This window comes from Streptomyces sp. NPDC048192 (assembly GCF_043202415.1).
Classification (GTDB): Bacteria; Actinomycetota; Actinomycetes; order Streptomycetales; family Streptomycetaceae; genus Streptomyces.
This window is the reverse complement of the sequence record NZ_JBIDAL010000001.1, coordinates 1-56,470: the sequence shown is the minus strand read 5'-3', so window position 1 is coordinate 56,470 and position 56,470 is coordinate 1. Positions and strand designations below refer to the sequence as shown.

Genomic DNA, 56,470 nt, shown 5'->3' with positions numbered 1-56,470 from the left:
TGCAGCGTGTCCGTGCCGCCTCGGACGTGGACGGCGGCGAGCCGCCTCTCCCACTCCTCGCGGGCCCGCTCGCGTACGGCGTCGAAGGACCGGCGGCCCTCGGCGGCCAGGTTGCCGGCCGCGCCGCGCGCGTCGACGTACGACAGCGCGGTGGTCGCCTCCACCGTGCGGTCTTCGGTGGTGTCGAAGCGGACGTAGGCGCCGCCGGAGCCGGTGCGGGAGCCCGGGGTGAGCGCGTCGCCGTCCCAGGTGCCGTACGCGGTGAAGGGCCGGCTGAACCGGGTGATGGTGTAGACGGTGTAGGGGCCGGTGTCGCGGCAGAAGCCGTGGCCGGTGATCTCGGTGCGCACGGTGTGGTCGTCGAGGATCTCGACGGTGCTGGAGACGGGCTTGTGCAGGGCCTGGGCCGCGTTCAGCAGCACGTTGGCCTTGTCGGTGGCCGGGAAGGTGTAGCGCTGCACGCCCGTGCGCTCGGTCGCGGTCAGTTCGGCGCGGACGCCGGAGGCGAGGCCGACCCGGTAGTAGCCGGGGCTCGCCGTCTCGTCCCGGTGAGAGAAGCGGGCGGCGTACTGGGTGTAGTCCGTCTGGGTGACGTCTCCGGTGGTGGGCAGGACGGGCAGGTCGCCGCCGATGCGGCAGCCGACGCCCGAGAGATGGATCAGGGAGAAGCCGCGGATTCGGTTCTGCGTGTAGTCGTAGCCGGTGCTGTGCCCGGTGTCCGGCGAGAGCTGCACCATGCCGAAGGGCACGGCCGCGCCGGGGAAGGTGTTGCCCTCGTCCTGGGTCCCGATGAACGGGTTGACCAGATCGGTGAGGTGGCCGTCGGTCCGCTCTGCGGCCCGTGCGGCGGGGGTGGCGATCAGCGCGGACGCTGCCATCACCCCGGCCAGGCACAGCCGCGTGCGCCGGGTCCCTCTCATGTCGGATGACCTCCGCAGGTTCGACATCGGTGTCTGAATCCTGAAGGTCGAACGACTCAAAACCGCGAAAGGTACGAAGATCGGGCCGAACGCGTCGCGCCGGGGCACACCGGGACGATGACGGCGCGTCAGGCTCCGGGCGCGGCTGCCGGCGGTCCGGACGCGGGGCTCCCTACGGCACCCGCTGCCCCTTCCCCAGGGCGATCACCCCGCCCTTGGAGACGGTGTACAGCTCCGCGTCGCGCTCGGGGTTGACGCCGATGGTCGCGCCGGGCGGCACCTCGACGTTCTTGTCCAGGACGGCGCCGCGGACCACCGCGCCCCGGCCGACGCGCACGTTGTCGTGGAGCACCGAGCCCTGCACCACCGCGCCGGGGTCGACGCGGACGCCCGGGGAGAGCACCGACCGGGTGACCTGGCCGCGGATCAGGCAGCCCGCGCTGATGATGGACTCGCTCGCGATGCCGCCCGCGTTGAAACGGGCCGGCGAGAGCTGGCCGGAGTGGGTGTAGACGGGCCACTGGCGGTTGTAGAGGTTGAACGCGGGCCGCTCGGCGATGAGGTCCATGTGCGCGTCGTAGTAGGCGTCCAGGGTGCCCACGTCCCGCCAGTAGCCCCGGTCGCCGGTGGTCTCTCCGGGCACGTGGTTCTCGGCGAAGTCGTACAGCTGGGCCTCGCCGCGGGCGGTGAGCTGGGGCAGGATCGAGCCGCCCATGTCGTGCACCGACTGACTGTCCTCGGCGTCCCGTTGCAGCGCCTCGACGAGCGCCTTGGTGGTGAAGATGTAGTTGCCCATCGAGGCGAAGACGCACTCCGGGTCGTCGGGCAGGCCGGGCGGATCGGCCGGTTTCTCCAGGAACCTCTCGACGGCCTGGCCGTCCGGGCCCGGTGTGATGACCCCGAAGGAGGAGGACTCCGCGCGGGGCACCCGGATACCGGCCACGGTCACGCCCGCGCCGCCCTCGATGTGCTGCCGCAGCATCTGCCGCGGGTCCATGCGGTAGACGTGGTCGGCGCCGAACACGGCCACGTACTCGGGCTGTTCGTCGTGGATCAGGTTCAGGCTCTGCAGGATCGCGTCGGCGCTGCCCAGGTACCAGCGCGGGCCGAGGCGCTGCTGCGCCGGGACCGGTGTGACGTAGTTGCCGAGCAGGCTGGACATCCGCCAGGTGGTGGTGATGTGCCGGTCCAGCGAGTGCGACTTGTACTGGGTCAGCACGCAGATCCGCAGCACGTCGGCGTTGACGAGGTTGGACAGGACGAAGTCGACGAGCCGGTAGGTGCCGCCGAAGGTCACGGCCGGTTTGGCGCGGTCGGCGGTCAGCGGCATCAGCCGCTTTCCCTCGCCGCCCGCCAGTACGATCCCGAGCACGGAAGGCCCTCCACGACGCATGGCCGCTCCCCTCACCCTGGTTCCACCATGGATGCCCCGAGCAGACGGGACTAAGCCTGTTTGAGGATCTCCTCGTACAGCGCGGCCGTGCGCCGGGCCACCGCGTCCCAGCCGAACTCCTCCGCCGCGCGCCGCCGCCCGGCCTCCCCCATCCGCCGGGCCGCCTCCGGGTCGCCGAGCAGGGTGTCCAGCGCCCGGGCGAGACCCGGCTCGAAGTCGTCGTCCACGTCGACGAGCAGGCCGGTGCGGCCGTCGTCCACCACCTCGGGGATGCCGCCGACCCGGGAGGCCACGACCGGCGTGCCGCAGGCCATCGCCTCCAGGTTGACGATGCCGAGGGGTTCGTACACCGAGGGGCAGACGAACACGGCCGCCCGCGTGAGGAGTTGGATCACCTCGGGCCGCGGCAGCATCTGCGGGATCCAGAACACCCCGGCGCGGACCCGGCTCAGCTCCTCGAACAGCTCCCGGAACTCCCGGTCGATCTCCGGGGTGTCGGGCGCGCCCGCGCACAGCACGACCTGGACGCCGGGGTCGATGTCCCGTACGGCGCGCAGCAGATGGGGCACGCCCTTCTGGCGGGTGATCCGGCCGACGAACAGCACGTACGGGCGGGCGGGGTCGATGCCGTGCCGGGTGAGGGCGTCGGTGCCGTGGTCGGGACGGTAGAGGCGGGTGTCGATGCCGTTGTGCACGACGTGCACGGCGGCCGGGTCGAGCGCCGGGTAGCAGGCCAGGATGTCCTCGCGCATGGCTCCGGAGACGGCGATCACCGCGTCGGCGGCCTCGATCGCGGTGCGCTCGGCCCAGCCCGACAGCGCGTATCCGCCGCCCAGCTGCTCGGCCTTCCAGGGCCGCAGCGGCTCCAGCGAGTGCGCCGTGACCACGTGCGGAACGCCGTGCAGCAGCTTGGCGACGTGCCCGGCGAGGTTCGCGTACCAGGTGTGCGAGTGGACGAGTTCGCGGCCTTCGAGGGCGGCGGCGATGGACAGGTCCACGGAGAAGGTGCGCAGCGCGTCGTTGGCGCCGTCGAGCGCGGACCAGGGCCGGTGGCGTACGACCCCCGCCCCGCGCCCCTCTCCCCAGCAGTGCACCTCCAGGTCCACCAGGGAGGCCAGCTCGCGGGCGAGGAACTCCACATGGACACCGGCGCCGCCGTACACGTCCGGGGGGTACTCCCGGGTCAGCAGTCCCACTCGCACCGGACAACCCCCTGGCATCGGCGGCAGGTTCCCCTCATGGTCACCCAGATGCGGCCCGTGGGGAAGAGCGCGGTGGCCGGGTGAAGCAGCAGTCGCCGCAGACCCCGCCGCCGGGCACCCGGTAGTACAGGCAGCAGCTGCGGCGGCGGAAGGCGGCGCCGCTGCGGGTGCCGGTGGTGCGCAGCAGGGGGTGGGCGAACAGGCCGTCCGCCAGGGCGCGGGTCCGCTCGGCGGCCTCGGTACGGCCGTGGGCGCGGGCCCAGTCCTCCAGGGTGCGGGCCGCTGCGGCGAGCGCGGAGCCCGCGTTGCCCCACAGCAGTCCGGGGGCGCTGCCGTAGCGGTCCCTCAACGCCTCGGCCAGGGGCGCCAGATGCCCGTGCAGCACGGTGGCGGCGAGCGTGGCGGCGTCACCGGGCAGCGGGCGCAGCTCGGTCAGGCACAGGTCGCCGGGCGCGGAGGCGTACGGATCCCAGCGCAGCAGGCGCGGGTCGAGGTCGGGCGTCCGGCCGTACAGGACGGCGCAGCCGAGGGCCGTGGACCACAGCCGGGCGGCCAGGCCCTGCTGGGCGACGGAGGCGGCGACGCGCGGCTCGGCGGTGCGCAGCCGGTCCGCGACCAGGTCCACGCGTGCCGTCAGGGCGTCCGGCGCCGCCCCCGCGTAGGTCTCGGCGAGCGTGGGCGGTCGCCCGGTGCCGGGGCCGGGCGGCGCGTCGGCGGCTGCGGCCGGGTCCGCGGCCGTACGCAGGACGAAGAAGCCGCCGAGCGGGCGGAGCGCGGCGAGAGCGGGGTCGAGGTCCACGGCCAGTAGTGCTATCAGGCGGCCTCCCGGGGCCCGGGAGCGGGCCCCGGCACCGCGTCACCCGTCCCGAGGATGATCGCTCGGGCGGTGTACTCCATCGGCAGTAGGAGGCATTGCGTGCTCAGGGACGACGACGGGAACGGCGCGGCCGGGCAGAGTGTCGACCATGAAAGCCGACCCACCGTCGCGCCGGGCCCGGGGCCCCCGCCGCCGTCCGCACCGGAGACGCCGATGAGCGCCCTCGCGCTGTCCGTGCTCCTGTCGTTCGTGTCCGCCGTGGCCTACGCGGCGGCCGCGATCGTCCAGGAGCAGGTGGCCGTGTCCTCGACGGGCAGCGCGTACCTGCCGCTGCGCAGGGCGGGCTGGTGGGGTGCGCTCGGGCTCAACGGTCTCGGCGGCGTGCTGCACGTGGTGGCGCTGGCCTACGGGCCGCTCAGCCTGGTCCAGCCGCTGGGCGCGCTGACCATCGTCTTCGCGCTGCCCCTGGCGGCGCTGTGCGTCGGCCGCAGGGCCGGGGCGACGGCCTGGCGCGGCGCGGTGATGGCCACCGCGGGCCTCGCCGGCCTGCTGGCGCTGGTCGGCTCCACCGCCGGCACCTCCTCCCTGAGCCCGGCCCAGCGGCTGGCGGTCGCGCTGGTCACCGGCGGGGCGGTGGTGGCGCTGATGTGCGCCGGACGGGCCGCGCACCGGCATCCGGCGGTGCGCAGCGTGCTGCTCGCCACCGCGTCCGGCATCGCGTTCGGCATGTCGTCGGTGTTCACCAAGACCGTGGCCGTGGACTGGACGCACGGCCTCGACACGGACGACGTGCCTTCGCTCGCGGTGATCGCCCTGTTCTCGGCCGCCGGCGTCCTGCTGTCCCAGGCCTCCTACCGGGGCGGTGGCCTCGCCGCCCCGCTGGCCACGCTGACCGTGGTCAACCCGGTGCTGGCGGCCGCCGTCGGCATCCTGATGTTCGGGGAGGCGTTCCGCTACGGCGGCACGGGCACCGCGCTCGCGGTGAGCTGCGGGGTGGTGGCGGCGGGCGGCCTGATCATGCTGACGACCGAGCGGATCGAACACACGGGTGCGGCCACGGCGCCGGACACGGGCCCGCAGCCGCGCCTGCCGGCCGAGGCGTTCCCCGGCGTGCCGCAGCAGCGGAGGGCCGCGGAGACGGCGGCGTTCTTGAGCACGGCTCAGCGCGGCTCTGCGGAGCCCGAGCCGGAGCGAGCTGGATCGGAGGGAGCCGGGCCGGAGCGGGCCGGGTCGCAGCCCGCCGGCCCGGCCCAGGGCGACACAACGCGCGCCGAGCCGGCGGCGCGGGGTCTGCCCGCGGCAGAGCTGGACGGCGAGTCGGTGCTGCTGGACCTGCCCGCAGCAGGACTCGATGGCGAGCCGGCGCCGCAGGAGCTGATCGCACCGCGCCCGGACGGCGAGCCGGCGCTACGCGACCTGCCCGCAGCAGGCCCGGACGGGGAGCCGGCGTTGCGGGAGTCCGGTCCGCACCCCGCGTCGTACCTCGCCCTGTCCTCGGCCCTCGGGCTGCCGCTGCCGGTGCCGGACGGGCACGGCTGTCCGCGCGTCAGATCCTGACCCCGGCGGCCCGGAGATAGGCGAGCGGGTCGACGTCCGTGCCGAAGCCGGGCCCGGTCCGCACCTCGAAGTGCAGGTGGGGACCGGTGACGTTCCCGGTGGCCCCGGACCGGCCGATGCGCCGGCCAGCGGTGACGGTCTGCCCGACCCGCACGGAGATGGCCGACAGGTGGCCGTACTGGGTGTAGTGGCCGTCGGCGTGCCGGATGACCACCTGGTAGCCGTAACTGCCGCCCCAGCCCGCGGCCACCACGTGCCCGGCCTCCGCGGCGTGCACGGCGGTGCCGGTCGGCACGAGGAAGTCGACGCCGGTGTGGTAGCCCTTCGACCAGTGCGAGCCGGCCACCCGGTAGCCGGTGCCGATGGGCGCGTCGACCGGGGCCACGACGGTGCGGCCGGTGCTCTTCGTCGGGTGCGGCGCGGTCTTGTGCTCGGAAGGCGCTTTCCGCTTCGGGGACTTGGCGGCGGCCGGGGACTCGGCGGGGGCGGCGGCCGTGCCGTGCAGGGCGAGCCGCTGGCCCGGGAGGATCAGGTCGGGGTCGGCGCCGATCGTCGTGCGGTTGCCGGCGTAGAGCGCGTGCCAGCCGCCGTGGACGTGGTGGTCGTCGGCGATCCCGGAGAGGGTGTCGCCGCGCACCACGGTGTACATCTCGGCGCGGCCGGCGCGGGACTGCGGAGTGGTCTGCGGCCGCACCTCCCGCACGGAGGTCTTCCGCCCGGTCCTCTCGCTGCGCGCGGGCCGCGTCGCGGCGCTGTCCGGGTGGGCGCCGGGATCGGCCTCGCCCCGGTTCAGCCCGGCCCGCACCGAGCAGACCGGCCAGGCGCCCGGTCCCTGCCCGTCGAGGACCCGCTCGGCGACGGCGATCTGCTCCTCCCGACGGGCGAGGTCGGCGCGCGGGGCGAAGCGGGTGCCGCCGTACGCCTCCCAGGTCGACTGGGTGAACTGCAGCCCGCCGTAGTAGCCGTTGCCCGTGTTGATGCTCCAGTTTCCGCTGGACTCGCAGGCGGCGACCTTGTTCCAGGTGGCCGCGTCGGCCGCGTCGGCCGTCCCCGCGGCGACCAGCGGGATCGCGAGGCCGGCGCCGCTCGCCGTGACGGTGAGTGAGGCGCGGTTGATCCTGTTCGGCTGGTACCGGCGATGCCGGCCGCGTACGGCCATGTCCGAATTCCCCTCGGCATGCGTCAGGAGGCGCCCAAAAGTAAGCGCCGCGAACAGGCCATGACAAGACGGAAATCCGGCCTCCCGCCCCGCCCGGGTGGCCGGGAACGCACCCTGTCCGATCCGGTCCCCCGGAGGCTGAGGCGTCGGGCGGCCGCACGTCGTACTGAGTGCGGGGCGGGTCGCGTGTGCGCTCGCCCGAACGGCACGACAGGATGGGCGAGGACCCGTACTGACGGAGCCGTAGTCACGAGGCAACCAGGGAGCAGGCGGTATGAGCACTTCAGCGCAGATCGGTGTCACGGGCCTCGCGGTCATGGGCCGCAACCTCGCCCGGAACTTCGCCCGGAACGGCTACACGGTCGCGGTGCACAACCGTACGGTGGCGCGGACCAAGGCGCTGGTGGAGGAGTTCGGGACCGAGGGCGACTTCGTCTCCACCGAGACCGCCGAGGAGTTCGTGGCGGCTCTGGAGCGTCCCCGCCGCCTGATCGTCATGGTGAAGGCGGGCGAGCCGACGGACGCGGTGATCCAGGAGTTCGCCCCGCTCCTCGAACCCGGCGACATGATCATCGACGGCGGCAACGCGCACTTCGCCGACACCCGGCGCCGGGAGCGGGAACTGCGCGAGCGGGGCATCCACTTCGTCGGCACGGGCATCTCCGGCGGCGAGGAGGGCGCGCTGCACGGACCCAGCATCATGCCGGGCGGCTCGAAGGAGTCGTACGCGTCACTCGGCCCGATGCTGGAGAAGATCTCCGCGAAGGCCGCGGACGGCGCGCCCTGTGTCACGCACTGCGGCCCCGACGGCGCCGGGCACTTCGTGAAGATGGTCCACAACGGCATCGAGTACGCCGACATGCAGCTGATCGGCGAGGCGTACCAGCTGCTGCGCGACGTCGCCGGGTACGAGCCCGCGCAGATCGCGGAGATCTTCCGCACCTGGAACACCGGCCGGCTGGACTCCTACCTGATCGAGATCACCGCCGAGGTGCTGTCCCACGTGGACGCGGCCACCGGCAAGCCCTTCGTGGACGTGGTCGTGGACCAGGCCGAGCAGAAGGGCACCGGCCGCTGGACGGTCCAGATCGCCCTGGACCTGGGCGTCCCGGTGTCCGGCATCGCCGAGGCCGTCTTCGCGCGCTCGCTGTCCGGGCACGCGAAGCTCCGCGAGGCGTCCCGGGACCTGGCGGGCCCGACGCCGGCGCCGCTGGGCAAGGAGGAGGCCGCGGCCTTCGCGGACCGGGTGGAGCAGGCGCTGTACGCGTCCAAGATCGTGTCGTACACGCAGGGCTTCCACGAGATCGCCGCGGGCAGCGAGGAGTACGGCTGGGACATCGACCTCGGCAGGGTCGCCTCGATCTGGCGGGGCGGCTGCATCATCCGGGCGGCCTTCCTGGACCGCATCCGCGCCGCGTACGACGCCCGCGCCGATCTGCCGAGCCTGCTGGCGGACGAGACGTTCGCCCGCGAGATCGCCGACGCGCAGGACGACTGGCGCGAGGTCCTGATCGCCGCGACGCGTCAGGGCGTCCCGGCACCGGGATTCGCGGCGGCACTGGCGTACTACGACGCCCTGCGGGCCTCCCGCCTGCCGGCCGCCCTCACCCAGGGCCAGCGTGACTTCTTCGGCGCCCACACCTACCGCCGCGTGGACCGTGACGGCTCCTTCCACACGCTGTGGGGCGGGGACCGGACGGAGGTCACCGCGTAAGAGGCGTCCGAATTCGCCGGAAGTCCGTCGGTCACAGGAACCGGTGGGGGAACTGGCGCGGCACGGTCGCCGGCCGGGGCGGTGGGTCGCGCAGTTCCCCCGGGATCGTCGTGCGGTGCCGGGCGTGCTCAGGTGAGCGGAGGCCCCGGCTCGGGGTTCGGTACCGGCTCCGGTCCCGGCGGGATCGGGGACGGTGAGGGCTCCGGCGGGCCCGGGGCCGGAGGCGCCGGGGGCGGCGTCGGATCGGGGCCCGGTGGAGGCGGAGTGGGCGCGGGCCCCGGCTCGGGGGTCGGGACCGGGCTCGGGTAGGGGTCCGGCGGGGTGGGACCCGGACCCGGACCCGGATGCGGCCCCGGCGGGACGGGGTCGGGATGCGGGTTCGTCATGGATGTCCTCCGGCAGTCGTGGGACGTCGCCTCTGGACTACTCCCCCGCCTACCCGGCCCCCGCGCCGCCACTCACCCGTCAGGCGGAGCAGCGCCCGCTCAGAACCGCCCGGGATGGGCCCGCAGCCAGTCCTTCGCGGCCGTCACCAGCTCCGGTCCGGCGGGCGGGGCGGCCTCCGGGTGCCGCTCGGCCCACCCGGCGACGTACGGACACAGCGGCACCACCGGCACGCCCTCGCACCCGGCGAGGGCGTACAGCGCACGGGCCAGGGAACCGCCGATGCCGCGGCCCTCGTGGGCGGGCTCGACGACGGTGTGGACCGGGACCAGGGCGCGCGCGGGCGACTCCAGGACGAAGTACTCGACGCGGCCGGCGACTTCACCCTCGCCGACGGCCTCCAGGCGGCCCGCCGCCCGGTCGTCGCGGATCTCGATCTCACTCATGGGCTGGGCACGCTCCTGGTCCGGTCCGAAACGGTGCGCTCCCCCGGTCAGGCCCCGACGGCCTGCGGGCTGCGCTGCTGGTCGGAGCCGGGCACGGGCTCCGACGGGTCGGCGCCGAGCGAGACGATCCGGTTGTCGCTGTCGACGTGCACCACCCGCGGCTTCAGCGCCCGCGCCTCGGCGTCGGTGACCTGAGCGTAGCTGATGATGATCACCAGGTCTCCGGGATGCACGAGATGGGCGGCCGCCCCGTTGATCCCGATCACCCCGGACCCGCGCTCCCCCTCGATGACGTACGTCTCCAGCCGGGCGCCGTTGGTGATGTCCACGATGTGCACCAGCTCGCCCGGCAGCAGATCGGCGGCGTCGAGCAGGTCGGCGTCGATGGTCACCGATCCCACGTAGTGCAGGTCGGCCTGGGTGACGGTGGCTCGGTGGATCTTGGACTTGAACATGGTACGAAGCATGGAGAAGCTCCCGGTTTGTCTGCTCCCTGCCTGCTTTTTGCAGGTCAAGGGCGGTCTTCACTCTACCGCCGGCACGCGCCGGACTCGATGCCTGTGAGGAACATCGCTTCGCTCTGGGGCAAGGGGGCGACGGCTCAACTGACGGTGTTTCAGGATCTGGGCGGCACAGGCGGGTCACTTCCAGGAGCATCTGGCGAGGCGATACGGCACAGCCGTTCCTGCGGAGGCGTCCTGGCAGGAATCCGTGAGTACGGCGGAGATCAACGGCCCGTGCCGGTCGAGGGCGTGCCGTGGTCGGTGCCGGGAGCCGCCGGGGCCTGATGTCGGCGGCTGAGGAACGTGGCGATCGGGAGGGCCGCTGCCAGCCCGCGAGCAGGACCCCCGCCGGCGCCCCCAGCACGGCGGGCTGGTCGTCGAAGGCGAGGCCGATCGCGGCCAGCGCGGGGCCCGCGTTGCGTACCGAAGCGACGCCGCCCATGGTGGTGCGGCGCTCCGTCGGGCCGGTGGCCAGCACGGTATCGGTGCCGAAGGCGGCGGCCGCGAGCAGGAAGCCGGTGAGCAGGGAGAGGGAGCCGAACTGGTCCACAACCACGCGCCGGTTGCCGAGCCGCATGCTCGCCGGCACGATCAGGAAGGTGATGTTGGACACCGCCGCTGCCGTGGGGTGCCATGACTGCGCCGTGGGCGTGGCGTAGCGGCGCATGAGCAGGCCGATGACGAACGCCACCAGGTGCAGCAGCAACACCATCCGGACCAGCGCTCCGACGTCGAGGTACACGTCGGTGCCGATGTCGGCGGCCGTGAGGATGCCGTGGACCGTGGGGGCGGAGGTGAGGCTGCCGAGGGAGGCCGACGGGACCTGCATCGCCGCGCCCGCCACGACGTCGCCGTTGTGCACCATGGCCGGTTTCGCGCCGACGGGGCCGCCGGGGACGAGGCGAGCAGCACCAGGGCGACGAGCGAGGCCGTGGGAAGACCGAGCACGGCGCCGGTGCCCCAGCCGAGCAGCGGGCCGACGGCAAGACCATCTGGACCGAACAGGTACTGGAAACAACACCTCGGTGACCTCGGCGCGGTGCCGCGTGCCCGGGTCGGTCGTTCGCGGCGCCCGGCCGGAGGGGTCCGGGCGCCGCTGCGGTGCACGTCAGGCCGGGACGGTGGCCGCCGTGCCGAGGTGGCGGGCGAGGAAGCGGACCGCGCTGTGGGCCTCGAACCGGGGCAGTTCCTTGTGCCTGCCGGAGTTCACGTGCAGCGACTTCTCCTTCGAGGCGAAGGCGTCGAACAGTGCGAGGCCCTCCTCGCGGGAGATGTGCTCGTCGTCCCACTGCAGGTCGAACTCGATGGGGACGGTGATCTGCCCGGCCTTCTCGGCCAGGACGTCGGGCCAGTGCTGGCCGAAGACGGCGGCGGTGATCCTGGGTTCGGCGGCCACGAACGGAACGCCGATCGCGGTGCCCATGTTGAGGCCCCAGTAGCCGACCGGCCCGTCGGAGCCGATCTCCGGCAGGTCCTTCAGGGCGTCCAGGGCCGCCCGGTACTCGGGTACGGCTTGCTGCGCCAGGTGGTCGTTGTAGCGGACGACGATCGGGCCTTCCGGTTCGCCCGCCGCGCGCGCCCGGAACAGCTCGGCGATCTCCGCCTCGTCGTGCGCCGTGCGCGGCCGGTCGCCGTGACCGGGCGCGTCGAGGACGGCGACGTGGAAGCCGCAGTCGTTCACGAGGAGCCGGGCGCGGCCGGACATCGCCGGGTGCTTCTTGTGGTTGCCGCCTCCGTGGCCCATCAGGACAAGAGGCGCGCGGCCGGCCGCGGGAGAGGCCGGCGACCAGAGGACGCCGGGAACGCCGCCCACGGTGAAGTCGCGTTCGGTCATGCCGTTCGACGACGACTCGGCGGTGAACTGCAGAGAGTGCATGGTGTTGCCTTTCGGGAGTGCCTGGGTGTCGAGGCGCTCCCGGTGACGTCTGAGTCAGTCGCCGGCCGTGACGGGAAGGGGGAGCACCCACGTCGATACAGCGTTCATGGGTCTCACCTCCTCGGGCGGTGTCACGGTCGACCGCAGGCTACCAGCCCGGTGATCGGCCTTCTCCTGCTTTTCGGGCGTCCGGCGCGCGGCATGATGGCGCCCGGCCCGGGTAGGCGCAGGGCTACCGCCTGCTCACGGGAGCCGGCACGGACGGCAGGGAGGGCCAGTGATGACGACGGCATCCGTCGGCACGACGACCGGCTCCGGCACGCAGTTGCCGCAGATCGCGGACCCCCAGGGGATCGCGCCGCAGGACGCCCGCGAGCTGACCCGGACCTTCTTCGAGCGGCTCGCCGTCCTGGAAGAGGGGACCCACGAGTACCAGTACGCGCGCAACACGCTCATCGAGATGAACATGTCGCTGGTGCGCTTCGCCGCCCGCCGGTTCCGCAACAGCGGCCAGGACATGGAGGACGTGGTCCAGGTCGGCACGATCGGTCTGATCAAGGCCATCGACCGGTTCGAGATCTCCCGTGAGGTCCAGTTCACCAGCTTCGCGGTGCCGTACATCGTCGGTGAGATCAAGCGGTTCTTCCGCGACACCTCCTGGTCCGTCCATGTGCCGCGGCGGCTGCAGGAGGCACGCGTGGAACTGGCCAAGGCCAACGAGGAGCTGCGCAGCCGGCTCGGCCGTTCGCCCAGGGTCAGCGAACTGGCCGCCCTGATGAACCTGTCGGAGGAGGAGGTCGTCGAGGCGCAGATCGCGGCGAACGGCTACCACTCCACCTCGCTCGACGCCGCCGTCTCCCACGACACCGACGACGGCGAGGCGGCCCTCTCCGCGTTCATCGGCGAGGAGGACGGCGCCCTCGAACTCGTGGAGGACTTCCACGCCCTCGCTCCGCTCGTCGCGGAGCTGAACGAACGGGACCGGCGCATCCTCCATCTGAGGTTCGTCGAGGAGAAGACCCAGGCCCAGATAGGTCAGGAGCTCGGCGTGTCCCAGATGCACGTCTCGCGCCTGGTCTCCCGGCTGCTGGCGCGGCTGCGCTCGGGCATGCTCGCCACGGAGTGAGCCGGGGCGCCCGGCCGCCTCACCGCGGGGTGATGTCCTGGCGCGGCAGGCGTACGACGGTCACGAAGAACTCGTCGATCTGGCGGACCGCGGCGATGAACTGGTCGAGGTCGACGGGCTTGGTGACGTAGGCGTTGGCGTGGAGCTTGTAGCTGCGCAGGATGTCCTCCTCCGCGGAGGACGTCGTCAGCACGACCACGGGGATGTGGGCGAGGTCGGGGTCGGACTTGATGCGCTCCAGGACCTGCCGGCCGTCGTACTTGGGCAGGTTGAGGTCGAGCAGGATCAGGTCCGGGGTCGGGGCCTCGGTGTACGCGCCGCGCCGGTAGAGGAAGTCGAGGGCCTCCTCTCCGTCGCGTGCGACGTGGAGGGTGTTGCCGATCTTGTTGTCCTCGAAGGCCTCGCGGGTCATCAGCTCGTCGCCGGGGTCGTCCTCGACGAGGAGGACCTCGATGGGCTGTACGGCGGGGGTGGTCATGCGGGCTGTCCTTCCGGGGTGGTGCGGGCGGGCGCCGTCTCGTCGGCCGTGCCGGCCGCGGCGGCCGGGAGGACGAAGCAGAAGCGGGTGCCGTCGGTGTACGCGGTGTCGATCCAGATGCGGCCGCCGTGGAACTCGACGATCTTCTTGCAGAGAGCCAGGCCGATACCCGTGCCGGAGTAGGCGTCGCGGCCGTGCAGGCGCTGGAAGATGACGAAGACCTTCTCGGCGAACTCCTCCGGAATGCCGATGCCGTTGTCCGTCACGCTCAGCCGCCAGCGCGCGGTGCCCTCCTCGGGGTCCGTTTCGGGCTCGCAGGTGACGCGGATGCGCGGCGGGCGGTCGGGGTGACGGAACTTGATGGCGTTGCCGACCAGATTCTGCCAGAGCATCACCAGCAGCATCGGGTCGCCGGTGATCTCGGGCAGGTCGCCGGGACGCTCGATGACGGCGTCCGACTCCTCGGCCGCGGTCGTCAGGTTGGCGACCGCCTTGTCCAGGGTCTGGTCCAGCGAGACGGGCACGTTGGCGTCGTTGACCCGGCCGACGCGGGAGAAGGTGAGCAGGTCGTTGATGAGGGTCTGCATGCGCTTGGCGCCGTCCACGGCGAAGGCGATGTACTGCTTCCCCCGGTCGTCCAGCTCGTCGCCGTACCGCTTTTCCAGCAGCTGGCAGAACGAGGCGACCTTGCGCAGCGGTTCTTGCAGGTCGTGGGAGGCCACGTAGGCGAACTGCTCCAGCTCGGCGTTGGAGCGGCGCAGTTCCACCGCCTGGGCGTCCAGGTCGGCCGTCTGCCGGGTGAGGTGCTCGTGCCGGGCGTGTGAGGCGTCCAGTTCCGTCACGAGGCGCCGGCGCATGGCTTCGACGTCGTTCGCCATGGCCCGGATGTCGGCGGGCCCCTCGGACGGGATGCGGTACTGGAACTCGCCCTTGGCCACGCGGCGGGACGCGGCGCGCAGCCCGTCCAGCGGGCGGGCGACGAGGGCGTGGGCCAGCAGCGCGAGGGCGCCACCGGTGACGAGGAAGACGGCGACCATGGCGCCGAGCACCCAGTCGCGCACGGTGCGCACGTGGGTCAGCTCGCTGCGGCCGCGTTCCCCGGCCTGGGCCAGGTGGGTGTTCTGCTCGGTGAACAGGGTGCGGATGTGCTCGAAGGCCGCCTTGCCGCGGTCGGTCGTGGCCGTGTCGACCGTGCGGGCCCTGCCCGGGGTGACGTCGGCGACGAGCGGGTCGGCGTAGGTGCGGCGCCAGTCGGCCGCCGCGCGCTCGATCCCGTCCAGGTCCTGGCGCAGGGTCGGCCGGTCGCCGATCAGGCGGCGCAGCCGGGCGGCGGAATCCCGCTCCTCCCGTTTGCCTTCGGTGTAGGGCGTGAGGAACTGCGGGTCGGCGGCTATGGCGTAGCCGCGCACGCCCGTCTCCTGGTTCAGCAGGGCGTTCTGCAGCCGCAGCGCCTCGGCGCGGGCGGGCTGGACGTCCTCGATCAGCTGGTCGGAGACGTGCGCGGTCCGCGCCAGGAGTTCGGCGCCGATCACCGAGCCGGTCACCACCACGGCGATCATCACCGCGAGGGCCAGATGGAACCAGCCCTGCACGGTGATCCGGCTGCGCCGGCGGGGGTGGGCGGGCGCGGGGGACGTTGTCACGGTCACGATTCCTTGCTCGGTCGGGGTTGCCGGTTCCAGCGCAGGTGCACCACGGCCACGTCGTCGGCGAGCCCGCCGTAGTCCTCGGCCAGCGCCTCGGCATGGCCGATGAGCCGGTCCACGAACTCCTCGGCGGGCAGGGCGACGCTCGCGCGGGCCGCCTGCAACAGGCCCTGCTCCCCCAGCCGTTCGTGTCCCGGTCCGGTCCGTCCCTCGAACAGGCCGTCGGTGAACAGGACGATCCCCGCGCCTGCGGGCAGGGTGACGTCCTCCACGGGCCAGCGGGCCATGCCGCTCGGCAGCACCCCGAGCGCCGGGCCGCCCGGCACCTCCACCCACTGCACCTCGTCGCCGGCGCGCAGCAGCATGCCGGGATGGCCGGCCCGCATGACACGCGCCGAGCGCCCGTCGGGCAGCAGGTGCAGGCTGGTGAGCGTGGCGAAGATCTGCTCACCGGTGCGCTCGGCGACCAGGATCTCCTCCAGGGTGCTCAGCTGCCGGGCTCCGGTGGCGCCGCTGACCACCAGCGTCCGCCAGGCGATCCGCAGCCCCACGCCGAGCGCGGCCTCGTCGGGGCCGTGCCCCGAGACATCGCCGATCAGCGCGTGCACGCTGCCGTCCGGGGTCTGCACGACATCGTAGAAGTCGCCGCCGAGCAGCGCCTGTTCCCGGCCCGGCAGATAGCGGGCGACCACCTCGAGGTCCGGGGTGTCCCCCAGCAGGGGCGTGGGCAGCAGCCCGCGCTCCAGCCGCCGGTTCTCCTCCGCCCGCAGCTGACCCGCCTGCAGAGCCGCGGCCGCCTGTTCGGCCAGCTTGCGCTGTATGGCATATCTCACGGCGCGGCCGAACAGCTCTGCTTCGACCCGCCCCTTGACGAGGTAGTCCTGCGCGCCCGCCGCGACCGCCGCCAGACCGGCGCTCTCCTCGGCCAGGCCCGTCAGGACGACCACCGCGACATCGGCGTGCTGCCGTACGCGGGCCACGCCCTCCAGCCCGTGCGAGTCGGGCAGGTGCAGGTCGAGCAGTACGCAGTCCGGGGTCTCCTTGGCCATCGCGTCACGGGCATCAGCCAGCGAGCGGACCCAGGTCAGCCGCATGCCAGGGGTGCAGTCGGCGACCAGTTCCTCCACCAGGAGGGCGTCCGCCTCGTCGTCCTCGATGAGAAGCACCGAGGGTTCCTGCCAGGCCCAGGCGGCCCCGGTCGCCGTGGCGGAGCCGGGAACCACCCGTACGCCGACAAGTCCATGCTGTGTTGGGAGCATCCGTCCCTGGTTCCCCCTCGAACGCCTCGGCAGCCCTCCGGACTCTTGATTGCCGTAGGGCAACGAACGAAGAGTACTGGCAGCGTCCGGCTGTGTCTTCACCGGCCTGCCTCGGCTACTTCGGCACTCTGGCGCGGATCGTCTTGCCCCGCGCCGCGGACTCCACCGTTACCTCGTCGGCGAGCCTGCCCACCATGAGCAGGCCGAATCCACCGGATCCGGTGAAGTCAGGCGTTCGAGCGCGCGGGGGTGCGGGGTCGCCGTCGCGGACGGCCACGGTCACCGCGTCGGGTCCGTCCTCCAGTTCCAGGACGCAGAGGTCGCCTCGGGCGTGCCGTACGGCGTTCGTCACCAGTTCGGTGACGACCAGCTCGACCGCCGAGGCCGTCTTCTCGCGGACCGGGGTCCGAAGGCCGTTGAGGAACGTGCGGCAGACGTCGCGGGCACGGGCGGCGGCGTCGGACCGGCGGCCCAGGACGGCACGCGTGCGCGCTCTCGTGGCCTCCCGCAGGTCACGGCCTGCCATGCGACGACCTCCTCCTTCTCGGCGCGTCCGCGGTTCAGTCGGTGTCCGAGCGGCTGCGCGGCATCCGCACTGACATCGCTTTCCCCTCCCGCCCGGGGCTTTCTCGCACCCAGCTCGACGGCGCGCCGACGCGCCGTCACATCGGCGCGGCCGGAATGGCATCCGGCGAGCGCAGGAGCATTCGGCATGCTCAACCCCCGTTTCCGCACGATCCGCTCGCGGAGACGCCTGCCCTCGATGCCCTTGTTCAATCCGGCCGACGGGTACGGCCGGGCGCCGAGGACGCGGCCCCGACCGCTGTGCGTCTCCTACGATGGCCCGGCCGGCGGTGCTTGCCCGGCGGCCGTTCGGGTACCGCGTTTGAATGAGGGTGGTATCCGTATGGGCAGGCGATTACTGAAAGCGATGTGTTCGTGACTCGTCTCAGCGGCTTCGGGGACGACCAGGCAAGCGGGCCGGACGATGATCCCATGGCGGCCCTCGCGCTGGAGCTCGCCGATGCCGTGGACAGTCTGGCGACCCTGTGGTCCGTCGCCGCGCAGGGGGCGCGGCTGCGCCTGTCGCCGCACCAGCTGCGGGCCCTGCGGATCCTCCAGGCCGCGCCGGGGCTCAACCTCACCGCTCTGGCGGAGAGCATGGAGATAGGAATGCCGACGGCCAGCCGGCTGTGCGACCGGCTGGAGGCGGCCGGCCTGCTGGAGCGTGTGCTGCACCCGCGGAAGCGGCGCGAGGTGCAGCTGAACCTCACGGGGCACGGCCGGCAGGTGCTGGACGAGGTGGCCGCCCGCCGGTCGCAGGCGCTCGCCGCCGTGTTCGCGGCCATGGGGGCGGGCGACCGGGACGCGCTCAGCCGCGGTCTGCAGGGTTTCCTGGCCGCTCAGGACGGGGTCGCCCGGGGTCCGGACCGCCCCGGCGCCTGAGCGGGTGACCGGGGCACGGTCAGCCGCGTCGGCCCTTCCAGTCGAGGCAGACCACTGCGGCGTCGGACATGAGGTCCTTGCTGCCGTAGTGCTCGATCAGCCCCGCGACGACCGAGCGGGCCGTCTCGTGCGGCGGCGCGGACCGGGTGGCGCCGAGGATCTGGCGCAGGGCCCGCTCGCCGAACAGGTCGCCCGCCGCCGAGCGGGTGCCGTGCACTCCGGTGCTGACCGCGATCAGGCGGTCGCCGGGCTCGACCTGGAAGGTCTGCTCGACGTACAGGGTCTCCTCGAACATGCCGAGCGGCAGCTGCGCCTCCAGCTCGATCCGCTCGGTGTGGTCGCCGCGCTGGCGGAACAGCTGCGGTGACCCGGCGTCGACCGCGCGTACCGCCCCGGAGACCAGGTCGAACCGGAGCAGCAGCGTGGACGCGTACGCCTTGCCGCCGTATTGCGCGAAGACCGCCTGGTCGGCGAGGCACGCCTGGTCGGCCAGGCCGATGCCGGCGCGGCGGGCGTTGCGCAGGGCGCCGACGGTGAGGCTGGTGAGCAGCGAGGCGTCGATGCCCTGGCCCATGCCGTCGGTCACGGTGAGGACGAGGTGGTCGGCGCCGGCGGACCAGTCGAAGTTGTCCCCGCCTATGGCGTAGGCGGGCTCCAGGTGCGCGCCGATGGCGTATTCCTCGCGGGCCGAGCCGCAGCCGGGCAGGAGCTGCCACTGCATCTCGGCGGCGAGCGTCAGGCGGCGGGTGCGGCGCGCCTGGAGGTACAGGTCGGTGTCGCGGTCGGCGGTGGCGACCTCGTGGCCGAGCGCCGTGGCGAAGTCGCCGAGGCGGAGCACCGTGTCCGGGTCGACGGGCCCTGCGGGCAGGCGCACGGACAGGACGCCCATGCGGTCTCCGCGCACGGTGATGGGCAGATGCACCAGCTGGCCCGGGGGCTCGCGCAGGACCTCGATCACCGGGCTCTGGTTGATGAAGGCGCTGCCCGCCGGGCCGTCGTGGGCGGGCACCGGGGGGCCGGTGTGCGGCAGGTGGGACACCGGTTGCAGCACGGTCAGTCCGTAGTCGGCCAGCAGGAGGGTCACCTCCTCGGCCCCGGCCCGCTCGGCCAGCAGACGGCGGGCGGTGGCGACCAGCGCGTGGGGCGGGGCCGCGCGCAGCAGGGCCTCCGCGGACGGAAGCGATTCAGAGGCTCTCACGGCATCCACCCTCTCGCCTGGTGGCCTCCACGCTACCGCTCCGCGAGCGGGCACCGGCAGCTCTCCTTCCGGCCCGGGGGTCAGGCGCCCTGCGTACGCCGCTCCGGTCCGGTCGGCGTCACGGTGTGGCACAGCAGCAGACAGACGTCGTCGTCGCGCTCGGAGTCGTGCAGGAGGGGTTTGAGCAGGGCGTCGGCGGCGGCGTCCGGGTCCTGTTCCAGTTCCGGCGCGCTCAGGGCGCCCAGCGCCCGGCGGAGGCGTTCGATGCCGGGATCGATGCCCTGCGCCCGGCGTTCGACCAGGCCGTCGGTGTACAGCACCAGGGACGACCCGGGCGGCAGTTCGGCGACGTGGTCGGCGTAGGTGTACGTCACCGGGATGCCCAGCATGACGCCCGGCTTGTCGCCCAGGACCCGCACGGCTGCGTCGGCGCCGCGCACGACGGCGGGCGGATGGCCGGCCGACGCCCAGACCACCTCGGGTTCGCCGGGCCGGATGCGGGCGACCAGCGCGGTGGCGTACAGGTCGGGCTGCAGGTGCCGGAGCATGTGGTGCAGGCGCGTGAGGACCTGCCCCGGGGTGGCGTTGTCGACGGCGTAGGCGCGCAGCGCGGTGCGCAGCTGGCCCATGACGACGGCGGCGTGCAGCCCGTGGCCGGTGACGTCCCCTATGACGGCCAGCAGGCTTCCGTCGGGCTGGAGGAAGGCGTCGTACCAGTCGCCGCCGATGTTCAGTCCCTGGGTGGCGGGGAGGTAGCGCGCGGCCAGGAGCAGCCCGGGGACGGCCGGCAGGTCGGTCAGCTGGGCCCGCTGCAGGGTGTCGGCGGTGTCGCGGTAGCGCTCGTACTGGCGGGCGTTGTCCAGGGCGATGCCGACGCGGCGGGCGAGTTCCACCAGCATCACGCAGGTGTCGGGGTCGAAGCGGGGGCCGGGTGCGGTGAGGGTGAGGACGCCCAGCAGGCTGTGGGCTCCCAGCGGGATGGCCAGCAGGGGCCGCTCGGGAGACAGCGCGGAGGGCGGGAGGTCTCCGATGCCGGGCAGGTTGCCGGGGTGGGGGGCCGCGTGCTGGGGCCGGCCCGTGCGGGCGGCGGCCACCGCGGCCGCCGAGTGCTCCCGCACCGGGTGGGGCCGCTCGTCGTCCTCGTCGAAGAGCCAGACGTCGAGGTCGGCCGCGTAGTCCGGGATCAGCAGCTCCGACAGGCGGCGCACGATGGCCGTGGGGCTGAGGGACGCCGTGATGGCGGCGCTGGCGTCACCGAGGAAGGTCAGCAGGCGCCGGGCGCGCTCCGCCTCGGCGCGGGCAGCCCGCTCGGCGTCGAGCAGCTCCCGCTGGGCCCGTACGGCGGCTTCGAGGTCGGAGTGCAGCGCGAGCACGCCCTGGTTGGTGTCGTGCAGTTCCTCCCGGTGCAGCCGGATGAGGTGTTCCTGCTCGTCCAGCAGGCTCAGCAGGGCGGCGGTGTCCTCGTCGGCGTGCAGCAGCGCCTCGGGCAGCGGCAGGCCGGTGCGGGGAGGGTGCCCGGCGGGCGGGCGGGGCAGGGGGCAGCTGAGAGCGGGCCCGCCGTCGGGGGCCGGGAGAGCGGAGCCGACCGGCCGCAGCCAGACGTCGAGCCGGCCGTCCTGGTGGTCGCCGGTGTGCCGGAGGTGGAGCAGGAGTTCCCACTCGCCGCCCCGGCTCAGGCAGTGGCGCAGCCGCGCCGTGAGCGACGTGAGGAGGCGGGCCCGCTCCAGGGCCGGCGTCCCGCCGTCGGTGAGGACGCGGTCGACGGCGGCACGGGCCAGGGCCGCGTCGGTGACGGACGCGATCTTCCAGACGTCGGGGGGTGCGGTCATGGACGTCCGTCCGGGGGTTCGGGGGCCAGGACGGCCACGCTGGTGTCGTCGCGCAGCGGGCGTGCGGCGCTGCCGGCGTCCCGCAGGACGACCGCGGCGGTCACGGCCGGGTCGTGGCCGAGGAGCCTGGGGTCGTGCGGCGGCTCCCAGCGGCTGGGCAGCCCGTCGCTGTGCAGGACGAGCAGGCTGTCCTGCCGCCAGGAGGCCTGCTGCACGGGCACGGTGGCGGGGAAGTGGGCTCCGACGATGCCCGGGTGGGAGATGAGCGGCTGCCACACGTCCTCGGTGCGCAGCCGGGCGCCGATGTTGCCGACGCCGGCGAAGGACAGCCGGCCGGTGCCCTCGTCGAGCTGGGCGACGCCGACGGCCGCACCGCGCGTGGTCCGCAAGGCCTCGTGCAGGCGCCGCAGGATGCCGGCCGGCGGCAGAGCGGCGCTCGTGCGCAGTTCCTCCACGGCGGCGGTGGACGCCTCGGCCGCCTTGCCGCCGTGGCCGAGTCCGTCGGCGAGCAGCAGCGTGACCGTGGGTCCGGAGCGCACCCAGGCGAAGGCGTCGCCGGAGTGCTCGGCATGGGCGAGCGAGGTGACGACGCCTCCGGCGCGCACGCCCGTGGCGGAGGGGGTCCGTCCCGGTGACGGGGTGCCCGCGGGACGCGCCGGCCTGATGCGCGCCACGGCGACGGTGCCCCGGCCCGGCCTGCTGTGCAGGTCGAAGTCGCTGGAGACGCGCAGGCAGGTCCCCAGGCCCGCGCCGAGCGAGGAGGAGGCGGTGGTGTGCCCGTCGCGCAGTGCCGCCTGGACGTTGCCGATGCCCGGCCCGTGATCGAGCGAGGTGATCTGCACCCCGGGCACGGCTTCGGCACGGGTGTCGCAGGGACCGGTCAGGTTGATCACGATGCGGCCGCCGCCGACGTGCTTGACCAGGTTGGTCGCCAGTTCGGTGGCCACCAGCGCCGCGCCCGCGGTGGCGTGGGCGTCCAGCCCGGTGCGGGCGCAGGCGGCTTCCGCGGCCACGCGCACGTCCCGCACCCGGGTGCTGTCCTGGACGGGGATGTCCCAGACCCGGCTCATGGCGCCCCCGCACGGGGGCCGGGCACGCCCGTGGCCCAGTCGGTGATGGTGACGGTCGTGCCCTTGCCGGGACGGCTGTCGAGGGTGAACTCCTGGACGAGCCGTTTGGCGCCGCTCAGGCCCAGGCCCAGGCCGCCGCCGGTGGTGTAGCCGTCGGTCATGGCCAGGCCGATGTCCCGGATGCCGGGGCCGTCGTCGACGAACGACAGCCGCAGTCCGCGTCTGCCTCCCTCGTCGAGGACCGTCATCTCCATGGCCCCGCCGCCGCCGTGCACCAGCGTGTTGCGGGCCAGTTCACTGACCGCGGTGACCAGCTTCGTCTGCTGGACCAGACTGAAGCCGAGGTCGGCGGCGGCCCGGCGTACGCGCTGGCGTACCCAGGCCAGGTCCGCGTCCGAGCCGATGGGCAGACGCGTGGTCGGCGCGAGTGGGGCATGCATCATGCACCCTCTTCCGGGTGTGCGGGTGAGGCTGCCGAGGGGGCGCGGCCCAGCAGGGACAGCGCCCTCTCGACGTCCAGGGCCGTGTCCAGGCCGGGCAGGGTGAGGCCCAGCTCGACCAGGGTGATGGCCACGGCGGGACGCATGCCGGCCAGCACCGTCCTGGCTGCCAGCAGGTGTGCGTTCGCGGCGATCTCGGCCAGGATGCGGCCGAGGAAGGAGTCGACCGTCTCCACCCCGGAGATGTCGATCACGACTCCGCCCACCGGGCCGGCCGCGATGCGGTGGGCGAGGTCGTCCTTGAGCTGTTCGGCCGCCCCGTCGAGGAGCTCTCCCTGCAGGGTGATCAGCAGGACGTCGCCCAGTGCCAGGACCGGCACCGTGCCCGCGTGGCCGGAGAAGCCGGTCACCGTGCGTTCGCTCCCGCGTGCGGGCGTGGCGAGACGACGATGCCCTGCTGGGTGAGCGCGTGGGCCAGGGCGTCGGCGAGACCGGCCCGGGTGATGATCGTCCCCAGGTCGATGCCGAGGTGCACGATGGTCTGCGCGATCGCGGGGCGGATGCCGGAGACGATGCACTCCGCGCCCATCAGACGGGCCGCTGCGACGGTCTTCATCAGGTGCTGGGCGACGAGGGAGTCGACGGTCGGCACGCCGGTGATGTCGAGGATGGCGTACCGGGCCCGCTGCTCGACGATGGCCTCCAGCAGGCTCTCCATCACCACCTGGCTGCGGGCGCTGTCCAGCGTGCCGATCAGCGGTACGGCGACGACGCCCTCCCACAGTCTGATGACCGGGGTGGCCACCTCCAGCAGCTGCTCGCGCTGCCGGGCGATCAGCTCCTCCCCCGCGCTCAGGGTCGTCTCCATGACGACCAGGCGCAGCGTCCCCATGAGCACCGCCAGCGCGAGCAGGCACGCGTGCGCGTGCTCGTCGGCGGACTCGGACTCGGCGCGCAGCAGCGCGGCCGCCGGTGCGCGCAGCCCGCCGACCTCCGCGGCGATCTGCGCGGGGCCGAATCCGGCCCGGGCGCGGGAGGCGGCCATCCGGCCGAGCTGGTCCTTCACGGCGCCGAAGCCGGGGGCGTCGATGTCCTCCAGCCGCCCGGAGCGGGCCGCCTCGGCGAGGGCGTCCACCACGGCCCGGCACGCCTCGACCGCCTCGTCCCGGGAGACGGTGAACACCGTGCTGAACAGAGCGGCGTCCGCCCACCGCTGGGCGATCTGCTCGCGCCGCCGCTCCAGGAAGCCGGCCAGTTCCCGCACGACCTCGGGGGCCACGTCGTGCTGCTCCGCCACTACATCGTCTCCCTGCTGCGCGCTCGGCGGCCCACCTGTACGGCAGGCCATGAAACAATTATTGCTTTATGGCAAGCGTTGGTGCGACGGTATCCGCCGAACCACACGCGATCGTCACATTCGGCTTGCCGGGGCCGGCCCGCCGCCCGGGTTCCTGCCCCGCCAGTCCAGGCACACCACCAGGGCGTCGTCGTCCGGCACCTGCTTGCCGCGGTGGCCGGTCAGCTCGCGCAGGATGGCGCGCGGCACCTCGGCGGCGGGCAGCAGCCGGGTGGCCTGGATGGCCCGGGCCAGCGCCGCGTCCCCGTACGCCTCACCCTTGGGCGAGGCCACGGCGTGCACGCCGTCGCTGACGAAGACGAGCCGGTCGCCGGGCTCGACCTGGAAGTCCTGGGCCACATAGTCGGTCTCCTCGAACATGCCCAACGGAAGCTGGGCGTCGAAGGTGACGCGCTCCACGGCGCCGTCCCGCAGCCGCAGCAGCTGCGGTGAGCCGGCGTCCACGACGCCGGCGCGGCCGGTGGCGAGGTCGAAGTCGAACATGAGCACGGACAGGTAGCAGCGCCCCTGGTAGTGCGCGTAGACGGCCTGGTCGGCGAGGGCCGCCTGGTCGGCGATGGAGATGCCGGCGCGCCGCGCGTTGCGCAGGGCGTTGATGGCCAGGTTGGTGAGCAGGGAGGCCTCTATGCCCTCGCCCATGCCGTTCGTGACGTACAGCATCAGGTGGTCGGCCGTCGCGGACCAGTCGAAGTTGTCGCCGAAGATGGCGTACGCCGGCTCCAGTTGCGCCCCCAGTTCGTACTCGGGGCGGGAGCAGGAGCGGCCGGGCAGCAGCTGCCACTGCATCTCGGCGGCGAGGGTGAGCCGGTCCTTGCGCCGCGCCTGCAGATACACGTCTGTGTCGCGCTCGGCCACGACCAGCTCGTGGCCCAGCACCTCGGCGATCTCGGCCAGTTCGGGCTCCGAGCGACGTACCGCCTCGCTCCCGGACAGGGTCACGGACAGCACGCCGAGCCGGTCGCCGCGCACGGTCACCGGAAGGTGCAGGCGGGGCCGCCCGTCCCGGCCCTCCTCGCAGTACGGCTTCTGCGAGCCGAAGGCCCGGCCGGCCGGGCTGTTGTGCACCGACAGCGGCCGGAGCGCGGGGGACGACAACGGCTGAAGCACCGTCAGGCCGTAGTCGGCCATGAACAGCTCGACGTCTTCCGCGCCGTACTGCTCGATCAGTACGACGCGCACGGCGTCGAGCAAGGCATGAGGGGCCGCCGTGCGCAGCGCGCGTTCAGCGGCATGGAGTCTTTTCACGATGAGAAACACACCTATCTTTTCGCCGGACAACGAACGGGCCTCGCCCACGAGGCCGAACTCCCGCTTGAAGCGCGCCGGTCGCAGCGGATCGGCTGCGGCCGCGCGTGCGCCTAGTACGCTGACAGGCACCCCAGTGCCTGCGAGAGTGTGACCGTGACTGCCTTCCGCCGCCGCCCAGAGCCCGAACAGGTCGCACGCGTGACCACCACGGCCGTCGAGCTGCTGGAGGTCGTGTGGGGCCGGGCCTCCACCGCGCCCACCTCCGCGTCCCAGCTTCGGGTGCTGCACATCCTCGAGCACCACGACGGCATCAACCTGCGCACGCTCGCCGAGAGCCTCGCCTCGACCCCGCCGTCCACGAGCCGGTTGTGCGACCGGCTCGTCGCCGCGGGGTTCGTCGAGCGGGCGGTGAGCGCGGAGGACCGGCGCGAGGTGCGGCTGCACCTCAGCGGCCCGGGCCGCGCCTTCCTCGCCGACCTGCGCGCCCGCCGGGAGCGGGAGCTGCGGAAGGTGCTGGCGGATATGCCCGCTGGCAAGCGGATCGCGCTGCTGGAGGGGCTCGAGGCGTTCTGCGCCACAGCGGCGACGCAGATACACGAGGACTCCACGGATCCCAGCAGCCAGACCGCCTGAGCCGCCAGGGGCGGCGCCTGCGTCACCGCCGCCTTTCGGCGACGACGACCAGCGCACGGAGTGGTCTCCGCCCACCGGAGCATTCCAGGTCCTTCCCCGCGCACGTCCGACACGGTTACTTTGTTGCCTCATGGCTATTGTTGTCAAACGGCAACAGTCCGTCTGACAGCCCTTACCTGGATGCGGTTACCCCGTAACGGCGCGATGTGCAGATGTTGTGCCGAAAGTCTCGGCAGCAGCCGGCCGCTCAGTCGAGGGCACGGGCGACGAGCAGGGCGACGTCGTCCTCGCCGCCGGGCGGGCGCAGCGCCGCAAGGAGCCGGTCGCAGGTGTCCTCGACGTCGTGGCCGCGGGTCGTGGTGAGGGTGTCGAGGAGCGTGTCCAGGCGGGCGTCGATGGGCTCGCTGCGGGTCTCGACCAGGCCGTCGGTGTAGAGGACCAGTTCGTCGCCGGGGCGGAAGGGGATGGTGGCCGCCTCGAAGGGCACCCCGCCGACGCCGAGCGGCGCGCCGGTGGGCAGGTCGAGCAGCCGCGCCGCCCGGCCGCGCCGGATCAGCGCGGGGGGCAGATGGCCGGCGAGGCAGATCTCGCAGGTGCCCCGGTGGGGGTCGTGGACGCAGTAGATGCAGGTGGTGATGGTCTGCTCGATGACCTCGGTGAGGTGGTCCAGGTGGTGGAGGGCCTCGGCGGGGGCGAGCGAGAGTTCGGCGAACGCCCGCGCGGCGCTGCGCAGTTGGCCCATGGTGGCGGCGGCCTTGATGCCGCTGCCCATGACGTCCCCGACGACCAGGGCGGTGCGGTCGCCCTCCAGCGGGATGGCGTCGTACCAGTCGCCCCCGATCTCGCTCGTGGCGCCGGCCGGCTGGTAGCGGCAGGCGACCTCCAGGCCGGGCAGGCCCGACGGGGGCTCGGGGAGCAGGCTGCGCTGGAGGGTGAGGGCCGCGTCGCGCTGGGCCTGGTATCCGCGGGCGTTGTCGATGCAGACCGCGGCGCGGGCGGCCAGCTCGCAGGCGAGGAAGGCGTCGGCGGCGTCGAAGGGGACGGGGTTGCCGATGCGGGTGAGGTCGAGGGCGCCCAGGACCTCGCCCCGGGCCAGCAGCGGTACGGCCAGGTAGGAGTGGACGCCGGCCGCGTCCATGAGGGAGGCGGCCTCGCCGTGCCGGGCGATGCGGCCCAGATCCTCTCGGGTGGTGTGCGGCACCAGGACGGGACGGCGGGTGCGCACGCACCGGGTGATCAGCCGGTCGCCGCTGTAGCTGGCGAGTCCCCCGGGCGGGTCCGCGGCCCGGACGGCCTCGGTGGGGTGGGCCGCGCTCACGGCGAGGGCGCGGAAGACAGCCGGCCCGTCGTGTGCGGCGGCCCGGCCGTCGAGCGCGCTGTCGAGGACGTCCACGGCCGCCACGTCGGCCAGCCCCGGTACGACGACGTCGGCGAGTTCGCGCGCCGTGGTCTCCACGTCCAGTGTCGTGCCCACGGCGGTGGAGGCCCTGGCGATCAGGGACAGCCGTTCCCGGGCCCGGGCCGCCTCGGCGGCGGCTCGGTGGCGTTCGGTGACGTCGATGACGGCATAGGCGAGGCCGAGGACCCGACCGCCGGAGTCCTCCAGCCGGTAGTAGGACACGGACCAGGCGTGATCGTGGTCCGGGTCGGAAGGAGGACGGCAGACGATGTGCCGGTCCACGACCGACTCGCCGGTCTCCAGGACATGGCGCAGACGTCCCTCGGGGTCGGTGTCCAGGTAGGTGAGGATCTCGCCGACCGGGCGGCCCAGGCGCTCGGCGGCGGACTGACCGGTGATCCGTTCGAGCGCGGGGTTCACGGCCAGGTACCGCAGGTCCGGGTCCAGGATGGCCAGCCCCACGGGGGACTGGGACACCAGGCACATGGCGAGGGCGGCATCGCGCTCGACGCGCTCCACCGCGCGCTGGTCCGCGGCGAGGCCGAGGGCGTAGACGTCACCGAGGTCGTCCAGCAGCCGCATGTTGCGGAACTCCACCATGCGGGTGCTGCCGTCCTTGTGCCGGATCGGGAAGGCCCCGGCCCAGTCGGCGCCCGTCCCCATGACCTCGGCGAACAGCTTGACCACTTCGTCGCGGTGCTGCTCGTGGATCATGAGCTGGGCCGCGTACTGCCCCAGCGCCTGCTCGGCGGTGTAGCCGAAGAGGTCCTCGGCGTTCGGGCTCCAGAAGACCACCTGCCCCTTGGGGTTCAGGACCACCGCGGCGACGCTGAGCAGATCCAGCAGGCCACTGGGCGGCGCGGCGGAACCCGCCGCCGACCGGTCGTGGCCTGCCCGGGACGGTTCGGTCGCGCCCATGCCTCGGCTTCCTTCCCGCCCGGCCCCTCGGCTCGCGCCGCACGGGCCGGCGTTCTGGTCTCATCCCTCGTCTCTCCTCCATCGTCGGCCCAGGCCGGGCAGCACACATCTGGACCGGCCACGGGACACCGGCGACGGACCTCGGTCACGGTGTGCAGGACGCCGGTGGGCGGCGCGTACGAGGACGTGCCAGGCGTGCCGGGTGTGCCGGGAGGGCTTGAGCTGATGGATGTGTCAGGTGTGCCGGATGTGCCGGAGTCCCCCGATGTCCGGCCCCGGCGCGCCGACGTGATCACCGCCCGGCCGCTGCGGGCACGGCGACCGCCGGCACCGACGCCGAGGTGCAGGGACGGCCCCCGCGGGCACCGACCGGACCGGGCCCCGAATGCTAGGGTCGCGACCGCGCGGCACGGGACGAGGCGGCCTGCGCGGTCCGACCGCTCGCTCCTCCGCCAGTCAACACAACCAGCCTGGCACCGGAGCCGGCGTTCCGTCATGACGACAGCAGGAGCCACCACTTGACCAGCCGAGTCCTCCTGGTCTCCCCCGCGATGAGCGTGTCCGCGCGGCAGGCGCGTTTCGACGACGACGGCCCGCTCGACGACGCCGGTGCGGCACGGGCCCGCGCGGCGGCGGGGTCGCTGCCCTCCGCGGCGCGTGTCCTGGTCTCCCCCGGCGTGCGCTGCCGGGAGACGGCCGCGGCGCTGGGCCTCGCCGGCGTGCCCGCACCGGAGTTGGCGGGGCTCGACGTGGGGCGCTGGCGCGGCCGGACCCTGGAGGAGGTGGGGGCCGCCGAGCCGGACGCGGTGGGCCGCTGGCTCACCGACCCCGAGGGCGCGCCGCACGGCGGTGAGTCCGTGCGCGATCTGTGCGGGCGCGTCGGGCGCCTGCTGGCCGACGCGCGGGCCCTGGACGGCCGTACGGTCGCCGTGGTCGAGCCCGAGGTGGTGCGGGCGGCTGTCGTGGGCGCGCTGGGGCTGCCCCTTTCCGTCTTCTGGCGCCTCGACGTACCGCCGTTGACGGTCACCGAACTCAGCGGGCGGGCCGGGCGCTGGAATCTGCGTCTGGGGCGTCCGCTCCCCACGCCGCAGGAGACCGGATAACCGGGCCGGGCGGGGCAGGGGCCTGGTGGCGTGCGGCCGTGGCACGGCGAAGGCCCCTCGGGCGGTGCCGAGGGGCCCTGGGCGACCGGAGGGGTCAGTGTGCGGCCGGAACCGCGTGCCCGCTCGTGGCCTTCGCCGGCCTCGGGTTCAGCAGCCGGTCGGCCAACTCACCGAAGGCGAGGCCGAATCCGGCCCACAGTGCGGTCTGGATCGCCAGTGCCGAGAGCCGGAACCGCCACAGCAGGGTGGCGGGGAAGTCGTTCGGCACCTCGTTGACGGCGGGCAGGAACTGGTAGGCCAGGCCGATCAGGACGGTGAACGCGGCCACCGCCACCACGGTCGCCCACCAGGTGCCCAGGCTCGGCGCGAGCCGCTTGCCCAGGATGGTGGCGGCGACCGCCAGCAGGACGCCGAGCAGCATCATCAGGAAGTACAGGGCGGTCCGCTTGCCGATGGTGCCGGCGTCGCCCACCGACGGCGGGTTGGCCGGATACTTCAGGAACGGCGCCACGTACACGGCGAGCAGTGCGCACCCCGACAGCAGCAGTGCCGTGGCCCGCGGGCCGAAGCGGCCCACCCGTCCGAGGGCGAAGCAGAAGGCGAGCGCGGCGATGCCGCCGAAGGCGACGCCGTAGACGAGGACGCCGGTGGCGAGGCCCGCCGTGGACTGCAGGGAGCGGGACACGGTCGCCGTCTCGTGCTCGTGCGTGTGGGCGTGCTCGAAGCTGATCGCCTTGTCGACGTTCGGCTCACCGAGGACGTACGCCACGACCAGGGCGAGCACGCCGGCCGCGAGGCCGGCGAGCATGCCCCGTACGAGCAGGTTCCGTACGGTTGCGGAGTTCATGGGTGTGCGGTGTCCCCGGCGTCAGTGGCAGGGGAAACCGAGCAGGTGACGGGCGTCGTGCACCCACTCGTGGACGTCCGTGCCGTTGAACACGGAGGTGGCGCCCTGCTCGGCGCCGACGAAGTAGAGCAGGATCAGCATGAGGACGCCGAAGAAGACCGCCCAGGGAGCTATCGCCCTCAGCGGCAGCTTGGCGGGAACGACGGGGGTGGTGGCTGTCGGCTGGGCGACGGTCTGCGCCATGGCAGGACCTCCTCTGGGAGTTCGCGTCCCATCTCGGTGGTGCACAGGACGACGGCCACGGGTCTGACTCACGGGTCCCTCACGGGAGTTCCGCATACAGTGGCGCGACCGTGCCGGATTCCCACCGGCTTCCGTTCCGCCGTCGTCGATATCGGACCGACCGTACCGCGTGACAGGCGCATGGCCAAGACCGCCTCCCGGTACGTGATCTTCCTCTCCCGCCGGGTGGGGCGGGCGGGACAGGCTGCTACCCCTGTGCGGAGCGTGCCTGGATGCCGGGGCGGAACTTCGGGACGCGGAGGGTGATCTTCGTGCCCGCGCCGACGCCCGTCTCGATGACCAGGCCGTGGTCGTCGCCGTAGACCTCGCGCAGCCGGCCGTCGACGTTGCTCAGGCCGATGCCGGTGGCCGGTCCGGCGGTGCCGCGCAGGATGGCGCGCAGGCGTTCCGGTTCCATGCCGACGCCGTCGTCCTCGACGACGACGCGGGCCTCGGTGCCCTCGTCCTCGGCGATGATCGTCACGCTCAGCCGCTCCACGGGTCCCTCCAGGCCGTGCTTGAGGGCGTTCTCGACCAGGGGCTGCAGGCAGAGGAAGGGCAGCGTGACGGGAAGCACCTCGGGGGCGATGCGCAGGGTCACCTTCAGGCGGCGGCCGAAGCGGGCGCGGGCGAGTTCCAGGTACTGCTCGATGGAGCGCAGTTCCTCGGCGAGGGTGGTGAAGTCGCCTTCGCGCCGGAAGGAGTAGCGGGTGAAGTCGGCGAACTCCTGCAGGAGTTCGCGGGCGCGCTGGGGGTCGGTGCGCACGAAGGACGCGATGCTGGCGAGGGAGTTGTAGATGAAGTGCGGGGAGATCTGCGCGCGCAGGGCCCGCACCTCGGCCTCGTGGGCGCGGGCGCGGAGCCCGTCGAGACCGGCGAGTTCCAGGCCGACGGAGAGCCGGCGGGCCGCTTCCTCGCCGGCGCGCACCAGAGCGGTGGACTCCTCGGCGGCGAACACGGCGAGGGCGCCCTGCTGCCGCTCACCGCCGTCCGGGTCGTCGGCGGTGAGCGGCAGCAGGGCGCCCCAGCGCACGGGGCAGCGGGGGTCGTCGCAGGACAGCGGGAAGGTACGGGCGCGGGGCGGGCGGGCGAGCAGCGCCGTCACCTCCGCGCGATGGTGGTCGCCGGCGCCGTCCCAGGCGAGCACGGAGGCGTCGTCGGTGAGGGCGAGGGCGGGGGTGCCGAGCAGCGGGCGCAGCCTGCGGGCGGACTTGCGGGCGGTGTCGGGGGTGAGCCCGGCGCGCAGGGGCGCCGCGGCGAGCGCCGCGCCGTGCAGGCCGTGGGCCAGGGCGCGGGCTCCCTCGCCGTCGGCGGAGTGCTCCTGCTGCCGGCGCGCCGCACCGTGCCCGAGCGCGGCCCCGAGCACGAACAGCGCGAGCCCGGCCAGCACGAGCGCGGCGGTGCCGAGGACGGTCATGACCTGGGCGGGATGGGGCCGGCGGAGCGGGCGCGGGCGCCGGGTGCGCAGCGACCGCGCCGACCCACCGCGGCACGGGCCCGACGGCCGCACTCCCCCGGCCGCCGGTGCACCGGAGCCGTGAACGGCATGCCTCCGCGGCGCAGTTGGTCCTCATGGTGGCTCCGGTCCGGCAGGGCGCGGCCGGTGGCCGGGGCCAGGGAGCGGTGGGCGGTGCGGGTGGGTGGCACGGGGGCTCCTCGGTCAGGGCGTCGCCGGTCCGGGGCGGGCGGGGGGCGGGCGTTCGGGGAGGTGGAGGCGGGACATGGTCGCGGCGGTGCCGGGCGGTACGCGGTCGCGGGTGGCCAGGGAGGTCAGGATCATCGCGGCGAAGCCCGCGGGGACCGACCACACCGCGGGCCAGGCGAGCAGCGTGTGCAGCCAGCCCGAGCGCGCGCCGCCGGCGATCGTGGCCGTCACGGCGGTGAACGCCGAACCCCCGCCGAGGAGCAGCCCGGCGATCGCGCCCGGCGGGGTCAGGCCGCGCCACCAGATGCCGAGGACGAGCAGCGGGCAGAAGGAGGATGCCGAGACGGCGAAGGCCAGGCCGACCGCGTCCGCGACGGGCAGGTCGCTGACCACGGCCGCGGCGGCGGTCGGCACCGCGATGGCGGGCAGCGTGGCGAGCCGGAAGTGGCGGACGCCGAGGGTGGGCAGGACGTCCTGGGCGAGGACGCCCGCCACCGACATGGTGAGCCCGGAGGCCGTGGAGAGGAACGCGGCGCAGGCGCCGCCGGCGACGAGCGCGCCGAGCAGGTCCCCGGCGACACCACCGAGCAGCCGCTGCGGCAGGACGAGGACCGCGGCGTCGGTGTCGCCGGTCAGGAGCAGGTCGGGGGCGTACAGGCGGCCGAGCATGCCGTACAGGGGGATGAGCAGGTAGAACGCGCCGAGCAGGGCGAGCACGCTGACGGTGGTGCGGCGGGCGGCGCGGCCGTCGGGGTTGGTGTAGAAGCGGACGACGACGTGCGGCAGCCCCATGGTGCCGAGGAAGGTGGCGAGGATCAGCCCGTAGGTGGCGTACAGGCTGTGCTGTCCGCGGTCCGAGGACAGCGGTCTGGCCCAGCTGGACGGCGCGGCCCGGCCGGGGCCGGCGTCGGGCAGGGGGACGCCGGCGCCGGCCGGGAAGCGCAGGGCCGTGCCCGCTGCGATCCGGTGCCGGCCCTCGCCGAGCCGCAGCGAAGTCCCGTGCACGGTACGGCCGTCGACCGTCCCGGAGGCGGTCACGCGGACCGGCTCACGCACGGTGAGGGTGAGCGTCCGGTCGACGCGCACCTCGGTGGAGCGGTGGAAGACGGGCCGTTCGTCCCAGGCGGCGGCCGGGGCGCCGTCGCCGCGCCAGGCAAGCAGCAGGAACACGACGGGCACCAGCAGGGCGGTGAGTTTGAGCCAGTACTGGAAGGCCTGGACGAAGGTGATGCTGCGCATGCCGCCCGCGGCGACGGCCGCGGTCACCACGGCGGCGACGATGAGTCCGCCGAGCCAGCCGGGGGCGCCGGTGAGCAGCCGGAGGGTGAGGCCGGCCCCGCGCAGCTGGGGCAGCAGATACAGCCAGCCGATGCCGACGACCAGCACGCCGGCGGTCCTGCGTACCGCCCGGGACTCCAGCCGGGCCTCGGCGAAGTCGGGCAGCGTGTAGGCGCCGGAGCGGCGCAGCGGGGCGGCGACGAAGGCCAGCAGCACCAGGAAGCCGGCGGTGTAGCCGATGGGGAACCAGAGCATGTCGACGCCCTGGGCGAGGACCAGTCCGGCGACGCCGAGGAAGGAGGCGGCGGAGAGGTACTCGCCGCTGACCGCGCAGGCGTTCAGCCGCGGGGCGACGGTGCGGGAGGCGACGTAGAAGTCGGAGGTGGTGCGGGAGATGCGCAGGCCGAGCGCGCCGACGAGGACGGTGGCGAGGATCACGGCGGTCACGCCCACGATGCCGTACGTCTGGTTCACCGGCCGGCTCCGGCGGCAAGTCGGCGCATGGTCAGGGGCGTTCCGCGGGCGTGCCGGCGGCCGTGCCGGTCTCGTTGCGTTCGGCGCGGCGCACGTACCAGACGCCGATGGCGAGCAGGGCGGGGTACGGCGCCACGCCGAGCAGCAGCCAGACGGCCAGGGGGACGCGGGGTGCGGCGTCGGCGAGCGGGAGGATCCGCAGCAGGACGGGGAGCAGGCCGAGCAGGAGCGCGAGGAGGGCGGTCGCGGTGAGCGCGGCCCGCAGCTGGCGGCGTATCAGCCGGCTCGCGGCCGCCTCGGAGCGGGGGTGCGGGGAGGAACGGGGATACGGGGAGGGCGCGGGGCGGGGTGCGGGCGTACCGCCGGCGGGGCGCGGCCGTGCGGTGACCACCTCTCTGCGAGGGACGGACTCCGCACCCATGCCGCACTCCCCGACGCCGCGGTGATCACCCTGTGCTGCGGCGAGTGTACGCAGCGGGCCGGTGCCGGGACAGCGGCCGGACCGCAATCGCCACAGCTCCGTCACCCGGCGGACGGGCGAGCGGCTCACCGCGCCCTGCCCGCCGCGTGTCTGGTCAGCAGGTCGCGCAGTTCGCGGGCGTTGCGCCGGCTCACGGCGAGGAGGCGGTCGCCGATCCGGACGGACACGTTGCCGCCGTCGAGGCGGAGTTCCTCGATGCGGCCGAGGGCGACGAGCCGGCTGCGGTGGATGCGGACGAACCCGCGGGCGCGCCACTGTTCCTCCAGCGTGGACAGCGGGACGCGCACCAGGTGGCTGCCGTGGGGGGTGTGCAGGCGCGCGTAGTCGCCCTGGGCCTCGACATGGGTGATGTCGGCGATGGGCACGAACCGGGTCACCCCGCCCAGTTCGACGGGGACGTGGTCGCCGGAGGCGGGCGCGGGCGGGGCCGGGGCGGCCGGCCGGGGACCCTGTCCGGCCCGGACGAGTTCGGCGACCCGGCGCACGGCCTCGGCGACGCGTTCCTTGCGCAGGGGCTTGAGGAGGTAGTCGACGGCCTTGAGGTCGAAGGCGCGGACCGCGAAGTCGTCGTGCGCGGTGACGAACACGATCAGCGGCCGGGCCGCGAACCCGCCGATTAGACGCGCCAGTTCGAGACCGTCGAGGCCGGGCATGTCGATGTCGAGGAAGACGGCGTCGACGCGCTCCGCGCCGTCCGGCCCGCCCTCCACGGCGCGGCCGAGCCGGCGCAGCGCCTCGGTGGGCCCGGCCGCGGGCACCACGGCGCCGACCCGGGGATCCCGCTCCAGGAGGTAGAGCAGCTCCTCGAGCGCGGGTTCCTCGTCGTCCACGGCCAGCACCCGCAGCGGGCCGTCGCTCGCGCCCATCCGCACCGCTCCTTCCTCTTTCAACCACCCTTGCTGGCATGGTGGTCCAGCCGGCCGCCCGCGTCGAGATCGCCGGCGCGGTGTACGGCGCCCGGCGAGGGAACGCGGCCTTGCGGTCAGGGAATCTGCGGCGAGTGCCGCCGGTCGGCCGGGCGCGTCGGATACGCTGCGAGAATGCCGGTTTACACCTATCTCCTTCAAGTCCTCCCGCGCGGCGGCGGTAACTGGGCCAATCTGCTCGACCCGCGCATCGGAACTCCGGTGGACGGCACGTTCGGGATTGTGGAGGTGCCGGAGAACGGGCTCCTGGATTCCGCCAAGAAAATCATGAAGCCGCGTTCCAAAATGGGGCTCCGGCTTCGGGTTTCCTTCTGGGAGGGAAGGCGGGCGAACGAGAACCTGTACACGAGCGAAGTCTTCCGTACGGTGTACGACGACAGCACCGTCGTCGATGCCGAAACACTTCTGCGGAACACCGGTCCCAGCTCGACGCGTCCTTCCGTCACTGTGCGGCAGGACTGCCCGCACGCACCGCATGATGGCTCGTGCGGACACGAGGGAGAATGCCGGTTCGCGCATCACGGCAAGGAGTGCGAGGCGGTTCGCCCCGTCTGCCCGGCCTGCTTGGACGAAGCACGCCCGGCCGTGGTCGCCGACATCGTCTCCCGGGTGCGGCGGAACGGCGAGGTGGTACTGAGGTGCTCGACGTGCGAGCAGCTTTCCTTCCGGTTCGACGCCGAACTGGTCTGTGACGTGTGCCAGTGGCTGGTGCCGCACGTCAACGAGGAACTGGAGGACAGGTTCGCAGCCCAGGGGGGCGGTTTCCCCCCGCAGCCGGGTTCGTGCCCCGGCTGCAGCGCCCAGATGGCACCGCTTCGGGACCCCTTCGACCTCAGCTGTCCGAAGTGCGGGCGGAGCGTGGTTCTCTCCCTGCGCTCACTCGAACCCGGGTGCACGGTGAGCACCATGTGCCCGAACAGGGAATGCGGAGAATACATCACAATACCGCCGAGCATCTGGTGCCCGGTGTGCGGGGAGAACCTGCGCCCGCTGGACGTCATCCGAAAACTGACTCTGGAGGCCAACGACGTCCGGCTGACGACGCGGAGCAATGTCCGGGAGGACGAGGACACCCAGCTGGCCCGCCGGCTGGCCGCGGCCGCCGAGTCCGGCATGAGGCGGTATTCGTATCTCTCCGACGAGCAGAAGAACCTCCTGCTGAACCTGCGCTACCTGGACTCGGTGGCCTTGTCGGCCGAGTCGCCCGAAGAATGGATCCGCGATGTCGCCGAGATCAGGGCGGCCGGTCATGAAATCAACCGGAAGGGCGGGATGCGCGCGATGCAGGAAATGCATCAGCGAGTGATGGAACTGGGCATGGAACACCGCGACGCGGCCCGCCAGATCGAGCTGTACTGGGACGGTATCGGCGACTGGATGTACTGACCGCGGTGGCCTTCTATCCCGGTGGGAGATCCTTTCGGCGAAGATGTTCGTTGATCCGCTTCCCGGCCTCCGGTGTCATGCGCTCGGGACAGTCGATCCGGAGTTGCTCGGCAAGCGACCGGCCGTACAGGTCGCAGGTGGACTCCACCAGCTCGCACAGGTTCCCGGTGGCGTCCCGGGCCTGAAGCGTGCCGGTCACGGCGAGACCGGCGGCGATGATCAACGCCGGCCCCCAGAACAGCCCCACCGCACCGTAGAAAGCCGCCCAGGACACGGTGATGCTGGCTTCCTGGTAGGCCAGTTGGGCCACGGCGATGTCGTTGCGCAGCGCATCGGGCGCCAAAGCCCACAGCCGCGGCCACACGACCGTCAGATCCAGGCCGTACGCGCGATGGATCCGCATGCCCGTCGCGAGCCATCGATCACCGATCCAGGTGGGCCGTTCGGCCGGCTCGAGGCCTATCAGGTCACGCCGCGCCAACGCCTCGCCGTACTGCGGCGCGACCGTGACGGCGCCGTCCTCGGCACCGGCCTCGGCTGCGTCCAGGATGCCGTTCCGCTGCTGGGTGACGAGCCGATCGGCCGCCTCCCAACGGCGCCTGCGCCACTGCCGAAGCCACTTCGCGGGCACGGCGCCACCGGGCAGGGTCCAGGCCCGCCGGAGCACCGTCGCCAGGCCGGTGGCGGCCAGCCCGGCGGCTGCACTGCCACCCAGGGCGCCCGCCACCAGGAGCAGTGCCTGGGCCCCCGATCGCTCGCCGGCGAGCCGGCGGAGCAGCGGCTGGGCCGCGCGCGGATCGACCGCGTGCTCCCAGCCCAGTTGCGCGGCCACGGCCACGCAGCACAGCCACAGCAGTCCGGGGAGCAGCAGGCCGGCGAGCCACCGGTCGACGACCTTCGCCCCGAGCTGTTCGAGGAAGGAGGTCACCTGATGTCCACCGAGATCCACGCCAGCGGATCACCGGTGACCGCGCACGTGCGGGTGTCCGTCGGATCGGCCGTGGAGTGGACGCGTCCGCAACGGTGCGCGTGTGGGCACCGCCAGCCACTGACGGTCCGGATGCCGGCCGGCGACACGTTCGGCAGCGGACGGAATTCCCGCTTCGGGTAGGTGATCCCATCGAGCCCGGCGGCTTCGGCGGCGTCCTCGACAGCGTCGAGCAGCGTCCTCAGCGCGTCCGGCGAGCCGGTCCGGATGGCGTCGGCCAGGTCGGCCCAGCCGCGACCGGTGAAGCCCGCGCACTCGATGGTGTCTCTCAGCTCGGCGTCCGACTCGAGGTTCGCGCACAGCAGGCCGACTCGCCGCAGCACCGCCGTAAGATCCTCCATAAGACAATCCTGGCACGGTCCCGGGCCTGATGGACGAAAACGAACTCCGCCTCAGACAGAAGGTCATGACCCTCCGTTGGGAACTGGAGGGCATGTCGGCGACGCATCCGACGCGCGCGGAGCGCCTCGCCGACACAGCCGAGACACTGCTGTGCCTGTTCGAGCACACCGCGGACGTCACGGTGTTGCGCGAGGCGATCACTGCATGCCGGACGGCGATCACACTCACACCCCCGGATCAGGTGCGCCACGACCGGTACCACCGGGAGCTTCGGCAGCTGCTGCTGCGGCTGTTCACGACCACGACGGATCTCGACTCGCGGAAGCTGGAAGAGGCCCTGCGGTGGTCGTATCCGCCGACTGCCGGCTCACCTGAGAACGGTGTTCCGGTCGCCTGCCTCGCTCAACTCGCGTCCGCCCTGCAGCTGGAATATCAGCACACCGACGAGCTGCCCACGTTGCGCGACGCCGTCAAGACGGCCCGCCGGGTCGTGGAACGCGCACAACCCGACGACCCGGACCTCGTCACGTACCGGTCGGATCTCGCGTCGCTGCTGTGGGTTCTGTCCGGGCGCGACGGCGACCTGGGAACACTGGACGAAGCGTTGCGCATCATGCGGGCGACTTTGTCCGATCTCTCCCCGGCCGACGAGCGCCGCGGCTCCCGGTTGAACCTGCTCGCCCATGCCCTGAAACGGCGATACGAGCTGACCGGCGACGTCGGCGCCCTGCGCGAAGCCGCGGACGTCGGCCGTGAAGCGGTCGCCGCCGCGTCCCGGACCCGCCAGGACCTGCCGGTCTCCAAGGGGAACCTGGCGGACGTGTCGCGGATTCTCGCCGAACGGACCAGCGATCTGGCAATGGCACGCGAAGCCGTGCTGCTGGCACAGGAAGCGGTCGGCGGCCTTCGGGCGGACGATGCCCAGTGGGCCGGGATCCAGGCCGTGCTGGGCAGTGCGATGACCCATCTCGCCGTCCGCACGGACGACGGGCAAGCGATCACGCATGCGGTGCGGGACATCCGGAAGGCGGTCGCCGCCACCCCGGTGAACCATCCGGACTACCTGTCGCGCCTCGATGCGCTCCACCGGGCGCTGATGTTCCAGTACGGCAAGTCGAAGGAACCGGCGGTACTCGAGCAGGCCGTCAAGACCGCGCGCGACCTGGCCGGGACCGCTCCCGCGGATCATCCGGCCCGGAGCCGATACCTGTCACACCTCAGCGGCGCGCTGCGCGAGGTGTTCCTCGCCGGGAACCGGAACAGTGTCCGGGACCTCAAGGACTCCACCGAGTACGCACGGCAGGCGGTGGCCGGCACCCCGCCGGATCACCCCGACCGGGCGGCCGCTCTCGCCAACCTCAGCGATTTGCTGGGCCTGTTGTTCGAGCGGACACACGATCCCGTTTCACTGCGCGAATTCGTCACCACGAATGCCGCGATCGCCAGGATGGGCGCAGCGACGGCGAGCCAACGCATCGCTGCGGCGCAGAGAGCAGCCCACGCGGATCTCCAGTTGGCCAGGGGGCGGCACGCGATCACGATGATCCGGCTCGCAGTGGAACTGCTGCCCCAACTGGGTCTGCGCGACGTCGACCGCGCCGACCGGGAGCACCGGGTCAGCGCCGCGCACAGGCTGCCTGCCACGGCCGCGGCGGTCGCCATCGCGGTGGGCCGGCCCGGGCACGCGGTGGAACTGCTCGAACAGACCCGTGGCGTGGTCTTCGCGGGAACGCTGGACACGCGTGAGGACGTCGCCGAACTGCGCCGGGCGGCGCCCGATCTGCTGCCCCGGTTCCAGCAGATCCGCGACGACATCAACGCGGCCGATCACGAGACGACGCTGCCCTCCTTCAGTGAACACCGCGACGCCACGGGACGACACCCGCGCGAACTCGCCGCCCGCCGCGCGACACTGAGCCGGCAATGGGACGAACTCGTCGAAGAGATCCGCCGGCGGCCCGGCCTGGCCGGATTCCAGAAACCCACACCCATCACCGATCTCTGCCGTCACGCCGCCCAGGGCCCGGTCGTCTCCGTAGTGGCCGACGAGTCACGCGCGCATGCCCTGATCGTCCGCGACGATCCGCGCGATCCGGTCATTGTGGTGGACCTGCCCGGTGTCACCAGGGCAACCGTCGTGCGGCAGGCGGAAGCGTTCCGCACGGCCCTCGGTGTCGCCCTCGACCGGGAGCAGCCCGCGCGAGCACGGCGCCACGCACAGCCGCGCATGCTGGAGGTGCTCGCCTGGACGTGGGACCACATCACCGAACCCGTGCTCAGCCGGCTGGGCCGCACAGGACCTCCGCCCGAAGGCGGGCCCTGGCCCAGGGTGTGGTGGTGTCCGGTCGGCGTGGTCACGATGCTTCCCCTGCACGCCGCAGGTCACCATGACGCGCCGCCGTACGCCGACACCGTGATGGGCCGCGTGATCAGCTCCTACACGCCCACCATCCGCGCGTTGGCCCATGCGCGGCGCGACAGTCCGGGGACGCCGTCCACGCTGGTCGTCGCCGTGCCGGACGCGCCGGGCAGTCCCCCGCTGGACGGCGCCCGCGAGGAAGCCGACCTCGTACGGGAATTCATCCCCGAAGCGGTGGTGCTGCCGGCCGCCGGCGCCACAGCACGTCGTGCTGCCGTGATCGAGGTACTGCGCCGGCACGGCATCGTCCACCTCGCCTGTCACGGCTACGCCAACCTGCACGACCCGTCCGCCAGCCGGCTGCTGCTGCACGACCACGCGACCGATCCGCTGACACTGCACACCATCACGCGCCTGAATCTCCAGCACGCCCGACTGGCCTACCTGTCCGCCTGCAGCACCACCGACACCAGTCAGGAGCAGGCGGACGAGGCGACCCACCTCACCGCTGCCTTCCAGCTCGCCGGCTACCGCAGCGTGATCGGCACGCTCTGGCCCATCAACGACCGGACCGCCCTCTCGGTCGCCAGGGATTTCTACACCGAGCTCACCGCCCACCGCACGACACCGCCCGAACCGGTCCGGGCGGCGCAGGCCTTGCACCGCGCGGTGTGCGAGCTGCGCGACACGGCTCCCGCGCTGCCCAGCCGCTGGGCGGCCTACATCCACTCGGGCGCCTGAAACACCGGGAACTTCGCCGTTCCTCCGCGCCAAGTGCCGTGTTCCGCCGCGCGGTTGGGGAGAGCTCTCTCGCGGGCCGGGCTGTACCATCAGGTGATGGCCTTGTTCAAGCGGCACGCGAAGGACAACCCAGCTACCGAACGATCCTCGGCACCAGCCGCGCCGGTGGTGACGCCGAGGCCGACACCGGACGGAAAGGGAATCACTTTCCCCGACCAAGCGGCCATGGACCACTGGAAACGCAGGGTGGCTGAAGCCGGATTGACGGTGCGCGGAGTGGAATGCCACGGACAGGCGAGTTATCTGACCCTCGCCGGCTCCGACGCGGAGCGGGCGAAAGCCTTCCTCCGCAACGAACACGTCGACCGGAGGCTGTACTACATCGTGGTGGAGACACCGGACGGCGCATGGGGCCTGGACATCGACGGGCTTTATCTCGAGAAGCTGCGCCCCTGGCAGATGGACACCGGATCCGCGGAATACCAGGTTCCCGCCGGCTCGCTCGCCGGAAACCCGCACAGTGTCGATCTGGCCAGGCAGGGCACGGTCGACAATTTCCTGGTCTGGATCGGCTGCGGACGCTGCGCGCACCGATGGGCGGACGGGGTGCGGTATCAGAACCGGACCCTGACCAGATGTCCGTCGTGCGGAGCGAAGAACCTGGTCGACTCCTCGAACGTGGAGATCGTTCCGGTGGACGAACGTCCACGGCCGTCCAGCCCGCTCTCCAGCAGCCTGAGCGATCCCTCCGCATGCACGGGAAGCGAAGAACGGCGAGCGCAGATCGCGCGCCGCATCGCCGAGCTCGTGGATGCCGGCCAAGTGCGTTACGGCGAACTGACCGAAGAGCAGAAAACACTGTCCACGGACTGGCGCCACCTCGACGCCGTCCTCTCCAGTGGCGAAGCTCCGCCGGAGTGGATCAGCCACGCGGTCGAACTCAGGTCGATCGGGCACCAGCTCAATCGCGAGGGCGGAGTCCGTCTCATGCAGGAAACCGCGGCACAGGCGGACAGGCTGAGCAAGTATCACGTCGTCCTCGCGGTCATCGTCCTGTTCTGGGACCGTATCGGTGACTGGCAAGGCTGAGCTGCGAGCGGGTCCCTGAGGCCGGCTGTCCTGGACACGGTGTGGCCGGTGTTGCCGCCCGTGCACCGCTACCCGGTGGCCGAAGGCTGAGCGGCCGCGTCCGGTACCACCAGGCGGGCGGATTCGCCGGGGCTCACCGGGACCACCCGGTCGCGCAGGCAGACGTCGATGGGGGCGCGGTCGGAGTCCGGCACGGAGATCTCCAGCAGGCCGCTGCGCAGCCGGAGGTGGACGCCCCAGTGGCCGTGGTAGCGGATGCGGAAGCCGTAGGAGGAGAGTTCGGGCAGCGGTACCGGGTCAAGGCACAGGGCGCCGTCGCGGGTCTCCAGGCCGGTCAGTCCGCGCTGGACGAGGTCGAGGGTGCCGGCCATGGCGCCGAGGTGGATGCCCTCGCCGGTGGTGCCGCCCTGCAGGTCGGCGATGTCGCCGCGCAGCGCCTCCTGGACGAACGCCCAGGCGTCGGTGCGGCGGGCGCGGGTCAGGATCCAGCCGTGGACCAGGCCGCTGAGGGTGGAGCCGTGGCTGGTGCGGTGCAGGTAGTGGTCGACGGTCGCGGTCCACAGCCGCTCGTCGAGGCGGTGGCCCAGCCGGCGGAAGAGGGAGCGGAGTTCGGGCGCGGAGAAGAGGTAGCCGAGCATGAGGACGTCGGCCTGCTTGGACGCCTTGTACCGGTTGACGCTGTCGCCCTCGGCCTCCAGGATCCGGTCCAGGCGCCGGATGTCCCGGTACCGCTTGCGGTAGGCGTCCCAGTCCAGCTCGGCGAGGTCGCCGTAGCCCTCGAATTGGCTGATCACCCCGTCGTGGAAGGGGACGTGGAGGGTGCGGGAGATCTCCTCCCAGCGGGCGGGTTCGTCCTGTTCCAGGCCGGTGCTCTGGCCGAGTTCGCGGCGGCGCGGCTCGGGCAGGATGCGGAGCAGGTCGAGGGCGCGGGCGAGCACCCAGGCGGCGGTGACGTTGGTGTACGCGTTGTCGTCCAGGCCCGGCCGGGGCGCGCCGGGATAGGCGTCGTGGTATTCGTCGGGGCCCATCACCCCCCGGATCCGGTACCGGCCGAGGTGTTCGTCGTAGCCGGCCGAGTCCGCCCAGAAGCGGGCGATCTGCAGCAGCATCTCGGCGCCCTCGCCGTGCAGGAAGTCGGTGTCGCCGGTGGCCTCGCAGTACTGCCAGATGTTGTACGCCACCGCCGAGCCGACGTGGTGCTGGAGCCGGGAGTGGTCCGGCACCCAGCGGCCGGAGCGGGGGTTGAGGTGGACCTCCTGGGCCTCCTCGCGTCCGTCGCTGCCGCTCTGCCACGGATACAGGGCGCCGCGCCGGCCGGTCGCGCGGGCCGCGCGGCAGGCGGCGTCCAGTCGCCGGTGCCGGTAGTGGAGCAGGGCGTGGGAGACCTCGGGCAGGTGCAGGTTCAGGTAGGGCAGGACGAACAGCTCGTCCCAGAAGACGTGGCCGCGGTAAGCCTCGCCGTGCAGTCCGCGCGCGGGGACACCGACGTCGAGGTCGGCGGTGTGCGGGGAGAGGGTCTGCAGCACGTGGAACAGGTGCAGGCGCAGGATGGCGCCCGCCTCGCCCGGGACCTCCAGCGCGGTGCGCCGCCACAGCTGCTCCCAGGCCCTGGCGTGGGACTCCAGCAGGTCGTCGAAGCCGGGGGCGGCGCCGACGCGGTCGACGGCGGCCTCCAGCGGGTCGCCGATGGCGGGGTCGTGCGAGGTGTGCAGGGCGACGGTCTTGTCGAGGGTGACGCAGGCGCCGGGCGCCGGGCGCAGCCGCACGTGCTGGACGGCGCGCTGGTCCTCCTGGCCCGTCGCCACGGGCGCGTCCGCGGTCATCCGGGCGGCCAGCGCGCACTCGGTGCGGGAGGTGCGGGTGTGGCAGCGCAGCCACATCGCGCCGTGTTCGGCGAGGCCGGTCCGCACCTGGGTGAGGTGCCGGCCGTCCAGGTCGCGGTAGCGGGCCACGCCGGAGTTGGTGACGCGTCCGTCGAGCGCCGCCTCGACCTCCAGGTCGACCGCACGCCCGTCGACGCCGAACTCCGTGCGCAGGGCGGCGAGATGGGGGTCGGCGAGGTGGACGAGCCGCAGCTGGCGCACGTGCAGAACGCCGCCGTCGTCGAGGCCGTAGCTGGTACGGCGCTCCAGCAGGCCCGGGTCGAGGTGGAGGGTGAGCCGGTGCTCGGTGACGGGGGCGGTGTCCGGGGTGAGCCAGGCGCCGCCCGCCGGACGGAAGCGCAGCGGCAGCCAGTTGGGGAGGTTGACCATGTCCTCGTTCTCGATCCGGCGTCCGGCGACCTCGGAGGTGAGCCGGTCGTAGCAGCCGGCCACATAGGTGCCGGGGTAGTGGACGTCGTCGGCGGTGCACTCGGGCAGCGCCCCGCGGGTGGCGAAGTAGCCGTTGCCCAGGGTGCACAGCGACTCGCGCAGGCGTTCCTCCTCCGGCCGGTAGCCCTCGTACTCCCACGTGGGTCCCGTCACGCTCACCCCTCGGACAGCAGGCCGGTGAGGATCCGGTCGGGGGTGAGGGGCAGTTCGCGGAAGCGGATGCCGGTGGCGTGGTGGACGGCGTTGCCGATGGCGGCGGCGGTGCCGACGATGCCGATCTCGCCGATGCCCTTGCTGCCCATGGGGTTGAGGTGCGGGTCGTCCTCGTCGATCCAGTGCGCCTCGACGTCGGGGACGTCGGCGTGCGCGGGCACGTGGTAGGAGGCGAGGTCCGCCTCGGTGAAGTCGCCGAACAACGGGTCGAGGGTGCTGCCCTCGGTGAGGGCCATGCCCAGGCCCATGATCATGCCGCCGGTGAACTGGGAGCGCGCGGTGCGGGCGTTGAGGATGCGCCCGGCGGCGAAGACGCCGAGCAGCCGGCGCACCCGGGTCTCGCCGGTGACGGTGTCGACGGCTACCTCGGCGAACTGGGCGCCGAAGGCGTGCCGGGCGTAGGGGCTGTCGGCGTCGGCCTCGCCGGCGGTGTCGGCGCGGGTCTCGAGGCCGTCGGCGGGCAGCGGTCCGGGGTGACCGGCGAGCCGGGACGCCAGTTCGGTGCACGCCTTGTGCACGGCCCAGCCCCACGACGCGGTGCCGGTGGAGCCGCCGGCCAGCCACGCGGACGGCAGGTCGCTGTGCCCGATCTCGGTGCGGACCCGGTCGAGGGGCGCGCCGAGGGCGTCGGCGGCGATCTGGGTGAGGACGGTACGGGCGCCGGTGCCGATGTCGGTGGCGTTGATCCGCACGGTGAAGGTGCCGTCGGGCAGGGCGTGGGCGGCCGCGGTGGCCGGGACGGACGAGGCCGGGTAGGTGGCGGCGGCCACGCCGGTGCCGATGAGCAGCGGGCCCTCGGCGCGGCTGCGGGGGCGCGGGTCGCGGTCGGCCCAGCCGAAGCGGCGGGCGCCCTCGTGCAGGCACTCCACCAGGTGCCGGCTGCTGAACGGCTTGCCGCTGCCCGGTTCCCGGTCGGGGTCGTTGCGCACCCGCAGCTCCACCGGGTCCATGCCGAGGGCGTCGGCGAGTTCGTCGAGGGCGGATTCCAGGGCGTACATGCCGGGCGCCTCACCGGGGGCGCGCATCCAGGACGGCCCGGGGATGTCGAGCCGGACCGCCCGGTGGACGCTGAGCAGGGCCGGGGTGGCGTACATGACGCGGGACGGCACCGCGGCCTGCTCGACGAACTCCCGCACGCGGGAGCTGTGCGTGGTGGCCTCGTGCAGGACGGCGGCGAGCCGGCCGTCGGCGTGCGCGCCGAGGCGCAGCCGCTGCTCGGTCGGCGCCCGGTGGCCGACGGTGGTGGGCAGGTACCGGCGGGGGTAGGCGAGGGTGACGGGCCGGCCGGTGCGCCGGGCGGCCAGGGCGGCGAGGACGACGTCGGGGCGCGGGGTGCCCTTGGAGCCGAAGCCGCCGCCGACGTGCTCGGTGACCACGCGGACGCGTTCCTCGGGCATCCGGAACATGTGGGCGAGGACTTCCCGCACGGTGGTGCCGCCCTGGCTGGAGGTGTAGACGGTGAGCCGGTCCCCGTCCCACTGGGCGGTGCTGGTGTGCGGCTCCATGGGGTGGTTGTGCAGCGGGGGCACCCGGTAGACGACGTCGACGCGGGTCTCGGCGCGGGCCAGGGCGGCCTCCGGGTCGCCGAACTCGACCCGGCCCGGGAACCCGGCGTTGGCCACCTCCGGCTCGTAGATGTCCGGGTGGCCGGGGCGCAGCTCGGCATCGTGCGGTGCGACGGCGTAGCTGACGTGCACGGCCCGGGCGGCGGCACGGGCAGCCTCCGGGGTCTCGGCGACGGCGAGGGCCACGCACCAGCCCCGGTGCGGCACGTCCGGGCTCTGCAGGACGGCGAGGGTGCCGTCCTCGGGCTCGGCGAGCCGGGGCGCGTCGCCGGGGGTGAGCACGTCGAAGACGCCGGGCAGGGCGAGGGCGGCGGAGGTGTCGACGCCGGTGACCCGCCCGCGTGCCACCTCAGCGGGCACGGGCCAGGCGTGCGCCCTGCCGGGCAGCTGGTACTCGCCGGCGTAGCGGGCGCTGCCCCCCACCTTCAGCGATCCTTCCCGCCGCTCGACGGCGGCGCCGAGGACGCCGCCGGCGGGGCGCCGGGTGTGCGGGGTGGGGTGCTCGTCCGGGGGGTGGGCGGTCATGGTTCCTCCTGCGTCGGCTCAGGCCGCCGCGGGGGCGGGGGTGAGACGGTTCAGGACGTCCAGGGCGAGGTTGCGGGCGAGGGGCACCTTGTAGGCGTTGTCGCGCAGCGGTTCGGCGTGTGCGAGTTCCAGGGCGACGGCTCCCTCGAAGGCCTCGGGGGTCGCGGGGGCGCCCAGCAGGGCCAGCTCGGTGTGCCGGGCCCGCCAGGGCCGGTGGGCGAGCCCCCCGAAGGCGACCCCCGCGTGGTCGACGACGCCGTCCGCGACCCGCAGCACGACGGCCACGGACGCCAGCGCGAAGGCGTACGACGCCCGGTCACGGGCCTTGCGGTAGGCGGACGGGACGCCGGCGGTGGCCGCCGGGAGCAGCACGCCGGTGATCAGTTCGCCGGGGCGGATCCAGGTGTCCCGCTCGGGGTGCTCGCCGGGCAGCCGGTGGAAGTCGGCCGCCGGAAGCCGCCGTACGCCGTCGGTGCCGTACAGCTCGACCTCGGCGTCCAGCGCGGCGAGGGCGACGGCCATGTCGGACGGGTTGGTGGCGATGCACTGCTCGGAGTGGCCGAGGACCGCGTGGTCGCGGTGCACGCTCTCCCGGGCTGAGCAGCCGCTGCCGGGCTCCCGTTTGTTGCAGGGTTTGCCGAGGTCCTGGAAGTAGGGGCAGCGGGTGCGCTGGAGCAGGTTGCCGCCGGTGGTGGCGGCGTTGCGCAGCTGCCCGGAGGCGCCGGCGAGCAGGGCCTGGGAGAGCACCGGGTAGCGGTCGCGGACGCGCGGGTCGGCGGCGAGGTCGCTGTTGCGGACGGTGGCGCCGACCCGCAGCGAGCCGTCGGGCAGTTCCTCGACGCCGCCGAGCGGCAGCCGGCCCACGTCGATGAGGACGGCGGGGCGTTCGACGCCGAGCTTCATCAGGTCGACCAGGTTGGTGCCGCCGGCCAGGTAGCGGGCGCCGGGGTGGGCGGTGTACGCCTCCACGGCTTCCTGGACACTGGCGGGCCTGAGGTATCCGAAGCCGTTCACCGGATCACGTCCTCGACCGCCTCGACGATGCGCGGGTAGGCGCCGCAGCGGCACAGGTTGCCGCTCATCCGCTCGCGGATCTCGCTCCGGTCCAGCCGGTGGGGCCGGCCGGAGGGGGCCGCGGGATCGGTGACGTGCGAGGGGTGTCCGGCCGCGGCCTCGGCGAGCATGCCGATGGCGGAGCAGATCTGCCCCGGGGTGCAGTAGCCGCACTGGAAGGCGTCGCGGTCGAGGAAGGCCCGCTGCAGCGGGTGCGGCTCCTCGCCGTCGCCGCCGAGGCCCTCGACGGTGGTGATCTCGCTGCCGTCGAGGGCGACCGCGAGCTGCAGGCAGCTGTTGACGCGGCGGCCGTCGGCCAGCACGGTGCAGGCACCGCACTGGCCGTGGTCGCAGCCTTTCTTCGCCCCGGTCAGACCGAGGTCCTCGCGGAGCAGGTCGAGCAGGACACGCCGGTGGTCGACGTGCACGGTGTGGGGCTTGCCGTTGACACGGAGGGTGATCTCCGATGCGGCGGGAAGCTGGTTTTCACTGGTCATGGCAGGGATGGCCTTCCGGACGGGCCCTGAGTCCGTCCCGACCGCGTATCCACGCGGCGGCGCCTCACACGTCCGGTGCCGTACCCGCGCTCTCTCAGCCGGTGTATCCGGCGAAGACGCGGGTGTAGTCCCAGTCGGACTGGCTGACGCCGGAGCAGCTGTCGGCGGGGCCGCCGGTGCAGGGCCGGTCGCGGTTGGCGGACCAGAAGGTGAGCCGGGCGAGGTGGTGGGCCTGGGCGTAGGCGAGGATGGTCCGGAAGTCGTTCACCGTGACGGTCTCGTTGTCGTCGGTGACGCCGTTCATGGACGAGATGCCCATGTCCCGGTAGGCCTGGTCGTCGCTGTAGTGGTAGGCGTTCTTCAGCGCGTTCTTCAGGCCCTCGGCGGCCTGCGTGGTGAGGTTGCCCATGTTCTGGCCGGCGCCGCCGAAGTCGAACGGCATGATGGCCCAGGCGTCCGCGGTCAGCCCGGAGGACGCGGCGCGGTTGATGAGGCTGGTGTCGGGGCCGCTCTGCCCGGTGCCCATCGTGATGTACACCTTCAGACCGCGGTTGTTCGCCTTCACGGTCTTCAGCGCGTCCACGGTCCGCTGCTGCACGGTCGCGCTGCCGTAGGCGTCGGCCTCGATGTCGATGTCGATCGCCTTCAGGCCGTAGGCGTTGATCACCTTCTGGTACGCGCCGGCGAGTTCTCCGGCGCTGGAGCAGGAGCTCTCCAGCTTGTTGCCGCTGTAGCCGCCGAAGGACGGGATGACGTCACCGCCGTTCGCCCGCACGGTGGTGACGGTCTGCTGGTCGACGCCGCCGGTCAGCGGGCGGCTGCCGTCCCACTGGGGGTTGCAGTAGCCGTTGCTGAGCACGAAGGCGAGGGTGAACCACTTCACGCCGGTGGCCCGGGTGATGGTCGTGGGGTCGGGCGGGCTGCCCCAGCCGTTGTAGAGGTACGGCGCGACGGCCATCGGCGCGGCCGGTGTGCCGCCGCCGGCCGCGGGCGCGGTCCACTTCTGGTTGGCGCCTCCGGTGCAGGTCCAGATCTGTGTCCGGGCGCCGTTGGCGGAGTTGTTGTCCGTGACGTCCAGGCACTTGTCGGCCTGCGGGTTGACGATGTCGTGCGCGGCGGTGACGGTCCACTTCTGGTTCGCGCCGCCGGTACAGCTCCACAGCTGCACCTTGGCGCCGTCGGCGGTCGAATTCCCGGTCACGTCGAGGCACTTGCCCAGCGCCCGGATGGTGCCGTCGCTGCCGACGGTCCACTGCTGGGCACTGGTGCCGTTGCAGTCGTAGAGCTGGACGGGCGTGCCGTCGGCGGAGTCGGCCCCGGCGACGTCGAGGCACTTGCCGGCGAGCCCGGTGATGGCGCCGGTGGCGGCGTGGGCGGGGGAAGCGGTGAGCAGTCCGGCGGAGAGCGCGAGGACGCCGAGGGAGACCGCCGCGGGGAGGGGTCTGGCCATGAGGAGGTGGCCTTTCGCGTGGGGGGATGCGGCTCAACGCCGGTGCACCGCATGCGTATTGAGCTGTGCACCGGCTTTGATTAAGGCGTGAAACTAAAGGTACGGACCAGTGGAGTCAAGAGGTGCGGCACCGACCCGGCTCCCTGGACCGCCCCGCCCCGCTCAGACCGACGGCGCCTCGGCCACCGCCGCCGCGGCTTCGCCGGTGTCCGCGAACTGCGTCCGGTACAGCTCCGCGTACCGCCCCTGGAGCGCCAACAGCTCCTCGTGCGTGCCCCGTTCCACGATCCGTCCCGCCTCCACGACCAGGATCCGGTCCGCCGCCCGGACCGTGGACAGCCGGTGGGCGATCACCACGGCCGTGCGCCCCTCCAGCGCCTCCGTCAGGGCCTCCTGCACGGCGGCCTCCGAGGTGTTGTCCAGGTGCGCGGTGGCCTCGTCCAGGACGACCACGCGCTGCCGGGCCAGCAGGAGGCGGGCGATGGTCATCCGCTGGCGTTCCCCGCCGGAGAGCCGGTAGCCGCGCTCGCCGACCACCGTGTCGAGACCGTCGGGCAGGGACCGCACGACCTCGGCGAGCCGGGCCCGGCCGAGCGCGTCCCACAGGTCGTCGTCCGTGGCGTCCGGCCTGGCCAGCAGCAGGTTGGCGCGGACCGTGTCGTGGAAGAGATGGCCGTCCTGGGTGACCAGGCCGACCGTGCCGCGCAGGGACGCGGCGGTCAGGTCGCGGACGTCGGTGCCGCCGATGCGGACCGCGCCCGCGTCGACGTCGTACAGGCGCGGCAGCAGCTGGGCGATGGTCGACTTCCCGGCGCCGGAGGAGCCGACGAGGGCGACGGTCTCGCCGGGGTCGGCGCGGAAGGAGATGCCGTGCAGGACCTCGCTGCCGCCGCGGGTGTCGAGGGCGGCGACCTCCTCCAGGGAGGCGAGGGAGACCTGGTCGGCGGCGGGGTAGGAGAAGCGGACGTCGTCGAACTCGACGGCGACCGGGCCCTCGGGGACCTCGCGGGCGTCCGGCTTCTCCTCGATGAGCGGCTCGAGGTCGAGCACCTCGAAGACCCGCTCGAAGCTGACGAGCGCGCTCATCACCTCCACCCGGGCGCCGGCGAGCGCGGTGAGCGGGGCGTACAGCCGGGTCAGCAGCAGGGCGAGGGAGACCACCGCGCCGGCCTGCAGGGTGCCGTGCAGCGCGAACCAGCCGCCGAGGCCGTAGACGAGGGCCAGGGCGAGGGCGGAGACCAGGGTCAGGGCGGTGATGAAGACGGACTGGGCGGTGGCCGTGCGCACCCCGATGTCGCGGACGCGGGCGGCGCGGGCCGCGAACTCCGCGGACTCCTCCTCGGGGCGGCCGAACAGCTTGACCAGGGTGGCGCCGGGCGCGGAGAAGCGCTCGGTCATCCGGGTGCCCATGGCCGCGTTCAGCGCCGCCGCCTCCCGCTGCATCCGGGCCATCCGGCTGCCCATGCGGCGGGCCGGCAGCACGAACACCGGCAGCAGCGCCAGCGCCAGCAGCGTGATCTGCCAGGACAGGGTGAGCATCACGGCCAGCGTGAGCAGCAGCGTGACCAGGTTGCTGACCACGCCGGAGAGGGTGTTGGCGAACGCCCGCTGGGCGCCGATCACGTCGTTGTTGAGCCGGCTGACGAGCGCGCCCGTACGTGTCCGTGTGAAGAACGCGACCGGCATGCGCTGCACATGATCGAACACAGCCGTTCTGAGATCGAGGATCAGCCCCTCCCCGAGCGTCGCCGACAGCCGGCGCCCGAGGATGCCGAGCCCCGCCTCGGCGAGGGCGACGAGCGCGATGAGCAGGGAGAGCCTGATCACCGTCCCGGAGTCGTGCCCCGCCACGATCGCGTCGACGACGCGGCCGGCGAGCATGGGGGTCGCCACGGCGAGCAGGGCCGTCACCACCCCGAGCAGGACGAAGCGGACGATGCCCGCGCGGTGCGGGCGGGCGAAGGCGGCGATGCGGCGCAGCGTGGCGCGGGCGAACGGGCGGCCCTCGGACTGCGCGTTCATCACGCTGTGCAGCTGCATCCAGGCGGTGGTCTCCATACTCATGGGAGAGAACGTAGAACCTCAAGCTTCGTTGAGGTCAAGGTCGGCAACATTTCACCCGCAGTTGGGAGCGCGTGGAGAACCTCTCCCGATGTGACTGCCGTCCCGTTTCCCCCGCCCCGGGGACGACTCCCCCGTCGCGTCCCCGTCCGCCAGGTGCTGTGCCTGGTGCCGCTCGCGCTGGTCGCCGTGGCCGCCGTGCGCAACCGCTCGCTGCTCGCCGAGGGCTTCGGCCAGCTGCGCACCGCCTCCTGGCCGTGGCTGCTGGCGGCGGCCGGCGCCACCTGCCTGACCTGGGTGGCCGCCGCGTTCACCCGTCAGGGCGCGGTGGTGCAGCCGCTGCCGAAGGCCCGGCTGCTGGCCACCCAGTTCGCGGCCGCCTCCGCCAACCACCTGCTGCCCACGGGACTCGGCGCGGGCGCGGTGAACTTGCGGTTCATGACCGTGTGCGGGGTGCCGCTCGCCCGCTCATCGGCGGCGCTCGCCCTGTATCTGCTGGCCGAGTCGGTGGGCCGGCTCGGCCTGCTGACCGCGCTGCTGCTCGCCTTCCCCGGCGCGCTGCGGCTCGGCCCCCTGCTGCCGGACGGCTCGGCGCTGCCGCTGCTGCTCGGCGCGGCCGGCCTGCTGGCGGTGACGGCGGCCGGTGCCGCTGCCGTACGGCCGCTGCGCCGGCGGGTGGGGGCGTTCCTGCGGGACGCCCTCGGCGAGGCGCGCTCGGTGCACGCCCGGCCCTGCCGTGCCCTGGCCCTGTGGGGCGGGTCGCTGGCATTCCCCGCGCTGCAGGCGGCCGGCCTCGCCGCGGTCGGACAGGCGCTGCGGCTGCCGGTGCCGGTGGCGCACATGGCGCTCGCCTACCTCGCGGCGACCGTCGCCGTGGCGCTGGTGCCCACCCCGGGCGGCCTGGGGTCGGTGGAGGCGGCGCTGATCGTGGCCCTGGTCGCGGTGGGCGGTCCGGCCGCGGTGGCCACGGCGGTGGTCCTCGCCTACCGCATCATCACCGTGTGGGTGCCGCTGCTGCCGGGGGCTCTGACGCTGGGGGCGCTGCTCCGGTTCAAGGTCATCTGAGGCACAGTGGCCTCACCAGCCGAACCGAGGAGGGCTTCCCATGCCGGTCCGCGTCGAGCGCACGGAGCACGTCACCACGGTCGTACTGTCCCGGCCGGCCGCGCGCAACGCGGTGGACGGGCCGACGGCCGCCGAACTCGCCGACGCCTTCCGGGAGTTCGAGGCCGACGACGGCGCGAGGGTGGCGGTGCTGTGGGGGGAGGGCGGCACCTTCTGCGCGGGCGCGGACCTGAAGGCGATCGGCACCGGACGCGGCAACCGGGTGGCCGAGGACGGTGACGGGCCGATGGGGCCGACGCGGATGCGGCTGTCCAAGCCGGTGATCGCCGCCGTCGCCGGGCACGCGGTGGCGGGCGGTCTGGAGCTGGCTCTGTGGTGCGATCTGCGGGTCGCGGAGGAGGACGCCGTGTTCGGGGTGTTCTGCCGCCGCTGGGGCGTGCCGCTGATCGACGGCGGGACGGTACGGCTGCCCCGGCTGATCGGCACGAGCCGGGCCATGGACATGATCCTCACCGGCCGGCCGGTGCCGGCCCGCGAGGCGTACGAGATCGGGCTCGCCAACCGTGTGGTGCCCACGGGACGCGCCCGCGCCGAGGCCGAGGCGCTGGCGGCGCGGATCGCCCGCTTCCCGCAGGCGTGCCTGCGCGGCGACCGGGCGTCGGTCCTCGACCAGGAGGGCCTGGACGAGGAGACGGCGCTGCGCGGCGAACTCCGGTACGGAAGGGCCGTGCTGGCCGAAGGCGCCGAGGGAGCCGCCCGGTTCGCCTCCGGGGCCGGCCGGCACGGGTCGTTCACGGACCTGTGAACCCCCGGCCCGCCGCCCCCGCCCCTCAGCCCTGCGCCACCCCCTCCTCCGCGGGCAGCCCCGCGTAGGCACGCAGGGCGTCGCGCGGGGTGGGCAGCCCCCAGGAACGCACCAGGGCCAGCAGGTTCACCCACTGCCAGGTCTCCTTGCCGAGGCCGGCGAGCACCCGCACCAGACGCCGCTGCCCCTCGCCCAGCTCCTCGAACGCCCCGACTCCGCCCTGCCCCGGCGCGCCGAATGCCAGCCGCAGCGCGGCCTCGGCGACCGGGAAGGACGCCGGACCGGAGGTGCCGGCCAGCGCGCCGGTGACCGCGTCCAGCGCCTCGCCGGGGAACCGGTCGGCGAGCAGCACGAGCGAGGCGGCGGCGCAGCCCCGCAGGTCGCCCTCGTGGAAGGGAACCCGGAGCGAACCGGTGCCCGGTACCTCGTCCTCGACGGCCGCGAGTTCCGTGAGCACCTCCACGCTCACGGCGTCCGCGGCGCCCGCGGCCCCGAGCCGGGCCAGCGCGGTGGCCGCCGCCCAGCGCACCACCTGTTCCCGGGCCGTGAGGAAGGCCCGGAGCCGGCCGACGAGGTCTCCGCCGCCCAGCAGCCCGGCGGCGACCAGGGCGGTGGCCAGCACGACCGGTTCGCGCTCGGCGTCCAGCAGCCGCAGCAGACGCGGCAGCGTCTCTCCGGCCTCCTCGGGGAACCAGGCCAGCAGATACGCGGTGGCGGTCCGCACGGCCGGCTCCGCGTCGTCCAGCAGGGGGAGCAGGCCGGGCAGTTCGCGGCGCACCGCGTCGTACGCGCCGAGTTCCGCCTGTGCCGACTCGCACTGGCGTTCGTGGTCGAACATGCTGCGCCGGAAGTCCCGGCTGCGCCGCTCGCCCTCGTCGGCCGCCGCCTCCACCCAGGCGTCGAGCTCGGCGCGTATCTCCTCGGGGTCGCGGGCGAGGAACTCCTCGACCTCGCGCCGCCAGTCGGCTATGGCCACGCCGGCGGGCAGGTGCGCCTCGTCGTAGCCGATGGCGAGGGACGCCAGCAGCTCCAGTGTCTCCGGCGTGCCGGGCAGCGCGGGGTCGGCCGCCATCCGCGCCAGGAACGGCACCGCCGCCGCGCTCGCCGGGTAGCGGCTGCCCTGGTGGAAGATGTTGCCGTACAGGTCGTCCAGCGCCTTGTGCCGCTCGGCGGGGTCCGGGGAGCACAGGGCGCGCAGCTGCCCGGGAACGTCACCGGCCGGGCCGTAGGCGTGCTGCAGGGCGGCCCAGTCGACGGAGTCCAGCCCGGTCAGCGCGTGGTTCGTGTCTGTCACGCGCTCCACTGTCGCAGACGGCACTGACAACGCCTCCGCTCCCCGTGCTGCTACGCCGAACGCGCCGAGGACGGTGTCCGATCCGGCTGTCCGAAGGACACCGGTCCGGGTGCGAACCGGTGTTCCGGATACGGCAGGATGAACGGTCGCGCCGGTCACCGGAGTTCTCCCGGCCCGGCGCGATCGCACATTCCGCACATCGAGCAGGTGACACCGTGACGAGACTTCACAACTCCGCAGCTGCGGCCCGCCCCGGAGGTGACCGGTGAACCGCGCGCTGACCCTGGACGACCTCGTCGTCGCCGGCATCTCCGTCGCGGCGGGCCTGCTTCTCGCCTTCTGCTCCCGCACCCTGCTGCGCTGGCTCGCCAAACACGCCAAGCGGACCCGCTGGAGCGGGGACGACGTCATCGTGGACGCGCTGCGCTCGGTCGTCCCCTGGGCGGCGATCGCGGGCGGCGCGGCGGCGGCCGCGGTGGTGCTGCCGCTGACCCGCACCGTGCAGCACCACGTCGACCAGGTCCTTCAGGTGTGGCTGATCCTCGTGGTGACCCTGTCCGCGGCCCGGGTGATCGCCGGCCTGGTCCGCACGGTGACCCAGTCCCGCTCGGGCGTGGCGGGCTCGGCGACGATCTTCGTGAACATCACCCGGGTGCTGGTCCTGGCGATCGGCTTCCTGGTGGTCCTGCAGACCCTCGGCATCTCCATCGCGCCCCTGCTCACCGCCCTCGGCGTCGGCGGTCTGGCGGTCGCCCTCGCCCTCCAGGACACCCTCGCCAACCTGTTCGCGGGCATCCACATCCTCGCCTCCAAGACGGTCCAGCCGGGCGACTACATCCGCCTCGGCACCGGCGAGGAGGGTTACGTCGTCGACATCAACTGGCGCCAGACGACGGTCCGCCAGCTGTCCAACAACCTGGTGGTCATCCCCAACGGCCAGCTCGCCAAGGCCAACATGACCAACTACACGCACCCCGAGCAGCGGCTCACCGTGCTGGTGCAGGTGGGGGTGGGCTACGACGCCGACCTGGAGCACGTGGAGCGGGTCACGGCGGAGGTCGTCGCGCAGACCATGCGCGAGGTCGAGGGCGCCGTCCCCGACCACGAGCCCGCCATCCGCTTCCACACCTTCGGCGATTCCCGGATCGGCTTCACGGTGATCCTCGGCGTCGGCGAGTTCAGCGACCAGTACCGCATCAAGCACGAGTTCATCAAACGCCTGCACCGCCGCTACCGCGAGGAGGGCATCTCCATCCCGGCCCCCGCCCGCACGGTGGCGCTGCACCAGGGCACGGTGGCGATCCCGCACCAGCGCGGCGGCCAGGACCGGGCCCCGGGAGCCGCACCGGCCCCCTAGCCCCCCACTGCCTCGAGGGCGTGGCAGGCGCCCCCCACTCGCCGCGCCCGCCCCGGACCCTGGTACCTCCAGTACGAGGGCCTGAGCACCGCGCCGCCGTCCCCCGGACAACGATGCGCATTGCCGTACAGGCCCTGGCCGCACGCCCGTGCTGCGACCGGAAGGGCTCCACCGGCGCGCCTTTCCGGCCACAGCACTAGTGTGCTGCGCCAGAAATCGCGAGGGTTAGTCGGTCTTGGTTTGGCTGTTGGGTGGGGTGATCCTCGCGAGGTAGTCGGCGAGGGACTTAAGGATCTCGTCGGCGGTCTTGGTCC

At 73.2% G+C, this 56,470-nt stretch carries 47 protein-coding genes and 1 riboswitch (1 of these 48 cut by a window edge); of the genes, 12 read left to right on the top strand and 35 right to left on the bottom strand.

All coding sequences use genetic code 11. From position 1 onward, the window contains the following. From ACGFZN_RS00235 to ACGFZN_RS00220, 4 genes are all read right to left on the bottom strand, one after another. On the bottom strand, nt 1-920 hold the beginning of the coding sequence (locus tag ACGFZN_RS00235; RefSeq protein ID WP_393856180.1) for a GH92 family glycosyl hydrolase. 1,402 nt of this gene lie to the left of the window's left edge; 920 of the gene's 2,322 nt are visible here — the first part of the coding sequence; the start codon lies at nt 918-920; the stop codon falls past the left edge of the window. A 172-nt stretch (nt 921-1,092) separates the two neighbouring features. Further along, nucleotides 1,093-2,313: a glucose-1-phosphate adenylyltransferase gene (glgC, locus tag ACGFZN_RS00230; RefSeq protein WP_393856179.1), complete on the bottom strand. Its 1,221-nt coding sequence runs from the start codon at nt 2,311-2,313 to the stop codon at nt 1,093-1,095. Nucleotides 2,314-2,363: 50 nt separating this feature from the next. Continuing rightward, the gene (gene glgA, locus ACGFZN_RS00225; protein WP_393856178.1) at nt 2,364-3,515 is read right to left on the bottom strand and encodes a glycogen synthase; all 1,152 of its coding nucleotides are present in this window, start codon (nt 3,513-3,515) and stop codon (nt 2,364-2,366) included. A gap of 40 nt (nt 3,516-3,555) precedes the next feature. Further along, nucleotides 3,556-4,314 (bottom strand): (2Fe-2S)-binding protein, encoded by a 759-nt coding sequence (locus ACGFZN_RS00220; protein ID WP_393856177.1) that lies wholly within the window; start codon nt 4,312-4,314, stop codon nt 3,556-3,558. A gap of 231 nt (nt 4,315-4,545) precedes the next feature. Between ACGFZN_RS00220 and ACGFZN_RS00215 the strand changes: the two genes are divergently transcribed. After that, nucleotides 4,546-5,889: a DMT family transporter gene (locus ACGFZN_RS00215; RefSeq protein WP_393856176.1), complete on the top strand. Its 1,344-nt coding sequence runs from the start codon at nt 4,546-4,548 to the stop codon at nt 5,887-5,889. Here the strand turns inward: ACGFZN_RS00215 and ACGFZN_RS00210 are convergent. Further along, entirely contained in the window at nt 5,879-7,048 is a 1,170-nt protein-coding gene (locus ACGFZN_RS00210) for a transglycosylase family protein (RefSeq protein ID WP_393856175.1), read from the bottom strand. The two genes, ACGFZN_RS00215 and ACGFZN_RS00210, sit on opposite strands and share 11 nt — an antisense overlap. A gap of 274 nt (nt 7,049-7,322) precedes the next feature. Between ACGFZN_RS00210 and gndA the strand changes: the two genes are divergently transcribed. Continuing rightward, nucleotides 7,323-8,762: an NADP-dependent phosphogluconate dehydrogenase gene (gene gndA / locus ACGFZN_RS00205; protein ID WP_393856174.1), complete on the top strand. Its 1,440-nt coding sequence runs from the start codon at nt 7,323-7,325 to the stop codon at nt 8,760-8,762. A 485-nt stretch (nt 8,763-9,247) separates the two neighbouring features. On the opposite strand, the gene ACGFZN_RS00200 is transcribed toward gndA, so the two are convergent. The 3 genes from ACGFZN_RS00200 to ACGFZN_RS00190 form a co-directional block, all read right to left on the bottom strand. Next, on the bottom strand, nt 9,248-9,592 hold the full coding sequence (locus ACGFZN_RS00200; protein ID WP_393856173.1) for a GNAT family N-acetyltransferase: 345 nt from the start codon (nt 9,590-9,592) through the stop codon (nt 9,248-9,250). Nucleotides 9,593-9,639: 47 nt separating this feature from the next. Continuing rightward, entirely contained in the window at nt 9,640-10,059 is a 420-nt protein-coding gene (gene panD, locus ACGFZN_RS00195) for an aspartate 1-decarboxylase (RefSeq protein ID WP_393856172.1), read from the bottom strand. Nucleotides 10,060-11,203: 1,144 nt separating this feature from the next. After that, complete coding sequence (locus ACGFZN_RS00190) at nt 11,204-11,971, bottom strand: alpha/beta hydrolase (protein WP_393856171.1); 768 nt, start codon at nt 11,969-11,971, stop codon at nt 11,204-11,206. Between the two features lie 280 nt (nt 11,972-12,251). On the opposite strand from ACGFZN_RS00190, the gene ACGFZN_RS00185 reads away from it, so the two are divergent. Beyond that, a complete protein-coding gene (locus ACGFZN_RS00185) occupies nt 12,252-13,097 on the top strand; it encodes an RNA polymerase sigma factor SigF (protein ID WP_393856170.1) in 846 nt (281 codons plus the stop codon). A gap of 19 nt (nt 13,098-13,116) precedes the next feature. Here ACGFZN_RS00185 and ACGFZN_RS00180 read toward each other — a convergent pair whose 3' ends face one another. The 4 genes from ACGFZN_RS00180 to ACGFZN_RS00165 all read right to left on the bottom strand — a co-directional run bounded on the left by ACGFZN_RS00180 (nt 13,117) and on the right by ACGFZN_RS00165 (nt 17,006). After that, nucleotides 13,117-13,575 (bottom strand): response regulator, encoded by a 459-nt coding sequence (locus ACGFZN_RS00180; RefSeq protein WP_393856169.1) that lies wholly within the window; start codon nt 13,573-13,575, stop codon nt 13,117-13,119. After that, entirely contained in the window at nt 13,572-15,134 is a 1,563-nt protein-coding gene (locus ACGFZN_RS00175) for a CHASE3 domain-containing protein (protein WP_393856652.1), read from the bottom strand. The genes ACGFZN_RS00180 and ACGFZN_RS00175 overlap by 4 nt, the downstream gene beginning before the upstream one ends. A gap of 86 nt (nt 15,135-15,220) precedes the next feature. Continuing rightward, nucleotides 15,221-16,480 (bottom strand): PP2C family protein-serine/threonine phosphatase, encoded by a 1,260-nt coding sequence (locus ACGFZN_RS00170; protein ID WP_393856168.1) that lies wholly within the window; start codon nt 16,478-16,480, stop codon nt 15,221-15,223. A gap of 115 nt (nt 16,481-16,595) precedes the next feature. Then, a complete protein-coding gene (locus ACGFZN_RS00165; RefSeq protein ID WP_393856167.1) occupies nt 16,596-17,006 on the bottom strand; it encodes an ATP-binding protein in 411 nt (136 codons plus the stop codon). Nucleotides 17,007-17,419: 413 nt separating this feature from the next. Here ACGFZN_RS00165 and ACGFZN_RS00160 point away from each other — a divergent pair, with 413 nt between their 5' ends. Next, nucleotides 17,420-17,926, top strand: coding sequence for a MarR family winged helix-turn-helix transcriptional regulator (locus ACGFZN_RS00160; protein WP_393856166.1), 507 nt, complete (start codon nt 17,420-17,422; stop codon nt 17,924-17,926). A gap of 19 nt (nt 17,927-17,945) precedes the next feature. On the opposite strand, the gene ACGFZN_RS00155 is transcribed toward ACGFZN_RS00160, so the two are convergent. The 7 genes from ACGFZN_RS00155 to ACGFZN_RS00125 all read right to left on the bottom strand — a co-directional run bounded on the left by ACGFZN_RS00155 (nt 17,946) and on the right by ACGFZN_RS00125 (nt 25,065). Then, complete coding sequence (locus ACGFZN_RS00155; protein WP_393856165.1) at nt 17,946-19,133, bottom strand: PP2C family protein-serine/threonine phosphatase; 1,188 nt, start codon at nt 19,131-19,133, stop codon at nt 17,946-17,948. Nucleotides 19,134-19,204: 71 nt separating this feature from the next. Beyond that, complete coding sequence (locus tag ACGFZN_RS00150) at nt 19,205-20,953, bottom strand: PP2C family protein-serine/threonine phosphatase (RefSeq protein WP_393856164.1); 1,749 nt, start codon at nt 20,951-20,953, stop codon at nt 19,205-19,207. Further along, nucleotides 20,950-22,023, bottom strand: a complete 1,074-nt coding sequence (locus tag ACGFZN_RS00145) for a SpoIIE family protein phosphatase (RefSeq protein WP_393856163.1) — start codon at nt 22,021-22,023, stop codon at nt 20,950-20,952. Before ACGFZN_RS00145 ends, ACGFZN_RS00150 begins: the two co-directional genes overlap by 4 nt. Beyond that, nucleotides 22,020-22,463: an ATP-binding protein gene (locus ACGFZN_RS00140; protein ID WP_393856651.1), complete on the bottom strand. Its 444-nt coding sequence runs from the start codon at nt 22,461-22,463 to the stop codon at nt 22,020-22,022. The genes ACGFZN_RS00145 and ACGFZN_RS00140 overlap by 4 nt, the downstream gene beginning before the upstream one ends. After that, complete coding sequence (locus tag ACGFZN_RS00135; protein WP_393856162.1) at nt 22,463-22,873, bottom strand: STAS domain-containing protein; 411 nt, start codon at nt 22,871-22,873, stop codon at nt 22,463-22,465. Before ACGFZN_RS00135 ends, ACGFZN_RS00140 begins: the two co-directional genes overlap by 1 nt. Then, the gene (locus ACGFZN_RS00130) at nt 22,870-23,811 is read right to left on the bottom strand and encodes an STAS domain-containing protein (RefSeq protein WP_393856161.1); all 942 of its coding nucleotides are present in this window, start codon (nt 23,809-23,811) and stop codon (nt 22,870-22,872) included. Before ACGFZN_RS00130 ends, ACGFZN_RS00135 begins: the two co-directional genes overlap by 4 nt. A 63-nt stretch (nt 23,812-23,874) precedes the next feature. Then, nucleotides 23,875-25,065: a PP2C family protein-serine/threonine phosphatase gene (locus ACGFZN_RS00125; RefSeq protein WP_393856160.1), complete on the bottom strand. Its 1,191-nt coding sequence runs from the start codon at nt 25,063-25,065 to the stop codon at nt 23,875-23,877. A 201-nt stretch (nt 25,066-25,266) separates the two neighbouring features. On the opposite strand from ACGFZN_RS00125, the gene ACGFZN_RS00120 reads away from it, so the two are divergent. Next, entirely contained in the window at nt 25,267-25,701 is a 435-nt protein-coding gene (locus ACGFZN_RS00120) for a MarR family winged helix-turn-helix transcriptional regulator (protein WP_393856159.1), read from the top strand. Nucleotides 25,702-25,948: 247 nt separating this feature from the next. On the opposite strand, the gene ACGFZN_RS00115 is transcribed toward ACGFZN_RS00120, so the two are convergent. Next, entirely contained in the window at nt 25,949-28,018 is a 2,070-nt protein-coding gene (locus ACGFZN_RS00115; protein ID WP_393856158.1) for a SpoIIE family protein phosphatase, read from the bottom strand. 518 nt (nt 28,019-28,536) lie between these two features. On the opposite strand from ACGFZN_RS00115, the gene ACGFZN_RS00110 reads away from it, so the two are divergent. Further along, entirely contained in the window at nt 28,537-29,121 is a 585-nt protein-coding gene (locus ACGFZN_RS00110; RefSeq protein ID WP_393856157.1) for a histidine phosphatase family protein, read from the top strand. A 94-nt stretch (nt 29,122-29,215) separates the two neighbouring features. Here ACGFZN_RS00110 and ACGFZN_RS00105 read toward each other — a convergent pair whose 3' ends face one another. The 6 genes from ACGFZN_RS00105 to ACGFZN_RS00080 form a co-directional block, all read right to left on the bottom strand. Beyond that, complete coding sequence (locus ACGFZN_RS00105) at nt 29,216-29,968, bottom strand: CbtA family protein (protein ID WP_393856156.1); 753 nt, start codon at nt 29,966-29,968, stop codon at nt 29,216-29,218. 21 nt (nt 29,969-29,989) lie between these two features. Continuing rightward, complete coding sequence (locus tag ACGFZN_RS00100) at nt 29,990-30,211, bottom strand: CbtB-domain containing protein (protein ID WP_393856155.1); 222 nt, start codon at nt 30,209-30,211, stop codon at nt 29,990-29,992. Between the two features lie 35 nt (nt 30,212-30,246). After that, a riboswitch (cobalamin riboswitch) is annotated at nt 30,247-30,387 on the bottom strand. A 71-nt stretch (nt 30,388-30,458) separates the two neighbouring features. Beyond that, nucleotides 30,459-31,667: a sensor histidine kinase gene (locus ACGFZN_RS00095; protein WP_393856154.1), complete on the bottom strand. Its 1,209-nt coding sequence runs from the start codon at nt 31,665-31,667 to the stop codon at nt 30,459-30,461. 243 nt (nt 31,668-31,910) lie between these two features. Continuing rightward, the gene (locus ACGFZN_RS00090; RefSeq protein ID WP_393856153.1) at nt 31,911-33,647 is read right to left on the bottom strand and encodes a cation acetate symporter; all 1,737 of its coding nucleotides are present in this window, start codon (nt 33,645-33,647) and stop codon (nt 31,911-31,913) included. Between the two features lie 31 nt (nt 33,648-33,678). Next, a complete protein-coding gene (locus tag ACGFZN_RS00085) occupies nt 33,679-34,068 on the bottom strand; it encodes a hypothetical protein (RefSeq protein ID WP_393856152.1) in 390 nt (129 codons plus the stop codon). 125 nt (nt 34,069-34,193) lie between these two features. Continuing rightward, a complete protein-coding gene (locus ACGFZN_RS00080; protein ID WP_393856151.1) occupies nt 34,194-34,994 on the bottom strand; it encodes a LytR/AlgR family response regulator transcription factor in 801 nt (266 codons plus the stop codon). A gap of 174 nt (nt 34,995-35,168) precedes the next feature. Here ACGFZN_RS00080 and ACGFZN_RS00075 point away from each other — a divergent pair, with 174 nt between their 5' ends. After that, nucleotides 35,169-36,440 (top strand): hypothetical protein, encoded by a 1,272-nt coding sequence (locus ACGFZN_RS00075; protein ID WP_393856150.1) that lies wholly within the window; start codon nt 35,169-35,171, stop codon nt 36,438-36,440. Between the two features lie 13 nt (nt 36,441-36,453). Here ACGFZN_RS00075 and ACGFZN_RS00070 read toward each other — a convergent pair whose 3' ends face one another. Further along, nucleotides 36,454-37,368: a hypothetical protein gene (locus tag ACGFZN_RS00070; protein ID WP_393856149.1), complete on the bottom strand. Its 915-nt coding sequence runs from the start codon at nt 37,366-37,368 to the stop codon at nt 36,454-36,456. Then, a complete protein-coding gene (locus tag ACGFZN_RS00065) occupies nt 37,365-37,769 on the bottom strand; it encodes a hypothetical protein (protein WP_393856148.1) in 405 nt (134 codons plus the stop codon). Before ACGFZN_RS00065 ends, ACGFZN_RS00070 begins: the two co-directional genes overlap by 4 nt. Nucleotides 37,770-37,798: 29 nt before the next feature. On the opposite strand from ACGFZN_RS00065, the gene ACGFZN_RS00060 reads away from it, so the two are divergent. Together ACGFZN_RS00060 and ACGFZN_RS00055 are read left to right on the top strand one after the other, a co-directional pair. After that, a complete protein-coding gene (locus ACGFZN_RS00060) occupies nt 37,799-40,870 on the top strand; it encodes a CHAT domain-containing protein (protein WP_393856147.1) in 3,072 nt (1,023 codons plus the stop codon). Between the two features lie 96 nt (nt 40,871-40,966). Further along, nucleotides 40,967-41,959 carry a hypothetical protein gene (locus ACGFZN_RS00055; protein ID WP_393856146.1) on the top strand — a complete coding sequence of 331 codons (993 nt, stop codon included), beginning with the start codon at nt 40,967-40,969 and terminating at the stop codon, nt 41,957-41,959. Nucleotides 41,960-42,027: 68 nt separating this feature from the next. Here the strand turns inward: ACGFZN_RS00055 and ACGFZN_RS00050 are convergent, their stop codons facing one another. From ACGFZN_RS00050 to ACGFZN_RS00025, 6 genes are all read right to left on the bottom strand, one after another. Then, entirely contained in the window at nt 42,028-44,424 is a 2,397-nt protein-coding gene (locus tag ACGFZN_RS00050) for a glycoside hydrolase family 65 protein (RefSeq protein ID WP_393856145.1), read from the bottom strand. A 2-nt stretch (nt 44,425-44,426) separates the two neighbouring features. Continuing rightward, complete coding sequence (locus ACGFZN_RS00045; RefSeq protein WP_393856144.1) at nt 44,427-46,574, bottom strand: xanthine dehydrogenase family protein molybdopterin-binding subunit; 2,148 nt, start codon at nt 46,572-46,574, stop codon at nt 44,427-44,429. Nucleotides 46,575-46,592: 18 nt separating this feature from the next. Then, nucleotides 46,593-47,588, bottom strand: a complete 996-nt coding sequence (locus ACGFZN_RS00040) for an FAD binding domain-containing protein (protein ID WP_393856143.1) — start codon at nt 47,586-47,588, stop codon at nt 46,593-46,595. Continuing rightward, a complete protein-coding gene (locus ACGFZN_RS00035) occupies nt 47,585-48,124 on the bottom strand; it encodes a (2Fe-2S)-binding protein (RefSeq protein WP_393856142.1) in 540 nt (179 codons plus the stop codon). The genes ACGFZN_RS00040 and ACGFZN_RS00035 overlap by 4 nt, the downstream gene beginning before the upstream one ends. Before the next feature lie 94 nt (nt 48,125-48,218). Further along, complete coding sequence (locus ACGFZN_RS00030) at nt 48,219-49,574, bottom strand: lectin (RefSeq protein WP_393856141.1); 1,356 nt, start codon at nt 49,572-49,574, stop codon at nt 48,219-48,221. 162 nt (nt 49,575-49,736) lie between these two features. Continuing rightward, nucleotides 49,737-51,632 carry an ABC transporter ATP-binding protein gene (locus tag ACGFZN_RS00025; protein ID WP_393856650.1) on the bottom strand — a complete coding sequence of 632 codons (1,896 nt, stop codon included), beginning with the start codon at nt 51,630-51,632 and terminating at the stop codon, nt 49,737-49,739. 96 nt (nt 51,633-51,728) lie between these two features. On the opposite strand from ACGFZN_RS00025, the gene ACGFZN_RS00020 reads away from it, so the two are divergent. Further along, nucleotides 51,729-52,700 (top strand): YbhN family protein, encoded by a 972-nt coding sequence (locus ACGFZN_RS00020; protein WP_393856140.1) that lies wholly within the window; start codon nt 51,729-51,731, stop codon nt 52,698-52,700. Between the two features lie 40 nt (nt 52,701-52,740). After that, complete coding sequence (locus ACGFZN_RS00015; RefSeq protein ID WP_393856139.1) at nt 52,741-53,505, top strand: crotonase/enoyl-CoA hydratase family protein; 765 nt, start codon at nt 52,741-52,743, stop codon at nt 53,503-53,505. Between the two features lie 25 nt (nt 53,506-53,530). On the opposite strand, the gene ACGFZN_RS00010 is transcribed toward ACGFZN_RS00015, so the two are convergent. Further along, nucleotides 53,531-54,799 carry a HEAT repeat domain-containing protein gene (locus ACGFZN_RS00010; protein WP_393856138.1) on the bottom strand — a complete coding sequence of 423 codons (1,269 nt, stop codon included), beginning with the start codon at nt 54,797-54,799 and terminating at the stop codon, nt 53,531-53,533. A gap of 265 nt (nt 54,800-55,064) precedes the next feature. On the opposite strand from ACGFZN_RS00010, the gene ACGFZN_RS00005 reads away from it, so the two are divergent. Next, nucleotides 55,065-56,156, top strand: coding sequence for a mechanosensitive ion channel family protein (locus ACGFZN_RS00005; RefSeq protein ID WP_393856137.1), 1,092 nt, complete (start codon nt 55,065-55,067; stop codon nt 56,154-56,156). The last annotated feature ends 314 nt before the right edge of the window (nt 56,157-56,470 follow it).

What these genes read in the sequence shown, in the direction of transcription:
- glgC (WP_393856179.1), bottom strand. Translation starts at nt 2,313, where the DNA reads ATGCGTCGTGGAGGGCCTTCCGTGCTCGGGATCGTACTGGCGGGCGGC.
- ACGFZN_RS00215 (WP_393856176.1), top strand. Translation starts at nt 4,546, where the DNA reads ATGAGCGCCCTCGCGCTGTCCGTGCTCCTGTCGTTCGTGTCCGCCGTG.
- ACGFZN_RS00210 (WP_393856175.1), bottom strand. Translation starts at nt 7,048, where the DNA reads ATGGCCGTACGCGGCCGGCATCGCCGGTACCAGCCGAACAGGATCAAC.
- gndA (WP_393856174.1), top strand. Translation starts at nt 7,323, where the DNA reads ATGAGCACTTCAGCGCAGATCGGTGTCACGGGCCTCGCGGTCATGGGC.
- ACGFZN_RS00200 (WP_393856173.1), bottom strand. Translation starts at nt 9,592, where the DNA reads ATGAGTGAGATCGAGATCCGCGACGACCGGGCGGCGGGCCGCCTGGAG.
- panD (WP_393856172.1), bottom strand. Translation starts at nt 10,059, where the DNA reads ATGCTTCGTACCATGTTCAAGTCCAAGATCCACCGAGCCACCGTCACC.
- ACGFZN_RS00190 (WP_393856171.1), bottom strand. Translation starts at nt 11,971, where the DNA reads ATGCACTCTCTGCAGTTCACCGCCGAGTCGTCGTCGAACGGCATGACC.
- ACGFZN_RS00185 (WP_393856170.1), top strand. Translation starts at nt 12,252, where the DNA reads ATGACGACGGCATCCGTCGGCACGACGACCGGCTCCGGCACGCAGTTG.
- ACGFZN_RS00180 (WP_393856169.1), bottom strand. Translation starts at nt 13,575, where the DNA reads ATGACCACCCCCGCCGTACAGCCCATCGAGGTCCTCCTCGTCGAGGAC.
- ACGFZN_RS00175 (WP_393856652.1), bottom strand. Translation starts at nt 15,134, where the DNA reads ATGATCGCCGTGGTGGTGACCGGCTCGGTGATCGGCGCCGAACTCCTG.
- ACGFZN_RS00170 (WP_393856168.1), bottom strand. Translation starts at nt 16,480, where the DNA reads ATGCTCCCAACACAGCATGGACTTGTCGGCGTACGGGTGGTTCCCGGC.
- ACGFZN_RS00165 (WP_393856167.1), bottom strand. Translation starts at nt 17,006, where the DNA reads ATGGCAGGCCGTGACCTGCGGGAGGCCACGAGAGCGCGCACGCGTGCC.
- ACGFZN_RS00150 (WP_393856164.1), bottom strand. Translation starts at nt 20,953, where the DNA reads ATGACCGCACCCCCCGACGTCTGGAAGATCGCGTCCGTCACCGACGCG.
- ACGFZN_RS00145 (WP_393856163.1), bottom strand. Translation starts at nt 22,023, where the DNA reads ATGAGCCGGGTCTGGGACATCCCCGTCCAGGACAGCACCCGGGTGCGG.
- ACGFZN_RS00140 (WP_393856651.1), bottom strand. Translation starts at nt 22,463, where the DNA reads ATGCATGCCCCACTCGCGCCGACCACGCGTCTGCCCATCGGCTCGGAC.
- ACGFZN_RS00130 (WP_393856161.1), bottom strand. Translation starts at nt 23,811, where the DNA reads ATGGCCTGCCGTACAGGTGGGCCGCCGAGCGCGCAGCAGGGAGACGAT.
- ACGFZN_RS00115 (WP_393856158.1), bottom strand. Translation starts at nt 28,018, where the DNA reads ATGGGCGCGACCGAACCGTCCCGGGCAGGCCACGACCGGTCGGCGGCG.
- ACGFZN_RS00105 (WP_393856156.1), bottom strand. Translation starts at nt 29,968, where the DNA reads ATGAACTCCGCAACCGTACGGAACCTGCTCGTACGGGGCATGCTCGCC.
- ACGFZN_RS00100 (WP_393856155.1), bottom strand. Translation starts at nt 30,211, where the DNA reads ATGGCGCAGACCGTCGCCCAGCCGACAGCCACCACCCCCGTCGTTCCC.
- ACGFZN_RS00095 (WP_393856154.1), bottom strand. Translation starts at nt 31,667, where the DNA reads ATGACCGTCCTCGGCACCGCCGCGCTCGTGCTGGCCGGGCTCGCGCTG.
- ACGFZN_RS00085 (WP_393856152.1), bottom strand. Translation starts at nt 34,068, where the DNA reads ATGGGTGCGGAGTCCGTCCCTCGCAGAGAGGTGGTCACCGCACGGCCG.
- ACGFZN_RS00080 (WP_393856151.1), bottom strand. Translation starts at nt 34,994, where the DNA reads ATGGGCGCGAGCGACGGCCCGCTGCGGGTGCTGGCCGTGGACGACGAG.
- ACGFZN_RS00075 (WP_393856150.1), top strand. Translation starts at nt 35,169, where the DNA reads ATGCCGGTTTACACCTATCTCCTTCAAGTCCTCCCGCGCGGCGGCGGT.
- ACGFZN_RS00065 (WP_393856148.1), bottom strand. Translation starts at nt 37,769, where the DNA reads ATGGAGGATCTTACGGCGGTGCTGCGGCGAGTCGGCCTGCTGTGCGCG.
- ACGFZN_RS00060 (WP_393856147.1), top strand. Translation starts at nt 37,799, where the DNA reads ATGGACGAAAACGAACTCCGCCTCAGACAGAAGGTCATGACCCTCCGT.
- ACGFZN_RS00055 (WP_393856146.1), top strand. Translation starts at nt 40,967, where the DNA reads ATGGCCTTGTTCAAGCGGCACGCGAAGGACAACCCAGCTACCGAACGA.
- ACGFZN_RS00045 (WP_393856144.1), bottom strand. Translation starts at nt 46,574, where the DNA reads ATGACCGCCCACCCCCCGGACGAGCACCCCACCCCGCACACCCGGCGC.
- ACGFZN_RS00035 (WP_393856142.1), bottom strand. Translation starts at nt 48,124, where the DNA reads ATGACCAGTGAAAACCAGCTTCCCGCCGCATCGGAGATCACCCTCCGT.
- ACGFZN_RS00030 (WP_393856141.1), bottom strand. Translation starts at nt 49,574, where the DNA reads ATGGCCAGACCCCTCCCCGCGGCGGTCTCCCTCGGCGTCCTCGCGCTC.
- ACGFZN_RS00025 (WP_393856650.1), bottom strand. Translation starts at nt 51,632, where the DNA reads ATGGAGACCACCGCCTGGATGCAGCTGCACAGCGTGATGAACGCGCAG.
- ACGFZN_RS00015 (WP_393856139.1), top strand. Translation starts at nt 52,741, where the DNA reads ATGCCGGTCCGCGTCGAGCGCACGGAGCACGTCACCACGGTCGTACTG.